Raw genomic sequence first — 57,671 nt, 5'->3', positions numbered from 1 at the left:
CAACTGCGGGTGACTGTGGCGATACGTGTGCGCGTATCTCTGGTTTTGTTCCCGTGCGGCTGGGGCGGGGGAGTGGTGTAGGGGTAACGGCGGGAGTGGCCCGGTGCGGACTAGGGCTGCAGTGGCCGTGTTTGCTGGGCCCCGTGCCAACGCCAGCTCACGATGCCGGCGGCCAAGGCCGCTGATATCGGCAGATCGAGCTGAAGCCGGGTCAGCCATACGATGTCGGGCAGGTTGGTATGGGCCGGCAACCACCGGCAGGCCAGCCATGCGACGAGGCCGGCGACCGTGCCCGCGCCCAGGGCCAGCGCAGCAACCAGGACGGCGCGCGGCAGGGCAATGGTCCATGGGCGCGGGCCATTGAGGGGTTGGAGCAAGGCCCCGATCAGCAGCGCCACCGCGGCCGAAGTGCCGGCGATGGACGTGCAGGCCGCGACGATCAGATCGACCCGCCCCGCGGCGGCACCCATGGCACCGGCCGTCAGTGCCGGGGCCATGTAGGCGATCAGCACTTCACGCCACAGCGTGAAGGCTCGAGGGCTGGCGGTGGTGTCTGTTCCACGGGACACGGGGCCTCTGTTCGATTTCGCAGGCGGCCGGCAAGATATCGCCGGGAGCCCAACCACGGAAGTGATTAGGTGGCTAACTATATGAGTGCAAGTCAGCATTCGGTGGAGGGGTAGGCACATTGGGCCGTAGGTCGGTTCTCGCGTGAGCTGCGGGGCTCGCGTCCCCGGCGGCCTACTCTGCAGTCAGGGCGTCGATGCCGCGAACGACCCGCGAGAGCAGGTCCAGAAACACCGCGCGCTCCTCAACGGTGAGGCTACCCACCATGTTCTGAAGGCGGGTGAAATGCTCGGGCGCCATGTCGCGCAACCGTTGCGCACCGCGAGCGGTAAGAACCACCACGGCTGCTCGACCGTCATCCCTGGACGGACGTCGGGCTACCAGGCCCTCTCGCTCCAGTCCGTCGACCAGGCCGGTCACCGTGGCGCGTGAAACGCCCAGGTCGGCCGCCAGGTGCGAGGGTGACTTCTCTCCGTTGTGATCCTCGAGGTCCGCGAGAAGCCGGTATCGCCCGGTCGACAGCCCGAACCTGGCGAAGTGCTCCTCGGTGGCCCGACCGAGACGTGCGCCCGCCGAGATCAGCCGCACGGCAACGAGCACCGCCTGCGGGTCGACCGCGAGGCTGTAGTTCTTCAGCTGTCGCCGAGCCTGATCCAGCGTAGGCGACTCGTGGTCGGTATCGTCGGTTGCCATGCAAGTAATATGGCACCTAACTAAAGCTTGGTCAATTGACGCCTTCGTCCGCCACACCCGAGCATTGCGAGCGACGACAAAGACGGTCTGTCTGTACGCTGCGGTCACTCGGATTCAGGAGCAGGTCGAGGGGAGTCCTTGTGAAGCGACCTGACGCCCTGGCCGTCACCATCTATCGCTGGGGCCGCGACCACGCACTGCTGCTGGATTCGATCTTCGCCGGTGTACTGCTGGTATTGCTCGGTTCGGCGAGCGCGTTCATCGCCGGTTGGCCTGGTCTGGTTGTCGCTACCCTCACGATCATTCCGCTCGCTGTGCGCCGCCGGTACCCGATCGGGGTCTTGGCGTGGAGCCTGGCGATGTCGGCCGTTCAGCTCATCGTCATCCCGATCCCGCTGCCGGGCAACGTCGCCCAAGCGGTCGTCGTCTACACCGTCGCCGCGAACGTCGGCACGCTCGGCGTGCGATTGTGCACGCTGGTGGCCGCACTCGTGGGCAGCCTGCTCGCTGGGTTCAGATGGAGCACCCCGCCTGCCTATGTGAAGCACTCGCTGTTGGCGGCAGTGGTACTCGCGGTGCTGGCTACGCTGGTGTGGGTCATCGGGAATCTTGTGCGCGGACGGGAGGAGAATCTGCGCCAGCTCGGCTGCGCCGTCAATCAGCTCGAGGAAGGCAGGCGCCGCCTCGAACGATTTGTCGCGCAACGTGAGCGGGTGTCCGCGGCCAGGGAAATCCACGACATCGTCGCGCATTCACTCACTGTTGTCATCGTTCAAGCGGACGGCGCCGCCTACGCCGCCGAGCACGCTGACGCGTGGCATCGCACGGATGCTCGCGAGGTCCTGAGCGTCATCGGCGAGACGGCGAGGTCGGCGCTGGCCGAGGTGCGCGTCGTCGTCGACGTGCTCCGTGATGTGGACACCCGCGATGGCGACGCCGAATTCGGTGCCTCGAACGACGGCCAGGCGACGCACACGGAGCTGCGGCGCCTGGTCGACTCCGTTCGTGCTGCGGGCGTGTCGGTCGAGTTCGACAACCATCCCGCAACCTTCGATGCCCTCCCGTTCCGCCTGAGATTCGTTGTGCTGCGCGCAGTTCAGGAATCGCTGACGAACGTCCTCAAACACGCGGGCTCCCCGGTGGGCGCCCGGGTCGCTGTCGAGTGCACACCGCATGCCGTCTATGTGCGAATCGACGACGACGGCCCGGGTCGGCACGGCGCACCCGCCAGGGGTTCTCGGCCTGGCCGCGGCCATGGACTCGTCGGCATGCGAGAGCGGGTTCACGAGCTCGGCGGTGAGTTTCGTGCCGAACGCCGCCCGATGCGAGGATTCGAGGTCACGGTGGAGATTCCGCTGGACGTTGCGGTCGGCGAACGGAGCACAGCATGAGCGAGGCCGAAGGTATCCGAGTGTTCCTCGTCGATGACCAGGAACTCGTGCGCACCGGGTTCGCGATGATCATCGAGGCGACGACCGGCATGATTGTCATCGGCGGCGCGGGCACCGGCGACTGCGCGCTTGAACAGCTCCGTCGACCCGAGAACCGCTGCGACGTCGTCCTCATGGACATCAACATGCCCGGAATCGACGGCATCGAGGCGACACGCAGGCTAGTCGCCGAGCCCGACCCACCACGCGTGGTGATGCTGACCACCTTCGATTCCGACGACTTGCTGGTCGAGGCCCTTCGAGCGGGAGCATCGGGATTTCTGGTGAAGGACGCCGGCGCGCTGGAGCTTGTTGCCGCCATCCGCGCGGCCGCTGCCGGCGAGGCGCCGATCTCACCGAAACTGATGCGGCGACTGGTCGATTCGTTCGTTCTCACCGCGCATGCACCACACCCCGAATCTGCGGGACCTCCACCCAGCGATACGAGCTTGGATGCCCTGACCGCCCGCGAACGCGAGATCCTCGCCGCGGTCGGTCTCGGCCTGACCAACTCCGAGATCGCCGTGCGACTGCACGTAGCCGAGTCGACGGTGAAGACCCATCTCGGCTCCGTACTGCGCAAGCTCGGCCTGCGCGACCGTGTGCAGGCCGTCATCCTCGCCCGGACGGCTCGAGCGAGCGCTCCGACCGGCGCCGAGTGACCGTCGTCGCACGCAGCGTGATGGCGAATGCGCACACCGCTGTGCCGAGGAGTACGAACAGGCCGGTGTCTCCGGCCAGGTATTCGTTGACCAGGATGGGGCGATCGGTGGTGATCGCGTAGGTCGCGAGGATCGCGAACGTCGCGTTGTGCGCGAAGTGTGCGAGAACGGCGGGCCACACACTGCGCGAGAGCAGCCGGAGGTACCCGAACACGAACGAGAACGCGATCACGCTACCGCTGAAGAGGGCGAGCACGAGGGGGCGTTCGCCCTCGGTGTGATAGTAGGGCGTGAGCAGGATGTAGGGCAGGTGCCAGCCGATCCAGATGACGCCCACGACGAGCATCGCCCACCGTTGGCCGAGAAAGGCCAGGCGCGGCTGCAGATATCCGCGCCAACCGAGCTCTTCGGCGAAAGCGAGGATCGGGCCGGTGATGCACAGCACGAGCGTTGCTTGGAGCCAGTCATCTGACGGCGCAGTGAAGTCCGCGGCACCGACCACGACGGCGCCTGCGAACGCAAGCGCCGACACCCCGGCTGTGGTGATCAGTGCCAGTGGCCAGAATCGGAGTCCGGCTTCGCTCATGCCCAGGCGGCGCCATCCCTCGCGCGTGTAGCCCTCTCGAGTGATGACGAGCAGCATGACCAGCACCGTGAGCAGTGGCGAGATCGCCAGGACGAGCCCCTCGGCGATGTTGGCGGTGCACAGAGAAATCCCGAGGACCAGGACGGTGAAGACGATCGACGAGGTGCGATCGGAGAGATGTTCGAACACGCTGGGAGCCTTCTTTCCAGAGACCGACCGACTAAGCCTCATCGACAAGGCATCGAGAAACATCCACCGCGGATGGGGTCTTCACGTGCCGCCGGCACCCAGCCTCACACCGCGGGTCTAGTACCCCGAGGCGAGGCACAGGACGCATCGTTGCGTCCGAAGCGGCATCCTCGCTGACGAGGCCACGGGGGGCTGAGTGTCCAATCAGCCACGCCGGGTAGGCGTATGGCTGCGCCTGGGTGAGTTCTCGATGCCGCACTCCGGGGGAGATCGGCCAAATCGCCCACGCAGTGAGTACACGACTTCTCCAGCCAGAACGTTGTTCGAAGGGCGTTACCCTTGACTTACAATACGGGTAGACCCGTATTGTAAGTGTATGAGTACGCAACCTCCAGTCGGGCGCCCCCGCGACCACCGCACCCACACCGCAATCCTCGACGCCGCCGAACAGCTTGTGGTCGACACCGGCTACACGGCGACCTCGGTCACCGCGATCGCAGCGCGCGCGGGTGTCGGCAAGGACGCGATCTACCGCCGATGGTCGGGAAAACCCGAACTGATATATGAAGCGCTGTTCACCCGCGTCGACATGGGTCCGGTACCTGATCAGGGGACGGTGGAAGCCGATGTGACCGCGCTGGTCGCGGCATTGATCGCCGAGCTCAGCGCGCCCGCCGCGGCGGCCGCGTTGCCGGGTCTGCTCGCCGACTTCGCCGCTGATCCGAAGCTGCGGGCGGTGCTGCGTGATTCGTTCCTCGCCCCGGCGAAGCTGCGGATGATCGAGATCTTCGAGCGCGCGCGGGCCCGCGGTGAGGTGGGGGAGGATGTCGCGGTCGAGCTCGTCCTCGACACCGTCGCCGGCGCGGTCTTCTTCCATGTGGGGGTGCTCGGAGAGCCGGTGACAGCGGAGCTGGCCGCTCAGCTCGCCAGGATCATCACCGCCGGGATCGGGCCGCGATGAACGGGTATCTGCTGGCCTCGGGCCTGACCGCGACGGTGGTGTCGGCGATCCACATCGTCGCCGGGCACGTCGATCCGGTGCGGCCGCTGCTGGCCAGCTCGATGGCCGATGTTCCGAAGCGGACCCTGCACGCGGTGTGGCATATGGTCAGTGTCGACCTCGTCGCGACCGCGTCGACCCTGCTCGTGGTGGCGTGGTGGCAGCCAGCGGGGTCCGAACTGGTCGCGGTCCTGACCGCCGTTCGGTATGCGGGTTACTCGGTCGTCTTCGTTGTGATCGCGGTGCGTGTGCCTGTCCGCGCGCCTTTGTTGCGCCTGCCTCAGTGGCTCCTACTAGCACCGGTCGCAATTCTGGCCGGACTCGGCGGTTCGTAGGCCTCGGTCGATACATGGGGCGCCTCGGGTACAAGCTCTCGTTTGTTGGATGCAGGCTGCTTATTTGGTAAACGAGTCATCGGGATCTGCCATGCTCAGGGGCTCCGGGTGGAGATATTCGTAGCCGAGAAATCCTGTAGCGAACGCTTCCTGGTAGGCCGTCACGACATGATTTGCCCATTCGTGCGCGGAGTGTGACTGTGCAACACGGGGAATGGCTCGCTGATAGAATTCTGTGCGCGCCGCAAGATCGTTGTCGGACGGTAGCTCGATCTGCTGTTCCGCGTAACGCCCGGTGTCTCGCCACGTGAAACCGATTACTGCCGAATGACCGTCGACTCGCAGAGGCGAGCACGAAGTTCGCGGCGACCGCCCCTTTCGGGCGCAACGCTTCTAACAGCGCTCGCGCTGCGGCCTGTACATGGGAGTCGCCAGTTCCTGTGAGGCCGACCTGCCACTTGAGAGAATCCGGGCGCTCGTTGTCGGCGATGGAATCTGGATGCTGTCCACGATCGTCAGTGGTCGATAGGGGGCGAAACGTGATCTGCTCGGCCTTCTCGATCGTAGTGCCCGCGAAGTAGAAATCAGAGGGGGCAGAGATCGGCCGACCGGACGGGTCAAGCATGACCATTACGCGCGCCGCACGGCCCCCGCTTCCGCTCTGATAGCGCAAGAAATACCCTGGCTCGTACCAGTCGCGCCCGAGGACCGCATAGGCCCAGCCCTGCACCTCGATATCGGAGAGTTCGACCCGCGGTTGCGGAGTTCCCGATTCCGGAACCGCGTGCCCCCGCACCGCTACTTCGACCCCAGTCACCGGATCGTCGGTAGGAAAGGATCCCAAGTCTGCGGCGTCGAACATGCGAACAACAACTTCGATGTCCACACCACTGGTGGTGATCGCCGATCCGCGTGTCCTTGCGTCGAATAGGCCTCGCGGACAATCGCGTTCAGCCTCCCCGACTCCTCGTTCGGTCACCTGATCGAGTCGCCGCCGCTGCGAGGCAAGGATTTCGGGATGGTCGCGCCATATCTCGAGTGCCACCGACTGCGGGGTCGCCGTCTCGATCTACCTCCTCGGTTGACTACTTATCAGATGCTGCCGAGCGCCTGACCAGGATGTCGTCGCGCGCCACTGTAACGAGTCGCGCACACACCACACGGCGTGTCATCGTCGAAGCTCACGCTGATGACCGAGCGACCGATTTCCGGCGTGGGATCGCACGATCTCCACTGACGTGATTGATGCGAGCGGAATCTCCAGCGGGTCATCCGATCCCGCTCGATCAAACCGCAGTCGCGTATCGGTCAGTACGACCGCGCCGTTGCCGCGTAGCTGCTTCCCGCCCTTCGAGGCTCGCCCGAAGCAGTGGCGACCGGGTCGCTGCGCACGGTTTCTCCGGGTGCGAAGTTCTCCGAGATGGCAGTCTCGGCCGTCCGGCGTATTGCCGTCATCCAGCACTCCAGCAAGAACGCCCCCGCCGCCGGTGTGTTCGGGCAGGTCGCGGCGAAAGTACCCTCGCGCGGGATGGTCACTGGGAACTCGTCGCGATGGTTCGTTCCAGTTGTTGGTCGCGTCGGTCGAGTTCCAACGCCGCACCACCCGCTGCTCAGTTCCGCTGCGGGGACGACGGTCACGTGACGGTTTTCGGGCCACATTCGGGGCGATGGGCCACCGTACTGGCCGCGCACGCTCTGTAAAATGCATTCGAAGGCGGCTGCCGGTCACTCGACCAGTTTTGGGATGTCGGTAAAGCAGATGCCGTTAGAGCAACCGAGGTGTCGCAGGCCTACGTGTCGGAAATCGCGAGTAGCTCCTCGCCGATTGCCACCGCAGTCGATTCGATTCCCGGGTGCGGTCGGCATCGTGGGGTCAGCGCGAGCTCATTGGCGATGCTTTGAACGGCCTGGACCCGGATCCGGGCTCTGCTCGGATCCCAAGTCGGGTGCACTTGGCGGGCGAGGTGTACCCATTCCGCGAGGTAGGAGTGCTGGGCGGCCCGTCCTCGTTCCCGGTCCGGGGCCGACAAGTGCACCGATTCGCAGGTGATCAACTGGACCAGGTCGGGATTCTCGAAAACGAACGCGCCGTAGGCTCGTAGCAGTCGGCGCAGGCCGTCGGGCGGATCGATCGCCTGCTCGAACGCACGATTCAAGCCAATCCTCAACCGCTCGTCGCCCCGGAAGATCGCCGCCATCAGGATGTCGGTCTTGGCTGGGAAGTGGTTGTAGATACTCGTACCGGAAATTCCGGCGGCTATCCCGATATCGTCCATCCTTACGCCCGCGAAACCGTTGTGAGCGAACAGCTTTGCTGCCTCGATGAGAATGATCTCGCGTCGGGAACTGCGCCTTCGAATCCCTGCGGATCTGCTTTGGTCCCCAGTCGGAGCGGACGGTGTGATCGGAGCGCCGATGGTGGCCGAGACCAGCTCCCCGAGCTCAGTCCTCAACCCGGCTCCGCGCAGGGAAAGCCCGTGGAACGAGACGCTGATGACGACCGCGAGCGCACTCCGCGCCAGCAGGTCGGACTCCGCAGCTCCGAGCTCGGGCCGACGGGCGCGGATGAGTGCGGCGAGCCGGGTGACAATACTGCCGGTGATGGCCCGTAGCTCGGTGCGATTGTCCGTTGACAGGTGGCGTACTTCCCGGCGCCACAGCACCCCCATACCGCGGTGTTCGATCGCTACTGAAGCCAGTCGTGCGCCGACGTCGATCGCTGATGCGGCTGCCAGTGCGGCGTCGACGGTGTTGAGCGCATCGCCGACGACCGTTGCGAGCAGGTCCTGTTTGCCACCAAAGTGCCGATACAGAGCCGACGGGCCGATGTCGACCGCCTTGGCTACCTCACCCATCCCGGTGGCGGCATATCCCTTGCGGTAGAACAGATCCGCCGCGGCCCGGACGATCAGATCACGTCGATTCGCCGGCCGGGCACCACGTAGGGGACCGGCGGGTGTGCCCGCTTGCCATCCGCCCGTCACGTTCTTCTGTATCTCCTAGTCGAATCCGGCCGCAAGTACACCTAGCGCCCCACCGAGGATCTGTCTCTCGGTGGGGCGGCCGACTTACAACGAACGTGCGATGAGTTCTTTCATCACCTCGTTCGCGCCTGCGTAGATGCGCTGAACTCGCGCATCCGCGTACATGCGGGCGATCGGATACTCGAGCATGTACCCGTAGCCGCCGAACAGCTGCACACAGCGGTCGACGACCTGGCCCTGGATGTCGGTGGAGTACGCCTTGGCCATCGACGCGGTCGCACCGTCAAGGGCTCCGTGAAGGTGCTGTTCGATGCAGTTGTCGACGAATACCCGGCAGACCCGCGCGAGTGTGGCGCACTGGGCGAGTTCGAAGCGGGTGTTCTGCATGTCGAACAAGGGCGCGCCGAAGGCTTTGCGCTCCTTGGTGTACTGCACCGTCCAGGCCACGGCCGCTTCGGTTGCCGCCGCCGCGCAGACGGCGATGACGAGTCGTTCGTGGGCGAGTTGCTTCATCAGGTAGCCGAAGCCCGCGTTCTCCTCGCCCAACCGGTTGCCCACCGGTACCCGGACGTCGGTGAAGGACAGTTCGGCGGTGTCCTGGCCCTTCATCCCGACCTTGTCCAGCAGTCTGCTGACCTGGTAGCCGTTGGCGCCGGCGGTCTCCACCACGATGAGCGAGATGCCCTTGGCCCCGGCCGCAGGGTCGGTTTTGGCCACCACGATCACGAGATCGGCGTGCTTGCCATTGGAGATGAAGGTCTTCGACCCGTTGATGATGTAGCTGTCGCGGTGGCGAATAGCCATGGTGCGCAGAGCCTTCAAATCCGATCCAGCACCCGGCTCGGTCATGGCGATGGCCCCGACGATTGCGCCGCTGGCCATTCCGGGCAGCCAGCGCCGCTTCTGCTCCTCGTTGCCGTAAGCAAGGATGTAGTGCGCGACCAGCCCGCTGTGCACCATGTTGCCGAAGCTGGTGTCACCCAGTCGATATTGCGCATCGAAGACCGCGAAATCGTGGGCCAGTGTGCCGCCTCCGCCACCGTATTCCTCGGGTATGGAGGTACACAGCAGCCCGAGTTCGCCTGCCTTGTTCCAGAATTCGCGATCGACGTGCTTCTGCGCCGCGAAGCGCTCTTCGTGCGGCAGCAATTCGGCTTCGAAGAACTTCGTCGCCATCTCGTGCAGGGCGAGGACGTCGTCGTCGGACCGATCGGATCGGTTCGCAGAAGTGGTCACATCGTTCCTCACATGTTGAAGCCACCGCCGCAGACCAGGGTCTGTGCGCTGACGTAGTCGGATTCGGGGGTGCACAACAGGTAGACCGAACCGGCGGCCTCCCGCGGGGTTCCCGCGCGGCCCAACGGGATCGAGCGCTCGAGCGCGGCGAACAGGTCGGGGTTCACGCCTACCTTGAGCGTTTTGCCCTGCACGTCGATGGTGCTGTTACCGTCGGCCGCCGCCTCGGTGAGGCGGGTCTTGATGAAGCTGAACGCCACAGTATTGACGGTGACGTTGTAGCGACCCCATTCTTTGGCCAGGGTCTTGGTCAGGCCGGTGATGCCGGCCTTGGCCGAGGAGTAATTGGACTGTCCCGCATTGCCTCCGGTGCCCGCGACGGAGGAGATGTTGACGACTTTGCGGCACGGGATCGGTTCGCCTGCCTCTTCGGCCTTCTTCACCTGCGCGGCGATCACCGGCTGGGCGGCGCGCAGAATCCGGAACGGTGCCTTGAGGTGTACGTCGAGGATGGCGTCCCACTGCTCGTCGGTCATCTTCTGGATCACCGAATCCCAGGTGTAGCCGGCGTTGTTGATGATGATGTCGAGCCCGCCGAAGGAATCGACCGCGGTCTGCACGAAGCGCTCGGCGAACCCTTCCTCGGTGACGCTGCCCGCGCATTCGACAGCCTTGCCACCCGCGGCTTCGATCGCGGCGACGGTTTCTTCGGCAGGCCCGGCGTCGAGGTCGTTGACCACGACAGATGCGCCTTCAGCGGCGAGCTTCAGTGCGATCTCACGGCCGATGCCGCGACCCGAGCCGGAGACAATGGCTACCTTGCCATCGAGAGTTCCCATGGTGGGCAATACCTTTCAGAGCGCGACGACAGCGTCGCCGGTGAGTGTGATGGTGCCGTCGGGGAGTGCGACGACGAGTTCGAGTGTTGCGCGACGTTCGCTGTCCACCTCTTCGATGGCGACGACCGTGCCGGTGGCGCTCGGTTGACCGAGCACGGGGGTGATGGCGGCGAATCGCACGCTCAGCTCACCTTCTCGTACAGGGTCACCACGGCCGCGCCGCCGAGCCCGATATTGTGCTGTAGCGCGAGGTTCACGCCCTCTACCTGGCGGGCCTGTGCCTGCCCACGCAGCTGCCACACCAGTTCCGCGCACTGCGCCAGGCCGGTCGCGCCGAGCGGGTGTCCCTTCGACAGCAGGCCGCCGGATGGGTTGGTGACCACCCGGCCGCCGTAGGTGTTGTCGCCATCGTTGATGAACTTCTCCGCGGTCCCCTCCGGGGTCAGGCCGATAGCCTCGTAGGTGAGTAGTTCGTTGGCGGTGAAACAGTCGTGCAGTTCGACGACTCGAATGTCGGTGGGAGAAACGCCCGATGCCTCGTACACCTGCTGTGCGGCAGCCTTGGACATGTCGTAACCGACGATCTTCGCCATGTCCTTCTCGGTAAAAGTGGAGGCGAAATCGCTGGTCATCGCCTGCGCCTTGATGACGACGGACGCGTCGATGCCGTTGGCCTTCGCGAACTTCTCGCTGACGAGCACCGCCGCGGCCGCGCCGCAAGTAGGCGGGCAGCACTGCAATCGCGTCAAGGTGCCGTAGATGTGCGGGGAGGCGAGTACTTCCTCGACGGTTACCGGGTCTGTGAACACCGCGTACGGGTTGTTGGCGGCGTGCTTGCGCGATTTCACCGAGATCTTGGCGAAGGTCTCCGGTGAGGTGCCGTACTTCTCCGCGTACTGTCGCCCGGCTCCGCCGAACATCTGTGCGGCAAACGGAGCGTCGGTGCGTTCCTGGATCTGGTCCATCACGGCGTTGAACCGATCGAACGGAGTAGGCCGGTCGGTGTAGCCCATCGCCAGTGCGCCGCGCTGCATCTGCTCGAAGCCGACCGCGAGCACCACGTCCATGGCGCCGGATTCGATCGCCTGACGGGCCAGGAACAGCGCCGACGATCCGGTCGAGCAGTTGTTGTTGACATTGATGACCGGAATTCCGGTCTGGCCGAGGCCGTAGACCACGGCTTGGCCACAGGTCGAGTCGCCGTAGACATAGCCGGCGTAGGCCTGCTGGATCTTCTCGTACCCGATGCCCGCGTCTGCGAGCGCCGCGAGCGCCGCGGTCGTGCCCATCACGTCATAGGTTTCGGTCCGGCTCGGCGTCGTGAAGGGAATCATCCCGACACCGGCGACCACCACGCGTTGACTCACATCAACTCCTCAGGCTAGATAACTATCGAATATTCACTTAGTGAATACGATCGCTTGCGCCGACGCAAGCGCGCCTCGCTGTTTCAGCTTCATATGTCCATATAGTTTGGGCGAAGCCATCTCCTTCGAGGGTGGTTGTGACTACTGTTACGCTACATGCAATTCACATAGAGCAGCCCCTGGAGGATTCATGGTGACCATCGGTGCCACGTTGCGCTTGACGGCGAGGCGCGTTCCCGACCGGGAGGCGCTGGTGTTCGGCGGCAGCCGCTACACCTACGCAGAACTGGATGCGGAAGTCGACCGCGTAGCCGGTGCTCTTGCTGTGCAGGGGATCGCCAAGGGCGATCGGCTGGCTCTGATGGCGACCAACTCCGACCGATTCGTGATCGTCTTCTACGCCGCGCACCGTTTGGGCGCGATCTTCGTCCCTGTCAATCCGGCGTCCGCCGCCCCTGAGCTCGACTACCTGGTTCGTGACTCCGGCGCGGCCGCCCTGGTCTTCGATGCGGCCGTCGCGCCGGTGGTGCGAACGGCGGTGGGCAACGGCCTGCCCGGGTCGCTGCGTACCTTCGCGATGTCAGCGGTTGAAGGTTTCCCGGACCTGTTCGCGCTCGCGGACACCGTCGAATGTCGTGTGGCCGACATCGCCGTCGACGACTCCGACGACGCGCAGATCCTCTACACCTCCGGCACCACCGGTTCGCCCAAGGGTGCGTTGTTCGACCACTATCGTGCGATGTGGGTCGCCGCGGCGACGACAGGAACTTGCGGCATGCGCGACGGCGACCGCTTCCTGCATGTGGCCCCGCTCTACCATGCCGCCGAACTGTGCATCATGCTGATCCCGGGCACCCTCGTCGGCGCTACCCACATCGTGCAGAGCGGATTCGACCCCGCCGACGTGCTGGAAGCCTTGGAGCGCGAACGCATCACGATGTTCTTCGGGGTGCCGACGATGTATCAGTTCCTGATGCGGGTTCCCGACGCCGCCGAGCGCGACTTGTCGGCCTGGCGTACCGGGATGTTCGGTGCGGCGCCCATGCCCGCAACCGTGGTTCAGCGGTTGGTCGCCATGTGGCCGGGGGTGAACTTCATGCAGCTGTGCGGTCAGACGGAGGGCGGTCCCGGCGGCATCTTTTCCAATCGCGAGCAGGTCCTCGAACGCCCCGACGCCAGTGGCCGCCAGGCGCTCATGCTGTCGGAATGCCGAATCGTCGACGCGAACGGCACCGAAGTGGCACCGGGCGAGGTCGGTGAACTCATCCTGCGCGGCGAGACCGTCATGAAGGGCTACTGGAACAAGCCCGAGGCTACCGCCACCACCATCGTGGACGGCTGGCTGCACACCGGCGACCTGGCCAGGCTCGATCCCGATGGCTACATGACACTGGTCGACCGGCTCAAGGACCTGATCATCACCGGCGGCCGCAATGTGTACTCGATCGAGGTGGAGAACGCGATCACCGCCCACCCCGGCATTCTCGATTCCGCCGTGGTCGCCCGACCACATGCCGAGTACGGCGAGAGTATCGTCGCCGTCGCGGTATTGCGGGAAGGCGCCGAACTGACACTGGACGGGCTGCGCGAGTTCTGCCGCGAACGGATCTCGTCCTTCAAACTTCCCCACGAGCTGATCGTCATCACCGAGATGCCGCGCAACCCCTCCGGGAAGATTCTGAAAAAGGCGCTGCGCGAACGTCTGACGGCCACAACATGAACGCCACGCCGACGATGCTCCGCCGCGAGGCCCGCAGGCGGCATGTCATCCTCGCCGCGAGCGAATTGTTCGGGAATCGCGCTATCACGGCACGAGCATGGACGAGGTCTCGCTGCGGGCCGGATTTACCAAACCCGTTTTGTACGACCAGTTCTCGGGGAAACTCGAGCTGTACTTGGCGGTCTTGCAATCGCATATCGACGCGCTGGTACGCGGCGTGCGCCATGCGCTGGGTGCGGGTGACAATCGCCAACGGGTACACGCCGCGGTGCAGGCCCTCTTCGACTTCGCCGACGAGGACCCGGCCGGCCTTCGGCTGATCTTCGATTCGGGTGTCAGCAACGAACCATCTGTCGAATGGCGGGTCAGAAACGCGATCGACGAGTGCGTGGGATGCATTTCCGATGTCGTCGTCGATGATTCCGGGCTCGAACCGCACCGAGCGCGCCTACTGGCGGTCGGGCTGGTCGGTGCCAGTCAGATGGCCGCGCGCCAATGGCTGGACTCGGGTCGGCCGATCACGAAGCGAGCGGCGGTCGAGATCACGGTCGGGTTGTGCTGGGACGGACTGTCGAGGGTGCCGTTGCAACCGGACGTTTGATGCACCGCGGCGCTCAGTTCGCGTCGCCGATCTCCAGGAGTCGCGCGCCGATGGTGAGCAGTGCGGTGTCGACACCGGGGCGTGCGCGCAACGGTGGCATGAGCGCGATGTCGTTCATCATCGTCTGTGCCGCTTGAACCCGGATGCGAGCGCTGACGGAATCCCAGTCCGGATGCACCGTGTTGACCAGATGTACCCATTCCGCGACATATTCGTGCTGGGCTGCTCGCGCTCGATGTCGGTCCGCATCCGGAAGGTACATGGACTCCGAGACGAGCAATTGGACCAGACCGGCGTTGTCGAAGACGAACTCCTGGTAGCTGCCGAGCAACCTGTGCAGACAATCACGCGGATCGGCGGACCGAGCGAATGCCCGATTCATGTCGATCCGTAGCCATGCGTCGCCACGGAACATCGCAGCCGACAGCACGTCCGACTTCACCGAGAAGTGGTTGTAGACACTCGGGCCCGCGATGCCGACGCCGCTGCCGATCTCCTCCATGCTCACGTTCGCGAACCCGTTCCTGGCGAACAGGCGCGTCGCCTCGGTCAGGATGGCTTCGCGGCGGGAACGAGGGACCATCGAACCGCGGTCCGCGGCCGCTTCCGGGTTTTGTTCGGTCAGCGCGATCGGCGAGTCGACCACCGTCGTGATGAGTTCCGCGAGCAAGGTGGCGAACTCGGGTTCGGGAAGCGACAGGCTGTGGAACGAAACACTGCTTGTCGCCGCGAGCGTGCACCAGGCCAGCAGGTCGGCTTCCGCCGTACCGAGATCGGGCCTGCGCGCGCTGATCAATTCGGCAGTGCGCGAGCCGATACCGCTGATCGATGCGTTGATCAGGCGCCGATGGTCGGCGGACAGGTGCCGGGATTCCCTGCGCACCAGCACGCCGACGTCTCGATCCGCGAGCGCCGCCGCCGCGAGCCGTGTCGCGAGATCATCGGCGGTGGCCTCGGTCAGGGCGTCGTTCAACGTGTTCAGCGCGTCGCTGACGACAGCGGCCAGCAGATCCTGCTTGCCGTGGAAGTGCCGGTACAACGCGGACGGGCCGATCGCTACCGCGTCCGCCACTTCACCGACGCCGACATTGGCGTAGCCATTCCGGCAGAACAGTGTCGCTGCCGCACCCAAGATCAGTTGACGCCGGTTCGCCGGACGCGTACCACGCGGGGGATGGCCGTGTGTGCGCAGGTCGGTCCCGTTGCCCATCCCTTCGCCTCCGATCTTGTTCAGGTGTCCGAGCATCGGTCGCCGACGCGCCGCGGTCTTCATGCCGCACCGAATTCCTACGCTACCGGCCGCATTCGTCATCGTGGCGAAGAGATGCCCTGCTGCGGAGTGTTTGCTTCCAGCAACTACTTCGAACTGACCACACTGCACTATGGAATCTTCACTTAGTTACTCACGATGTCGCTTATGTCTGTCGACACTACCTTAAAAGTGCTGATCAGAGGCGAAGGCAAGTGGGTCGGCTGTCTCTCTTGCCAAACCGTGTGTGATTGCTGTTACACTACGCCGACTTCACGTAGAACCAGGGAGGAACCATGGCGACGATCGTCGCAACGCCGCTGACCGCGCCTGCAGTCCGGATGACAGGCCGGGTGGGCGCCGTGGCCGAATCCGGTCATCGCCCGCCGATCTCGAGGGCGTGACACAGGTGCGATCAACGAAGGATCCGGATGCCCCGACCTCGACAGCGTTGGAGTGGAGCCGGGACTATGTCCGTGACCATCCGGTCAAGTCGATCGAGACCTTCGGCAGGCAGGTCACACTGGGCCGACAGGCGATCTCGCAACTCGTCGTCGACCTGTTCCGGGGCAAGTTTCATTTCGGCGAGTTCGTTCGCCAGTGCGCGTTCATGACCAGTGCCTCGGCCGCCCCGACCCTGCTGATCGCGATACCGATCGGGGTGATCCTTTCCATTCAGGTCGGTTCGCTGGTCGTCCAGGTGGGCGCCACGTCGTTCATGGGCGCGGCGAGCGGCCTCGGGATCATCAAACAAGGCGCGCCACTGGTGACTTCGCTGATGATCGCGGGCGCGGTGGGTTCGGCTATCTGCGCGGATCTGGGGTCGCGGACGGTCCGCGAAGAGATCGACGCCATGCGAGTGATGGGCGTCGACCCGCTGACACGACTGGTCGCCCCGCGCCTGCTCGCGGCAATGCTGGTGAGCGTGCTGCTGTGTGGATTCGTCGTCTTCATCGGCTTCATCACCGGCTACATGTTCAACGTGTACGTCCAGGGCGGCACGGCAGGCTCGTTCGTGAGCACTTTCGCCGCCTTTGCCGCGCCCTCCGATCTTGTCGCGGCGGTGGTGAAGTCGCTCATCTTCGGGCTGCTGACCGCGATCATCGCCTGCGACACGGGCCTGAATACGCGCGGCGGTCCCGGTGGGGTGGCCAATGCGGTGAACTCGGCGGTGGTCAACTCCGCGCTACTGCTGTTCGCCACCAATGTGATTCTCACGCAGGTGTTCAACGCGCTGTTCCCGCACGAGGTGGTGTGAGGTGGCCGCGACCTATGTGCCACCGCTGCTGCGCCCCATCCGCGCCCTGCGCCGCGCCGCTGGGCTGCCGGCGAACGCGGTGCGCAAAGCCGGCCATCAAGCCTTCTTCTTCGTGCGTTGCCTCGCCGATATTCCGCTGGCGTTCAAACACTATCGCAAAGACGTGTGGCGCCTGCTCTCCGACGTGACGTGGGGAAATGGCTCACTCGTTGTCGGCGGTGGAGTGATGGGCGTGATCATCGCGATGAACATCTTCGTCGGCGTCACCATCGGTCTCGAAGCGTTTTCGCAGCTGGATCTGCTGGGCATGGGCCCGGTGACGGGTGCGATCACGGCGTTCGCGGTCACCAGGGAGATCGGCCCGATGATCGCGGTCGTCGCGTTCGTGGTGCAGGGCGGGTGCCGGATCACCGCGCAACTGGGCACCATGCGGATCTCCGAGGAGATCGACGCCTTGGACTCGCTGGCCATCCGGCCGCTGCCCTACCTGGTCAGCACCAGGATTATCGCGGCGTGGATCGCCATCGTCCCGATGTATCTGATCGGCCTGAGTGCGGCGTACCTGTCGGCCCGGTTCACCGTGGTCCTGATGGGCGGCACCTCCAGCGGTACCTACTTCCACTACTTCCACCAGTTCTTCGTCAGTACGGACCTGCTGTTCTCGATCCTCAAGGCGATCGTCTTCGTGACCCTGACGGTGTTCATCCAGTCCTACTACGGGTTCTTCGCGCAGGGCGGTCCGGAGGGTGTCGGTATCGCGGCGGGCGCGGCGATCAAGGTCTGCTTCGTTGTCGTGGTGATCGCTGATCTGCTTCTGACACTGGGCATCTGGGGAATTGATCCGGGAATTCGGTTCTCGGGATAGATGGGGAAAATGATCAACGATCCAAGTGGGCGTGGACCGAGCGGCCGGCAATTGCTGGTCGCCGGAATCGCGCTCGGCATGGTGGTGGCCACTGTCACCACGCTGCTCCTGCTTCGCTACGCGGGCAAATTCACCGATACCGTGTCCATCGTCGCGGAGCTCACCTCCACCGGCGACGGACTGCCCGCCGGTTCGGACGTGAAGTTCCGTGGGCTCACCGTGGGTAGTGTGCGCGGTTCCGAGGTCGCGGCGGCCGGCGATGTCCAGCGGGTGCGGATCGCATTGAAACCGGAGTTGGCCACCGGCGTCGCGTCCACCGTGACCGCCCGCGTGGTGCCCGCCAACATCTTCGCAGTTACCTCCATCGAGCTGCTCGACAACGGCCCGGGCAGATCGCTGACCTCAGGCGCGGTGGTCCTGCAGGACCGGACGGAGGAAACCGTCGCGCTGCAAACGGCTTTGACGACTTTCCGGAACGTCTTGACCAAACTGGAGCCGGACAAGCTCGGGCGAATCTTGGCCACGCTCTCGGAAGCGCTCTACGGCAGCGCCCGCATGCCGGGTTCGACCTTGGAGCGGCTGGATCGCTGGCTCACCGGTGTCAACCAGGTCGGGATCGCCTCGGACCTGGAGAACTTCACCACCGCCGCCGCCGGCCTCAACCAGTCGGCGCCCGCGCTGCTCGACGTGCTGAGTCAGTCGGTGACAACGGCCCAGACGCTCGCCGAACGGCGAGATCGTCTGACGGCGCTGCTCACCGGTGCGGGCGAGACCGTCGATGTCGTGAACGGACTCTTCGCCCGCAATCCCGACACCGGCAAGGAACTCGTGGGTGGGCTCGCTGAAACCTTCGGGGCCTTGGCGGCCGATCCGGAGGCGTTGCCGCAGGCGATGGTCAACTTCACCACTACATTGCGGAACTTCTCCACCACCTACCGCGGCGGGCCGGACGGGAAACTCATGTGGCAGTGGAAGATCGACATTTCCCTGACACCGTTTCGGCCCAACACCCGGTCCGACTGCCCGCGTTACGGTGAGTTGGCCGGACCGAGCTGCGGCACTGCTCCCGAGGTTGCCGACCCGGGGGAGCTCCCGGCGGCACTGCGCCCCGTCGAATCTCCCGCCGCACCAGGTCCCCTGCCTGGTCTGCCAGGCCTGACGGGTCTGCCTACTCTTCCGGGCCTGCCCGTTCTACCCGGCCTACCCGGAGCGAGCAGTCCCGTTCGCCCGGCAGCGTTGCGAGGACCGGCGGCGGTCACCGCTCTGCTCGGCCGGACCCCGAACGCGACACAGCTGATTTTGCTCGGCGCTGCCCTGACCGGCGGATCGCTGACTCAGGACACCTCGGAAGGAGGTCGCCAACAATGAGCTACCGAAAACCACTGATCGGATTCAGCCTGTTCGCCATCGTGTCCGTGCTGGTCACCGGGGTGGTCTGGTCGACGCTGCAACGCGCTGTCCCCGGCGAGACCAACCACTACTCGGCGACATTCTCCGACGCCTACGGGTTGCATCCCGGCGACGATGTGCGGATGGCGGGCGTCCGGGTCGGCCGGGTCCAGTCCGTCGCGCTCGACGAGGAGCACCATGCCCGCGTGACGTTCCAGGTCGAGCGAAATCAGGCGTTGTTCACCAATACCCGGGCGATGATTCGTTACCAGAATCTGATCGGGCAACGCTACGTAGCGCTCGCACCGGGCAAAGGCGAGGGCACCGCGCTGGCAGCCGAGGGAGCCATCCCGCTGCGTGCCGCGGACGGGACGTTCCAGACGGAGCCGTCCTTCGATGTGTCGGCCCTGCTCGGAGGGTTCGAGCCGCTGTTCAGCGCGCTGAAACCGGAACAGATCAACTCGCTGTCGAACACCCTGATCCTCGCGCTGCAGGGTGACAACGTTTCGTTGAGCGCCTTCATCACCCAGGCCGCGGCGGTCGCCGCGGAATTCGAGCAGCGCGACCAGATCCTCGGCGACGTGATCGACAACCTGACCGGCGTGGTCACCGGATTGGCCGCGCGCGGTGGCGAATTGGACACTCTTGTCAACCGGACCGCCGACCTCGTCGCCGGGCTGTACGAGCAAGGCCAGACCCTGCTGCACTCGACCGAGCAGGTCGCCGGCGCCACCGGGTCGGTAGCGAACATGATGGGGCAGGTGCAGTCCCAGCTGCGCCTGGCTCAGAACTCGACGACCGCGGCCTTCGACCTGCTGGTCGGCAATGGCGCGAAACTCGACCAGGCGGCGATCGACCTGCCGAAGATCCTGCTCGGCGTGGCACACCTCACCGAGAACGGGGCCTACGCCAATGCCTATGCCTGCGAACTCGACATCGCGCTCTACGGCGTGCTGCTCCCACCAGGTGTGCTTCCGGAGATCATGAATGCATTGATCGGCAACCATCACTCGGAGGTGTGCCGATGATCGCGGCGACTCGTATTCGGTTCGCGGGAACGATGACGAGACTGCGTTCCCGGCTCGGAGATGACACGCCCCGCCGCCGCGACATCCGCTCCGGCCTCATCGGTGCCGTTGTCATCGCGGCACTGTTGGTCGGGTCGAGTGTCTACAACTCCCTCGGTATCGGAGACAAGACCATGGTCGCCGAGTTCGTCCAAGCGGCCGGTTTGAAGTCCGGCGACAAGGTGCGGGTGGCCGGCATCCAGGTCGGCCGGGTGGTGGCGGCCGAGGTCGAGGCAGGCCACGTCGCGGTGACCTTGCACATCGACGGCGACCTGGCGATCGGGCGCGATGCTCGCGCCGAGATCAAGACTTCGACGATCCTCGGCGGCACCTATGTCGCGTTGGACACCGGACACGGCGATGAGTTGCGTGGCAGCCGAATAGCGCTGTCGCACACCACCGTTCCATTCAACCTCGCCAAGATCGTGCAGGACCCCGACTATGCGTCGCAATTCGAACGAATCGAACGCATCGATACCACCAAAGTCTCTGAGGCGATCGGCGTGCTCGGCGACCAGCTCGGTGATTCACCCCAGCTCGCCGCCACGGCGCTCGACAGCGTCGGCGCACTGGCGAAAACGATCGACGCCCGGCGCGGACAGGTCGATGCCCTGTTGAAGAGCTTGGACCAGGTCGCCGGAATCCTCGATGGCAACCGCAACAACATCCTGCTGATCATGGTGCAGGCCGGTGCCATCGGCGACCGTGTCAACGAGCGAAAGCAGATGGTGCAGAGCCTGCTCGACAATATGGCGGCACTCTCGCGCCAGTTCCAGCAGATCGGTGCGGACAACGACGAACAGCTGGGCCCGATGATCGAGCAGCTGGCGGTCATGAGCGCGGGGCTGGAGAAGAATCGTCTCCAGCTCGACCAGCTGCTCGAGGTTATGCCGATCGCCGTGCGACAGATGAACAACGCCTTCGGAAACGGCAACTACGGCGATGTTTGGGCACCGTGGGGACCCATTACCGACCAGATGCTCTGCGGCGTTCCCGGAGTACCGATCATCGAGGGGTGCCGGTGATGACAGTGCGCCGAATTATGACATCCGCGGCAGCCCTGTGCATCGCGGCGTTGGCGATCAGCGGTTGCGATCTGCGCGGTCCGTTCGTCGACAAGATCCAGGTGACGGCCGATTTCGCGAACATCGCCGGTGTATACGAGGGCAATGACGTCTCGCTGCTCGGAGTGAAGATCGGCCAGATCGACAAGATCGCTCCACACGGTGCGTACGTCACCGTGTGGATGACGATCAGTGCCGACACTCCCGTGCCGGCCGATGCCATCGCCGCGACGCTGTCGCCCTCACTGGTGACCAACCGACACATCGAGCTGGCGCCCGCCTACTCGGGCTCCGGGCCGAAACTGGCTGACGGCGACCACATCCCGTGCGGCAGCTCGTGCGGGATGGACGGTCCGGCACGCACCAGGACTCCCGTCGATCTGGACCGGGTACTCGCTACCGTCGACAGCATCGCCACGTCGCTGAAGGGCACCGAGGGCGGCGAAGGCCCGCTCTCGGGCGAGGACCTCGCGCAGGTGTTGCGCGGTAACGGCGACCGGATCCGGGAGACCATCACGGCGCTGTCCAACTCTGTGCAGCTCGGACTGGACAATGGTGATGCCATCTCCCGAATCATCGTGCGGCTCAACGACATCACCCAGATGATCGCGGGCAATGACCAGGCGGTGCGTGAGTTCAGCGGTCAGACGACCCAGCTGAGCGAGCTGCTCGCCGATCAGTCACCCGGCCTGCAAGCCGTCCTCGCCCAGCTCAACGATTTCCTCGCCAACACCAGCGCGGTGCTGGACCAACGTGGCACCCAGCTGGGCGATGCCTTGACCGGGCTGACCGGCACCACCGGTCAGCTACAGCGCAACGCGCGCAATCTGACCGAGATCGTCGACGTCACGCCGCTGCTGTTCCGCAACGTCGACAACGCCGTGATGCGTGATCAGGGACAGATCCGCCTGCATTTCCTGGTGGACAAGTCGCTGCTCGACGGTGAGGCACTGAGCCTGTTCTGTTCCCGTATCCAGATGCGCTCTGACGGCTGCCGTACCGGCAAAGCCGAGGATTTCGGTCCCGACTTCGGCCTCACCGCCGCCCTGCTCGGATTGAGTGGTACCCGATGACATCCACCGCTACCCGCCTGGCCTCGACACTGATGCTGGCCACAGTCCTGGGGACCGCGACAGGCTGCGGCGTCACCGTTCAGGATCTGCCACTGCCCCGCCCGAGCATCGGTACAGACAGCTACCGTGTCCACGCGATCTTCACCAATGCCCTGAATCTGCCCGCGTCCGCGCATGTGAAGATCGGTGGATCCGATGTCGGCGAGGTGACCGAGATCTCGACCCGGAACTACCTCGCCGATGTCGAGTTGAGCATTCGCGGTGATGTGCGCCTGCCGGCGAACGCGACGGCCGAACTGCGCCAGGCCACCCCACTCGGCGATGTGTACGTAGCGATCTCGCTGCCCCCGCGCACCTCCGATCAGCAACTACTGCGCCCCGGCGACACCATCACCCAGCAGAACACCTCCGCGGGTGCGTCGGTGGAGGATCTGCTGTTGTCGGTCGCCACCCTGGTCAATGGCGGCGCGCTGAACCGGGTCGCGACCATCGCCACCGAGCTGGACTCCATGGTCGCTGGTCGCGGGCCGATGCTGGCCCACCTGATCACCGAAATGACCGCGGCGACAACGGCATTGAATGAACGATCCGACCAATTCGACGGCATGCTCGGCCAGGTGGACGGCCTGCTCACGCAATTCGACCAGCGCCGGGCCGAACTGAGCGCCGTCGCCGACACTGTCCCGGGCATGATCGGCGCGATCGCTGACGACAACCGCAAGATCGGCGACCTGCTCGGCAAGATCGCGGTCACCAGTGCGGCGCTGCAGGATTTCGCCGATACCTCGACCACCGATCTGGCCGCGTTGCTCGACAGCACCGAGAAGCTGACCTCCAGCCTGGCCCGGATGGGCGGCAACTTCGCCGGAACCCTGGATGCGCTCCATGAGGTCACGCCGAAACTGCTGAGTACTCTGCGCGGCAATGCGATGGCCTTCTACGGGACGGCGAACTATCTCGGGCTCGGCGCGCTCTACGACCCGGGCAGCAAGGTACCCGACGTCACCGACGTCGACGCCTTCGGGGGCAGCCTGCTCGATGTGTTGCAGCGTGTCTACGCCAGAGTGCACGGAGGACAGCGATGACGTTCGTTTCGCGACTACTGCATCGCAAGGTGCTGCTCACCAACCTCGGGCTGGTGTTCGCGCTGATCCTCGGCGGCACCTACCTTTTCGTGGGTCTGGCCGATATCAATCCGCTGCGCGCCGCCTACACGGTGAGGGTCGAGCTGGTTCGTTCCGGTGGTCTGATGAACAACAGCGATGTCACCTTCCGTGGCTATCGGGTCGGCCGGATCACCTCGATTCGGTTGACCGGCACGGGGATCGAGGCGTTCGCGCGGATCGATTCCTCGGCTCGGATCCCATCGGGTGGAATCGTGGCTGTGCAGTCTCTTTCGGCAGTGGGGGAGCAGTACCTCGACTTCCGGCCGACTTCCGGCGACGGCCCCTACTTGGCGGACGGGTCGGTGATCAGGTCGAAAGATGTCACGACCCCGGTGCCGCTGGCCGACGTGCTGGAAAACGCGAACGCGTTGATCGCTCAACTCGATCCGGTCGGTGATCCCGCGCGGTTCCAGACGATCATCGCCGAACTGGACAAGGCACTCGGCGGCGGCCCGGACCAATTGCGCAACCTGGTTTCTGGAATCAGCGCGATTACCGTGGGGATGGACAGCGTCCTGCCGCAGACGGTCGCGCTGCTGACGAATCTGCGGACAATCGCGGCCACCACTGCGCTCGTTCAACCGGATCTGGCCACCCTCACTCGCAATTCGAGCACGCTGTTCGGGCAACTCAACGCCGCCGACGTCGAATTGCGCCAGATGCTCGACCTCGCGCCGGGTCAGCTCGCGACCGTTGGTGGCGTACTGGCAGAAACCTCGGACCCTGTCACGAACCTCGCGACGAACTTCCTGGCCATCGCCCGCTCGGCACGCTTGCGCACGCCGGCCATGCGCGAACTCTTCCCGGCATTGCGCGATGGCGCGGGTGCGCTCGGTGTCCCCATCCACGATGGTGCCTTCAACACACTCGTCGACATCTGGCCGCGCCCGACCTGTGAATACGAGACCCTGCCGGTGTCGCCGACCCAACTCAACGGATCCACTGTGCGGCGCTGGAACTTCTGTGTCACCAACAATCCCGCACTCCAGATCCGGGGGTCGGCCAACGCACCCCGACCCGATCAGCCGGACAACGGCGCCGCCCGGCCGCCGGGTGTGAACCCCGACGAACAGTCGATCCCGATCGACACCGAGATCCCGCGGCGCTGACCCTAGCGCCCTGACAGTGAGAAGCATCCAGATGACACCCACCGAACGCGAAAAGCCCTCAGCCTCCGACGACGTCGAAGCATCGGAAACCCTGGCGCCGAAAGTTGATGCCGCCGCCGATCCTCAGGAAGAGTCGACGGCACCAACCAGCCCGGCCGGAGAAAATCGATGGTCGCGCCCGGTTCGCGCGGCCACCATGGCAGCGGCCGTCCTGATCCCCCTCTCCGCCGCCGCGTTCTTCTACACCCGATACACCGCCGATCACTCGACTCTCGAGGTGCAGAACTCGGCACGGACGACAGCGTGCGAATACGCGAAGACGATGACGAATTACAACGCCCAGAACATCGACCAGTACATCGGGAATGTACTGGACGGTGCCACCGGCGAATTCAAGACCGAGTTCTCCAAGACCAGCAGTGAACTCAAAGACGTGATCACGAGCGCCCAGATCAAGTCCGAAGCCCGTGACACCAGCTGCGGTGTGGCCAATGCCGACGACGAGCACGCCGAGGTGGTCGTCGCTATGAGCGTGTCCATCAGCAGTCTCGGCACCCAGGGCAGGCAGGTGCCCAGCCAGATCTCTCTGGTGGCCACGATGGACCGAATCGACGGTCACTGGCTGGTCAGCAAGCTCGATGCACCGGCACTGGAACCCGCGTCGCCCGCCCCGGCCCCGGTCGCTGAACAACCCGTGCCACGATAGTCGGCCGGTCGCACTGGTGGAGCGAACGGCGAAACGCACTGGGACCCGGAATCGACTCCGGGTCCCAGTGCGTTTCGAGTCTGCTCTCAGTTGTGGCGGGCCCGCTGTTCGTATGCCGCACGCTTGTCGGCGTCGACGTCGTCGAGGAAGACGGACTCCCCGCCGAATGCCCTCGTCATCGCTTCCGCGAGCCCGCGTGGGATGAACTTCTGCGTCGCCGCCAGTGCCCCGGCCAGTCTGGTTACCCGGACGCGTGCGGTGGGCTTGCCGATCAGCCGGATGATGCCCGCGGCGATATCTTCGGGCTGGGCGCTCTTGATGCCACGGATACCGTGGGTGCCCGCAGTCAATTCGGTGTTCACGAACGACGGCATCATCAGCGAGAAATCGACTCCCGTGCCACGGTGTTCGACCCGAGCCGCGTCGGTGAAACCGACAACGGCGTATTTGCTGGCGCAATAACTGGCCAGTCCGGGTGTATAGATCTCGCCGGCCAACGAGGCGACATTGATGACGTGGCCGCTGCCCCGGGGCACCATGCGCTGGGCCGCCAACTTTGATCCGATGATCACACCGAACGCATTGATATCGATAATGCGCCGGGTGACGTGCTCGGGCTCGTCGATGAGCCGCCCGACCGGCATGATTCCCGCGTTGTTGACCAGAACGTCGATCGGTCCCAGCGCCTGTTCCACAGTGTTCAGGAAAGCCTCGAACGACGCCGTGTCGGTGACATCGAGTTTGCTGTAGGCAGTCAGCCCCAGGACAGCAGCCGATTCTTTGAGCGCTGTCTCGTCTATGTCGCCGATGGCGACCTTCGCGCCGAGCTCGGTGAGCGCTTTCGCCGTCGCGAATCCGATGCCACGGGCACCACCGGTAATTGCAACAACCTTATCCCGCACAGACTTCGGTGTCATTGTGGGTTCTCCGCCCTTTCGGCTGGCCATAATCGCCTTGACGCTACGGGCCTGCCCGGACCGATGACAGGGCCGGAGCGCGCACAATGTGTGACCGAACCGCGCACTACGCGGTCAGGGGATTCTCGGTCTGATATGAGCCCGGCGCGATACCGGTCCACCGCCGGAAGGCGCGGCGAAACGCACTCGGCTCGGAGTAGCCGAGCCGCTCGGAGAGTTCCTCGATGGTCTCCTCGCCGCGGACGAGGCTGTCGATGGCGCGGTCACGCAGGATGTCCTCCTGGATCACGCGGAACGAGGTGCCCTCTTCCCGGAGTAGCCGCCGGACATGCTGAGCACTCACCGACAATCGTTTGGCGACATCCTCGGTGTCGGGCCAGTCGGGAGAATTCGTGCGTTCGAGGATGTTGCGTACCCGGTCTGCGGTGGTCACGTCATAACGAGTGCGGAAGAGCAGGTCAGCAGGTGCCGTCCGCAGGAACGCGGTGAGCTCCGGTTCGGTGCGCACGACCGGAACCGCCAGGAACATCGAATCGAAGCTGAAGGCGGCGCACGCGGCATCGAAGCTCGGCATCGCCCCGTAGATCAGTCGATACTCGGCCGCATACGGCGGTGCGGGAAACGGCAGGTCCACCGAAGTCAGCCGGATTTGTTTGCGGATCAGCCACGATGCGAGGCGATGGATGACCGCCACGCCGATGTCGACGACCAGCGGGTCGAGCGCGACGTCGGAACCGCTGTCGATCACCACCTGGGCACGGCGGCCCGACACGATCAACTCCGACCGCATCCCTGTGGTGAGTGTCGTGAATTCGGTGAACCGTGTCAGCGCGGTATGTAGATCGGGCGCATGGATGAGGCCGAGGGTGATCATCTGGAAAACGCCGCGGGGAACAGGGCGTGGTCCGAGTCCGGCGAGTTCGTCGTCGGTCTGCTTCCACAATGCCGTCACGACCTGAATCGCCTGCGCACGGGTTACCCGGACCCGATCGTGTCCGAGCATTTCGGGAGTGATGCGTGCGCTGCTCAAGGCGCCGCGGATATCGATGCCGCGGGCCGCCGCGGTGGACATCGCGGCTCGGACGAACTGAATCGCCACCGTGCGCCCTGCCGTCACCGATTCTTTTCCGCCCTGTGCTGCCACACAGGAAATCTAGCAGCGCGAGCGGAATGCGCGTTTCGGTCACGAACTACGCGAGGTCGAGTCATTTCGAACGGTCCGTGCCGTCCGTAGCGTCGAGTTACGAGCGATGCGGCCGTGTTCGCGGCCACGCTGAGTCGAGGAGGATGGTGAATGTCCGAGCACGTGTTCAACGTCGACGGCATCGGTACGTGGAGTTCGGAAATCGAATTCCCGGTCGAGAAGCAACGCGCTATCGCGTATGCCGAGGCGACCAATGACCCGATCGCGCAGCACCTCGACGGTACCTACGCGCCCCCGGTGTTCGCCGTCGTGCCCGCATTGTCGGACCTGGCCGACACCACGATGGGAGTCGTTCCCGACGAACTGATGATGCGAATTCTGCACGGCGAGCAGGATTTCCGATTCCATCGCCCGATCGTGCCCGGTGAGACGCTGACGGTGCGGTCGAAGGTTGTCGGCATCCACGGCAAGTCGACCGGCGTGGTGGTGACGACCATCGGTGAGACCAGGGACGCCGCGGGCGCGCTGGTCAACGAGCAGTACTTCTCCGGCTTCTTCAAAGGTGGTGTCTGGCCCCATGAGGCCGGAACACCCGCGCCGGCACACTCTTTCGACGAGTCGCTGCGTGAGCGTGCAGCCGACTTCGTTGTCGAGCAGCAGTTCGACAAGGACCAGACCTTCCGCTACGCCGAACCTGCCGGCGACCCGATGCCGATCCACCTGGACGACGACTTCGCCAAGCAGATGGGACTGCCGGGAATCATCATCCACGGGCTGTGCACGATGGCGTTCACTTCGCACGCGGTGCTGTCCCAGGTCGCCATCGACGATCCGGCGCGCCTGCAGCGCCTGGCGGTCCGTTTCAGCAAGCCCGCGCGGCCCGAGCAGCTGATGACCACATCGATCTGGCATACCGGCGAGACCGAGGGACGCCAGGTCTACACGTTCGAGAGCGCCAGCGGCGACGGCGACGCTCTCATCAAGGACGGCATCGCGGAGATCGCGTAGCCCGTCCCAGCACACTCACGTCAAGGAGTCAGATCAATGAGCAATCGCGTATTCGTCGTCGGTGTCGGCATGACGAAGTTCGAAAAGCCCGGCCGTCGTGAAGGCTGGGACTACCCGGCCATGGCGAAAGAGTCCGGCACCAAAGCCCTGCAGGACGCCGGTATCGCCTACGACAAAGTGCAGCAGGCCTACGCCGGTTACTGTTACGGCGAATCCACCTCGGGTCACCGCGCCGTCTACGAGCTCGGCCTGACGGGCATCCCCGTCTTCAACGTGAACAGCAACTGCTCGACCGGTTCGAGCGCGCTGTTCCTCGCTGCCCAGGCGATTCGCGGCGGCCTGGCCGACTGCACCCTGGCCATCGGTTTCGAGAAGATGCAGCCCGGCTCGCTCGGTTCCACCTACGAGGACCGCGAACAGCCGATGCAGCGGCATCTGCTGGCCATGGCGGAGCTGCGTGAGATCTCGTTCCCGCCCGCGCCCTGGATGTTCGGCGCGGCCGGTCTCGAGCACAACGAGAAGTACGGCTCCACCCCGGATCACATGGTGCAGATCGCGGTCAAGAATCACCTGCACTCGGTGAACAACCCGTATGCGCAGTTCCAGGACAGCTACACCGCTGACGAGATCAAGTCCGCCAAGATGATCTACGCCGCGGGCCAGGTGACGCGCCCGATGTGCTCGCCGACCTCGGACGGTTCCGCCGCCGCGATCGTGGTCAGCGAACGCTTCGTCGAGGAGAACGACCTCGCGGGCCAGGCCATCGAGATCGTCGGCCAGTCGTTGGTGACCGATGTTCCGGGCACCTTCGAGAGCGGCAGCCTGATCACTCTGGTCGGTGGCGATATGAGCCGCCGCGCCGCTCTCGAGGTGTACGAGCAGGCCCAGATCGGTCCCGACGATATCGACGTGATCGAGCTACACGACTGCTTCGCCGCCAACGAGCTGCTCACCTACGAAGCACTCGGACTCGCCGCCGAAGGCGAAGCGCACAAACTTGTGGACGCCGGCGACACCACCTACGGCGGTCGCTGGGTCGTCAACCCGACCGGCGGTTTGATCTCCAAGGGTCATCCGCTCGGCGCGACCGGCCTGGCCCAGTGCGCCGAATTGAACTGGCAGCTGCGCGGCATGGCGGACAAGCGCCAGGTCTCCGGCGCGAAGATCGCGCTCGCACACAATATCGGGCTCGGCGGATCGGCTGTGGTGACCGCCTACCGCCCGGCCGCGCGCTGACCCACCACGACACACACCGGCAAGACCACTCTCCAGCAACGCTATTCGAGTAAAGGAAAAGACACATGGCACAGGCATCGGCGTCGAAGGAAATCGCGGTTTCGCAGGACAAGGTGTGGGCGATCATCGCCGACCCCAGCCGCAACGCGGAATGGAACACCATGCACGACAAGTGGAAGTCCCAGCCGCCGACCTCGGTCGCGCAGGGCGACAAGATGAGTGAAGTCCTCTCGATCATGGGAATGCCGAACACCATCGAGTGGGACGTCACCAACTACGACGCGCCCAACACCTTCACGATCTCCGGCGTCGGTATGGCCAACGCCAAGGTCAGTTTCACGATGTCCGTCGAGGCCTCGGGGGCCGGGTCGGTCGCGAAGATCGAGGCCGAGTTCATCAGCCAGATGATGGTCGGCGCGATCGGCAAGGCCATCGAGCGGACCGCGTTCAAGGAGCTGGAAGCCTCGCTGCTCCGGCTCGCCGACCTCGTCGCCTGACAGATCTCGATACCGGAACGTAGACAAGGAATTCACATGGGTTCAACGGAGAATCGCGTCGCCATCGTCACCGGTGCGGGCCGTGGCATCGGGCGTGAGCACGCACTGCTGCTGGCCACGCAGGGCGTGAGCGTCGTCGTCAACGACCTCGGCGGCAGCAACGACGGCAGCGGGACCGACGCCGGTCCGGCGCAGCAGGTGGTCGAGGAGATCATCGCCGCCGGCGGCAAGGCCGTGGCCAACACCGACAGTGTCGCTGACTGGGATGGCGCGCAGAGTCTCGTCGACCAGGCCATCTCAGAGTTCGGCGGCCTCGACATCGTCGTGAACAACGCGGGCATCCTGCGCGACGCGTTCATCGCCGGCATCGAGAAATCGCAGTGGGACTCTGTGCTCGGAGTGCATCTCCACGGCCACTTCAACCTGATGCGTCATGCCGCGGTGTACTGGAAAGCGCAGTCCAAGGCGGGAACCCCGCGCAATGCCTCGGTGATCAACACCGCCTCCGCGTCGGGCACCTTCTCGGTACTTCCCGGCCAGGTCAACTACGCCGCCGCCAAGGCCGCCATCGCGGCGATGACGCTCGTTGCCGCCGAGGAACTGTCCCGATATGGGGTGCGCGTCAACGCTATCGCCCCCGTGGCCCGCACTCGGCTCACCCTCGCCACCCCGGGGATGAGCGCGATCTTCGCGGCCGAGGTACCCGAAGGCGAGTTCGATGCCTTCAGCCCGGCGAACATCGCCCCCATCGTCGCCTACTTGGCCAGTGAGAAGTGCCCGCTGAACGGCAAAGTGCTCGCCGTGCAGGGTGGCGCGGTCTCGCTGCTGGAAGGCTGGACCTTCCAGGAGACAGTCGAGATCGACGGACCGTGGGTGCTCGACGAACTTCCCGCGCAGTTCGATCGCTGGTCGTAATGAGCACGTCGTTCAGTGTGGAGCGACGCGCCAGCTACGCCGGGTACGAGACGCGTGAACTGGTAGTGGCCGGCATGGGCCCCACCATCCTGCTGGTGCACGGTTTCGCGCACGCCTCGGAAGCCTGGCGTCAGACCCTAGATCACCTGCACGCGGCCGGGCAGGCGGCGGTAGCCGTCGACCTGCCCGGCTTCGGTCGCGCCGATCGTTTGCAGCCGGGAGCGTTAGTGCCGCAGCTGGATATGTTCCTCACCGAGGCAATTCGGCAGAATGCCGGGCCCGAAGGCGTGGTGCTGATGGGCAACTCGCTCGGCGCTGCCCTGGCCTTGCGGGCGAGCCGAAACAGCGACCTTCCGGTCGCGGGGGTCGTTGCCCTCGATACGGCGGGGATCACCTGGAAGCGGCTCGTCTCGATCGGGCTCGGCCCGATCATCGCAGCCAATCATCTGTCTGCTGCCCTCGGCTTTTCGGCCAGACTTCATCGGGCCGTCGTCGCCAAGGTCGGCCCACGCTTGCTGTACGGGCGCAGGTCCGCGGTCGACCCCGACACGGTGGCAGAACTCGTCGCGGTCGCCGCCGACCCCGCCGAAACCCATCGGCTGATGAGCTTGGGTGCCCGACTCAAAGACGAGCTCGACGAAAACAATGATCATGGCGGCGTACGGGTGCCGATGGTCGTCGTGCAGGGGGCTCGCGACCGTCTGGTTCCGGTCTCCGCCGGTCGCATATTGCACGCGGCCAATCCCGGTAGCCGCCTGGTCGTGTTGCCACACGCGGGACATTGCCCCCAGCTCGATGCCACCGCCGTAATCGCCCAGCTCGCACGCGAATTGGCGGGCATCTCTACCGAAACAAGGGATATCTCGTGACCACGCACCGATCCAGTTGGATGAACAAAGACCTCGATCAGGTCGCCGAACTGGCCCGCAACTTCTTCATCAAATACTGTGCCCCGCACGAAGAACGGTGGGGCAAGCAGCAACACGTCGACCGCGAGGTCTGGCACCGAGCCGGTGAACTCGGTCTGTTGTGTGCCAGCATCCCCGAGGAATACGGCGGTGGTGGTGGCGATTTCGCCCATGAGGCGATCATCGCGATCGAACAGGTTCGGGCGCTCGCGCCGAGTTTCGGCGGGGTGCTGCACAGCGGCATCATCGCGCACTACATCAATGCCTACGGCACCGAGGAACAGAAGCTCGCGTGGTTGCCGAAGATGGCCAGCGGTGAGCTGGTGGCGGCTATCGCCATGACCGAGCCGGGTACCGGTTCGGACCTGCAGAACATCAAGACCCGTGCGGTCAAAGACGGCGACGACTACGTCATCAACGGCGCCAAGACCTTCATCTCGAACGGATTCTTGTGCGACCTCGTCATCGTGGTTGCCAAAACCTCCGATGACGGTGGAATCGGTGATGTCTCGCTGATCGGCGTGGAAACCGCGGACCTGCCGGGATTCTCGCGCGGCCGGAACCTGGAGAAGGTCGGCCAGCACGGCCAGGACACCTGCGAGCTGAACTTCGTGGACGTCCGGGTGCCGCACCGCAATGTCGTCGGCGGTGTCGAGGGGCAAGGCTTCATCCAGCTCATGCAGCAACTGCCTCAGGAGCGACTCATCCTGGCCGTCTCGGCAGCGGCGACCGTCGAGAAGGCGGTACAGGTCACCGTCGAGTACGCCAAGGAGCGCACGGCATTCAACAAGCCGATTTTCGGCTTCCAGAACACCAAATTCGTACTCGCCGAATGCGACACGCTCGCTTCGGTGTGCTGGACGTATCTGGACAGCTGTATCGAGAAGCATCTGCGCAGTGAGCTCGACATCACCACCGCGGCCAAGGCGAAGTGGTGGCTCACCGAGCAGCAGTGCATTGTCGTGGACCGCTGCGTTCAGGTCTTCGGCGGTTACGGCTACATGGTCGAGTATCCGATCGCCCGCATGTACGCCGACTCGCGTATCCAGAAGATCTACGGCGGCACCAGCGAGATCATGAAGGAACTCATCGCGCGAAGCCTGTAGTCCCACAACCCGTTTCGATAGAGAGTGAACAGACGATGGGTCCATTGACCGGAGTCAAGGTAGTCGAAATAGCAAGTCTCGCACCGGCACCGTTCGGCTGCATGATTCTGGCCGATATGGGCGCGGAGGTGCTGCGGGTGGACCGGGCGAGCGGTCAGGCCGGCGTCGTCGCGCCTGCCGGTCCGCTCGATCGTGGTCGCCGCAGTATCGCGGTGAACCTCAAGGATCCCGCCGGCGTCGCGGTCGTCCATGAACTCATCGCCAACGCGGATGTGTTCGTCGAAGGCTTCCGTCCCGGCGTCGCCGAGCGACTCGGGATCGGGCCGGACACGCTGCTCGAACTCAACCCGAAACTGGTGTACGGCCGGATGACGGGGTGGGGTCAGGACGGGCCGCTCGCGCCCCGCGCCGGCCACGACATCAACTACATCGCCGTTGCCGGTGCGCTCGAGCCGATCGGGCGCGCCGGAGAACGTCCGCACGCACCGCTGAACCTGCTCGGCGACTTCGCCGGCGGCGGCCTGTTCCTCGCACTGGGTGTGCTCGCGGCCCTCTACGAACGAGAGCGGTCGGGCAAGGGACAGGTCATCGACGCGGCGATGGTCGATGGTGCGAACACCCTGATGTCGTTCCTGCACGGCATGCACGCGGGCGGCATGTGGCCCAACCCGCGCGGGGAGAACATGCTCGACGGCGCGGCCCCCTTCTACGACACCTACGAAACCGCCGACGGCAAGTTCATGGCTGTCGGCTGTGTCGAGCCGCAGTTCTACGCCGAACTCCTGGACAAGCTCGAGATCGACGCCTCGGGTCTGCCGTTCCAGATCGACCCGGCCGGGTTCGATCAGCTGAAAAAGCTCATCGGCGATGCCTTCCGGACCAAGACCCGCGCGCAATGGGCGGATCTGTTCGCCGACTCCGATGCCTGTGTGTCCCCGGTTCTTTCACCGTGGGAAGCCCACGAGCACCCACACAACCAGGCACGCGACGCCTTCGTCGAGGTCGGCGGCATCGTCCAGCCGGCACCCGCCCCGCGATTCAGCCGTACAGCGAGCGCGCACCCGGTGCCGATGGATGCCGACGGGCGCGACCTGCTCGAGACCCTCGCGGCCTGGGGGATCACCGCAACCGACGCTGCCGGACTGGTCCAGTCCGGGACCGTCGTCTGAGCTGGTCGAGGGAAACGCCATGCCGCAGTACGAGTTCGAGGGCAAGCGCTGCCTCCCGTGGGACGGCAGCGCCGCGGTGAAAGGACCAATGAAATGCTCGACGTAATTCCTGAGTCTCTGGATCGGCTGCGCGCTGTCGCCGATCTCGCGCGGGGTGTCAATGTCTTGCGCAAGCGCGGGTTGATGAACCCCTTGCGTCCCGACCAGCTGGTCCGGTTGTCGCGGCGTGCGGACCGGTTCGGGCCGTTCGCCGCCACCGTCATGCACGGCGCGGATCTGCATCCTGGAGCGCCTGCGATCGTCGACGAGCGCGGCACTCTCAGCTTCGGCGACATCGACCGGCAATCGAATGCACTGGCCCGTGGACTGGCGACCACCGGAATCGCACCCGGTGACGTCGTCGCGGTGCTGAGCCGTGACCACCGGGGAATGGTGCTCGCCATGCTGGCCCTCGGCAAGCTCGGCGTGCGGATGGTGCTGATGAACACCGGATTCGCGAAACCACAGTTCGCCGATGTCGCGGCCCGCGAACGCGTCAGCGCCGTGTTGCACGACAGTGAATTCACCGGCGTGCTCGACGCTGTTCCCAGTGGCATCCCCCGCGTGCTCACCTGGGTCGATGACGCCGACGACGTCGCGCCGAATGCAGTGACGATCGACGACCTGCTGGCCGGGCGGGGGACCGATCCCATGCCGACCCCGGCCAAGCCTGGCGGAATGGTGATTCTGACCAGTGGAACCACCGGGACACCGAAGGGCGCACCCCGAGATACCGCCTCCCCTTTGATATCCGCGCAATTCCTGGACCGGGTGCCGCTACCACGCGACAACGCCATCGTGATGGCCGCTCCGATTTTCCATGGCACCGGCTTGTCGCAGTTCCTGTTGGGTCTGGGGCTCGGCAACAAGATCGTCTTCCAGCAGCGAAAGTTCAACGCGGAGCAGACGTTGCGCAATGTCGCCGAACATCGGGCGGCGGCGCTGGTCGTCGTTCCGACGATGCTGCAGCGGATCCTCGACGTCGGCCCGGAGATTCTCGCCGCGTACGACACTTCGAGTCTGCGAGTGATCTTCTGTGCGGGCTCATCGGTGTCGCCCGACCTCAGCAGACGCGCGGCGGAAATCTTCGGCGAGGTCCTGTACAACCTGTACGGATCCACCGAAGTCGCGGTTGCGGCCGTCGCGACACCGGCCGACATGCGCACGGCGCCGGGCACTGTAGGCAAGCCCCCCGTCGGCTGCCGGGTTGCCGTCTACGACGCCGACCGCAACCTGATCACAGAACCGGGAATGGTCGGCACGATCTTCGTCTCCAGCGGCCTGAGCTTCGCCGGGTACACCGACGGCGCCAACAAGGAGATCGTCGACGGCAAACTCTCCAGTGGCGACGTCGGCCACTTCGACAGCAACGGACTGCTTTTCGTCGACGGCCGCGACGACGACATGATCGTCTCCGGCGGCGAGAACGTCTTCCCGCTCGAAGTGGAAAACCTGCTCGTCCAGCGCCCGGACGTGCACGACGCGGCGGTGGTCGGCGTCGAGGACCAAGATTTCGGAAAACGCTTGCGCGCCTTCATTGTTCCCGGACCGGATTCGCGCCGTGATCCCCAAGAGATCAGAGACTTCGTCAAGGCGAACCTCGCTCGGCACAAAGTGCCCCGCGATGTCGTCTTCATGAATGAGCTCCCCCGTAACGCCACCGGCAAGTTGCTGCGCAACAAACTCACCGCGATCCAACTCTGAGGAGTCACAGATGACATCCGTGGACCCCACGGCGAATCGCGCCGACATCGAGGTGCGCAATCCTGCCGACGGGCGCGTCGTCGGTACGGTGCCCAACGACTCACCCGACATCGTCGCCGCCAAGGGTCGCGCGCTGCGGGCAGCCCAGCCCGAATGGGAAGCTCTCGGCCCGAAAGGCCGAAAAGTCTGGATGTTGCGGTATCAGGATTGGCTGATCGACAACGCCGGCCGGATCGCCGATGTCGTCCAGTCGGAGACCTCGAAGCCGCGACTGGATGCGTCGATCGAGGGCCCCGCCGCCGCTGACATCTTCGGCTTCTATGCCCGCCGGGCCGAGCGGTTCATGGCCGATCGGCACCCGACCCCGCACAGCCCCGCGGTCTTCCCGAAGCGGCTGGCCGTGGTGTATCGGCCGTATCCGGTAGTCGGGGTCATCACTCCGTGGAACTTCCCTTTCGGCATGCCTGCTCTCGATATTCCGCCCGCCCTCGCGGCGGGTGCCGCGGTACTGCTCAAACCGTCGGAAGTGACGCCGCTGTCCGGGGTACTTCTGGTGCAGGGCTGGAAAGAGATCGGCGCGCCACCGGTCCTGGAGGTGACGACCGGTGCCGGGGACACGGGGGCGGCTGTAGTCGACAGCGTCGACTACGTCCAGTTCACCGGCTCCACGCACACGGGCCGGATCATCGCCCAGCGGGCGGGTGAGCTGCTGAAACCGTGCAGTCTGGAGCTCGGGGGCAAGGACGCCGCGCTTGTGCTGGCCGATGCCGACCTCGACCGGGCGGCAAACGGCATCGCCTGGGGCGGCATGTTCAATGCTGGCCAGGTGTGCATTTCGGTGGAGCGCGTCTACGTCGAGGCACCGGTGTACGACGATTTCCTCGCCAAGCTGACCAAGAATGTCGAGGAACTCCGTCAGGGCCAGGACGGCGACAGCTACCGGTTCGACGTCGGTGCGCTGGCGACTCCCGCCCAGCTCGCTGTCGTGAAGCGCCACGTCGACGAGGCTGTCGCCGCAGGCGCCACCGTAGTCACCGGAGGCCGCCCGACCGGGGTCGGGAACTTCTTCGCGCCTACCGTTCTCGTCGATGTCGACCATTCGATGTCGTGTATCCGCGAAGAGACCTTCGGACCTACCCTTCCGGTCATCAAGGTCGCTGACGAGGCAGAGGCGATCCGTTTGGCCAACGATTCCGAGTTCGGACTCTCAGCCACCGTGTGGTCGAACAACAAAACTCGCGCCGCCCGTGTCGCCCGCCAGCTCGAGGTGGGCGCGGTCAACATCAACGACGCATTCTCCAATTTGTTCAACTTCACGCTGCCCATGGGCGGCTGGAAAACATCAGGAATCGGCACACGATTCGGCGGTGCAGCCGCCGTGCACAAGTACTGCAGATCGCAAGCGATCACGACACCTCGGATACCCACGACACAGAAGGAACTGCTGTGGTACCCGTACTCGCGGCGAAAGGCACTGTTCACGCTCGGAATCCTGCGCTCGGTCACCAGCCGAGGTCTCCGAAAGTTCGGCGTCAGCCCACGGGGACGGCAATGACAGGCGCTGGTGCGGGTTGCCCTGCGTTTCTCCGACGTCGCCGCTGTGGGGCAGCTTTGCCATGACCACTCTCGCCGCAGGCGGGCTCATCGACTGGCAGATGAGCGCGCATTCGAGGCTTCTCTTCGATCTCGTGAGCTTTTCGATTTTCAGTGCCATCGCCGGCTGGCTCACCAACTGGACCGGTGTACTGATGTTGTTCTGGCCGGTCCACTTCCGCGGAATCCGGATCCCGGGCCTCGGTGTCCTGTATCCGTACTTCCCGCGCCGGGTGCAGGTGCTGCCGGTCTTTTCCGGCGACGGAAAGCGATTCGGATTTCAGGGCTTCACCCCGGCGCGAGCGGAGAAGATGGCCAGTATCTGTGTCGACAAGGCGCTCATGCGGATCGGCAGCCCGCGTGACTTCATCGACGAACTCGACCTGGACGGCATCGCCGACTACATCGCCGAACTCGTACGCGCACAGGTTCGCCCACTTGTCGACGAGGTGATGTCGCGGGAGAACCAGGCATTGTGGCGCACAGTGCCGAGACCGGTGAAGCAGGTCGTCTACCAGCAGGTGGACCGAGAGCTCCCGGCCTTGTGTCGCCGAGCCTTCGACACCTTGGGCGACAGCGTCGACCAACTGATCGACGTCAAGAGCTTCGTGATCCGCTACCTGCAGGAAAATCCGTACATACTCAAGGATCTCACCACGACTGTCGCGGCCCCGGAGTTACGGTTCATGGTCCGGATCGGTTTGCTCGGTGGGCCCTTCGGCCTGGTTCTAGCTCTCTACCTGCAAATGCACCACAGCATTCCGGTGCTCGGAGGGATTCCCGGCTGGCTGATCATCGTGGTCGCCGCGGCGATGATCGGCGTCGCTGTCAATGTCATCGCGGTCAAGATGGTGTTCGAACCCGGTGATCCACAGCCGCGGTACAAGTACCTGTGGCGGCAGGCGCTGCTGGCCAAACGGCAGCCGCAGGCGGCAAAGGATCTCGCCCAGGTCTTGGCCTGCCAGGTACTGACGCTGCCGAACCTGTCGAAGGAGCTGCTCGACGGTCCCAACGGGGACAAGACCCGCCGACTCATCGAGCACGTCATCTCCGCCGAGATCCACCACCAGCTCGGCCCCACCCGATCGATGGTGCGAATGGCGTTCGGCGAAAGCCGATTCGACAGTCTCGAGATCGGCGCGGTCGACGCCGCGGTGGGCTTGGCCCCGAGCCTGGTCGAGGACCGGGAGTTCGCGCATGAACAAGCGGCGAAGATCAACGAATTCGCCGCTCGCAAATTCCAGTTGCTGACCCCGGGCGAATTCATGGAAATGTTCTACGCCTCGGTCGAGCAGGACGCCTGGCTGTTATACCTGCACGGCGCGCTGCTCGGCTTGATGGTTGGCGCGACCCATGTGGCGTTGTTCGGCGGGTGAGCCCGCTCCTGACCATCGAAACGCTTGAAGCTCAACACAATCAGCGATGTCACAACGTATGGCCGCTGAGCATACCGCCGATCGGCGCTTTTGCCGTCGCTTTCCCGTTGGAGGACCAGAATTGAAGACCTATCCAGTACGCACTCATCGTTCCGCCGATCACTTTCCCAAGGGGGAGCACCTCGCCTGGCGGATAGCAGAGGTCGCCACCGATTCGGTCGGCGTGCCCGCGGAAACAGCCGAGATGATCATCAATCGGATCATCGACAATGCCGCCGTCGCGGCCGCCTCGCTGACCCGACGCCCGGTCGCCAATGCCCGAGCTCAAGCCCAGGCGCACCCGTTCGGTCCCGGATCGACGGTATTCGGAATCGATAGGACGTTTTCGCCGGAGTGGGCGGCGTGGGCAAACGGTGTCGCTGTGCGGGAACTCGACTTCCACGACACGTTCCTCGCGGCGGAGTACTCCCATCCCGGCGACAATATTCCGCCGATCCTGGCCGTCGCGCAGCATGCGGGCCGCAGCGGCGCGGACCTGATCCGGGGCCTGGCCACCGGATACGAGATCCAGATCGACCTGGTGCGTTCGATCTGCCTGCACGAGCACAAGATCGACCACGTCGCCCACCTCGGGCCCTCGGCCGCGGCCGGCATCGGCACCCTGCTGGGACTGGACACCGACACCGTCTACCAGGCCATCGGGCAGGCGTTGCACACCACCACCGCGACCCGCCAGTCACGCAAGGGCGAGATCTCCAGCTGGAAGGCCTACGCTCCCGCGTTCGCCGGGAAGATGGCCGTCGAAGCCGTCGATCGCGCGATGCGCGGTGAGGGCGCGCCGTCGCCGATCTGGGAGGGCGAGGACGGAGTCATAGCGTGGATGCTCGGCGGGCCGGATGCCGAGTACAACGTTGCGTTGCCCGGACCCGGCGAAGCCAAGCGCGCGATCCTCGACTCGTATACCAAGGAACACTCGGCCGAGTATCAGAGCCAGGCACCGATCGATCTGGCGCGCCGGATGCGTGAGCGGGTCGGCGACCTCGAGCAGATCGAATCCATTGTGCTGCATACCAGCCACCACACTCACGTCGTCATCGGCACCGGCTCGGGCGACCCGCAGAAATTCGACCCCACCGCCTCCCGTGAGACGCTCGACCATTCGGTGATGTACATATTCGCCGTCGCCCTGCAGGACGGAACCTGGCATCACGAGCAGTCCTACGCACCCGAGCGGGCGCAGCGCCCGGACACCGTCGCGCTGTGGCGCAAGATCTCCACCGCCGAAGATCCGGAGTGGACACGCCGCTACCACTCACCCGACCCCACCGAGAAGGCGTTCGGCGCCCGCGCCGAGATCAGGTTGCGCAACGGCGACGTGATCGTCGACGAGTTGGCCGTGGCCGACGCGCACCCGCTCGGCGCCCGGCCCTTCGCCCGCGATCAGTACATCGAGAAGTTCTGCGCCCTCGCCGAGGGTGTCATCGACCCGGTCGAACAGGACCGGTTCCTCGACGCCGTCCAGCGCACCCCCGACCTGAAGCCCGGTGAACTCAGCCAGCTCACGTTCACCGTTCCCGAGGCCGTGCTGGCCCGCGCGCCCAAACTCGCGAAGGGACTGTTCTGATGACCGGACTCATCGCCGCCGCCACCTCCGCCACCGACAAACGCATCGTGTTCCGCTCGGGCCTAGCCTCCGGAAACATCCAACGGCTGCCCGGCGCTTTCAATCCCCTGGTGGCCAAGCTGATCCAGGAGATCGGCTTCGAAGGCGTCTACGTCTCCGGCGCCGTCGTCTCCGCAGACCTCGCACTACCCGATATCGGTCTGACCACCCTGACCGAAGTCGCCGGTCGCGGGCAGCAGATCGCCCGGGTCACCGACCTGCCGACCCTGATCGATGCCGACACCGGGTTCGGTGAGCCGATGAGCGCCGCCCGCACGATCACCGTTCTCGAGGACGCCGGCATCGCGGGCTGTCACCTCGAAGACCAGGTCAACCCGAAGCGATGCGGGCACCTCGACGGCAAGGCTGTCGTGCCGACCGACGAGATGGTCCGGCGGCTGCGGGCAGCGGTGTCGGCGCGCCGGGACCCGAACTTCGTCATCTGTGCCCGCACCGATGCCGCGGGCATCGACGGCATCGATGCCGCGATCGACCGGGCCAAGGCCTACGCCGACGCGGGGGCCGACCTGATCTTCACCGAGGCACTCGCGGACGAGTCCGAATTCGAGAAGTTCCGCGCTGCCGTGGATATCCCGCTGCTGGCGAACATGACCGAGTTCGGCAAGTCCGAGCTGCTCTCCGCGGCGCAGCTGCAAGATCTCGGTTACAACGCGGTCATCTACCCGGTCACCACGCTGCGACTGGCCATGTTCGCCGCCGAACAAGGACTTCGCGAAATAGCCGCAACAGGAACGCAATCCGGACTGCTCGACCAGATGCAACACCGCAGCCGCCTGTACGAACTGCTCGGGTACCAGCGCTACAACGAATTCGATTCCGGCATCTTCAATTTCACCGTCGAGGGAGGTCGGCGATGACCGGCACCATATCGCCCACAATCTGCAAAGGCCTGGCCGGTGTCGTCGTCGACACGACGGCGATCTCCAAGGTGGTGCCCGAGACCAACTCGCTGACCTACCGCGGCTATCCGGTGCAGGACTTGGCCGCGCACTGCAGCTTCGAGCAGGTCGCCTACCTGCTGTGGCACGGCGAGCTGCCGACGGATTCTCAGCTCGCGCTGTTCCTCGCGCGTGAGCGCGCGTTCCGGCGGGCTGATCGGTCAATGCTCTCGCTGCTGGCGAAGATGCCCGAGAACTGCCATCCGATGGATGTCGTGCGCACCGCGATCAGCTATCTGGGAGCTGACGATCCCACCGAGGATGACAACTCGGCCCAGGAGAACCTGGAGAAGGCGCTGCGGATGACGGCAGTGCTTCCCACGATCGTCGCGGCCGACTTCCGGCGTCGCCATGCGCTCGACCCGATTGCGCCACGTACCGATGTGGGGTTCGCGGAGAACTTCCTGAACATGTGTTTCGGTACGGTGCCCGATCCAGCGATCGTCAAGGCATTCGAGGTTTCGCTGATCCTGTACGCCGAGCACAGCTTCAACGCCTCCACGTTCGCCGCGCGCGTGGTGACCTCCACACAGTCGGACATCTACAGTGCGGTCACCGCCGCGATCGGCGCGCTCAAGGGGTCACTGCACGGTGGTGCCAACGAGGCCGTCATGCACGACATGCTCGCGATCGACGATCCCGCCCGTGCCGAGGACTGGCTTGTGGCAAAGCTCGCCGCCAAGGACAAGGTGATGGGGTTCGGCCACCGTGTCTACAAGAACGGTGATTCGCGTGTGCCGACCATGAAGTCCGCGTTCCACGACGTCGCCGAACAGACGGGTGGAGAAAAGTGGGTGCGCATGTATGACGCACTCGAAAAGACGATGGTGAACGCGACCGGCATCAAACCGAACCTCGACTTCCCGACCGGCCCCGCCTACTACCTGATGGGTTTCGACGTCGAGATGTTCACCCCGATCTTCGTGATGAGCCGCATTACCGGCTGGTCCGCCCACATCATCGAACAGGGCGCGTCCAACGCGCTCATCCGCCCGCTGAGCGAATACTCCGGGGTACCGCAACGCGCGGTACTACCAAAACCAACGTAGGGACGTCAGCGGACCGAATGGCAGTGCGCGCCAAAGCGTGAACGGCGATGTCGAGTCCGCGCGGGCGGATCGATTCTGATCACCGGACTCGTCGTTACTCGTCCGAACCTGGCAGACGTTCTAGTTGCACGTCGCGGACGGCGCCAGGATTCGGCATGAGGTTTCACCTGTGTCCCTGTTCGTGGGGCTTGGTGAAAAATGGGGCGTTGACGACTTCCGGTGTTCCTACTGCAAGGCTGCAGTGAACAGGCCTGTTAAACCACTTCCACTCGTTGGGCACACCATGTTCGAGCGCTTCAAACCAACATCCGCAGAGCCGGATGTCATTGTCCAGATCCACTGGTCCGACATCGGGGGCGACTGCTTGGATCTGTTCTACGAGGCCTGCGTGAGCGCCGCATGCCGGTTTGTGGCCGCTTTCAACGCCTCTCATACCGACGCCATCGCGACGATGTTCGCCGACACCGCTGCGCTGTTGCTGCCGCGCCTACCATGCGAACGAAACTGGGTGATTTCATGACATCCATACCCGGCCCTCGACCCTGACGGCATGGTCACAACTGTCGGCTCTCGCATCGAAATGCCCTCGGGACCCGTTTCTGTGAGCGGAGACTGTTCGCGTCTGCCTGATCAATCCCAGCCATAACCGCAGCGGTGGCAGTGGCGCTCGCTGGTTCTACCACTGGAATAGGGTGATCCTGGACGACCCGTTCTACGTTCAGGCGCTGAACGGGTATCTCCCGACACCGTGACGGTGCGAGGGCATGGGAAAGGAGGCTCGAGGTGAGATGGACTGTTGCGATCCCGAAACCCGGGTCGGTCCCGCCTGCTGCGGCAGGCTTGGACGGCAACGCCGACACCCTCGCGCAGGCAGCCCATGCCCTCGTCGACACCGCTCGCGCGTATCTCACGCGCCAGCAACGCGAACCCAGCCCGGAGTCGGTCGAGGGACACCTAGACGGAGTTCGGGTCACTATCGACCGACTGCTCGACCCTGCCGTCCCGGCGAGTGAAGTCGCCGACGCAATAGTCGTGGCCGCGACGGCGAGATCAGCGACGCCGCCTGCCTCTGTGACCAAGGAGACAGGCAGCACGCGACCACGGCAATCCATCCATCCGGGTGACCTCGGTGCCCAACTGAGCCGGATCCAGCAGTGGATGAGAAGCCGGCTCGGCACGGATGCATTCGCCGCCGCGTCCGAAATCGATGTCGATGCGGTCCAACACCGTTGGTCGCTGCAGTTCCCCGCGGAACTCACCGTGTTGTTCAGTCGCGTCGACAGATATCTGCCCACGCTCATGCCCGGCTACGACCTGCTGGCAATCGAGCGCAGCGAGCAAGTCCGAACCCTGTGGCTGGACCTCGGCGCTGACCAACGTCAACGTTATCCGGATTTCGCAGCCGAGTTCGATCCGGTCACACTCAGCGCCGAGCCTGCCGGCAAAGCCAGCGAGCTGTTCTTACCTGAGTTCGTCCCGGTCGCCGATCGCGACGGCACCACCCTGTTCGTCGACACCCGCAGCGGGCACCTGTCGGGCTGTGTCAGCGCCTACAGCGCCCAGGGCGCCGGCGAGGGAGCACTGTGGACATCGGTCACTGCGATGTTCGCGGCACTGGCCGACAGCCTGGAAGAGGGCACTATCCTGCTGGATGCACGCCCCGTCGTCCGCGACAATAGTTTGGTGTGGGAGCGGTAGTTCTTGAGCCACCCGCAGTTGGGTAGGTCGCCGGGGGACTCGACACGCTTCGGTCAGTCGGCTGGCACGCATTGCCACTGCGGCACAGCGATCGGATGCGGGCGCCATGCGGAATACCTGGGGGTTTGAGGAGCATCCGGGAGGAAGGTCAGGCTGAGTGAACAGGTTGAATCTGTCTGTCGTGCTGGTGCTTTCATGTCGGCGTGATTGATGAGGGCATGTCCGGTTGCGGGCGTTTCCACCTGCACGCTCTCGGGGGAATACACCGACCGCTACGCGATCGGGTCGTCGAGGCGCTGTGTTCCTCATTCATTCTGTGGCCGCTGCCAGTAAGGCCCGTATGCCGCAGTGTTCCGGCGGAGACTGTAGGGATGATGCGAGCGATGTACTCGTCGAATGTGGGCGCAGGTGCAGGGCCTGACTTCGGCAAAAGATCCCGCGCTTGAATTCCTAGCTGTTCCAGTAGTTTTCGTGCGACCTACCTGCCTGCCAGGTCTTGATCGCCGCGACGTTCGCCAGTCGGGCGCTCGTAGACCACGTCGTCGCTACACGCGGTTCCGCGTGCATCGGTTGAGACACGATCAAACTGAACCCTCCGTGACCAATGAAAAGCTATAATAGCCATTTGATATGACAATGTGAGCATCGCGGACGTGACCACCATATTCACCAGCCCGAACCAAAAGCTTCCACACCAGACGCGAGCGAACCGCTGGAGAACACCAAACGGCCAGGGGCGCAGCGGCATCACCGGCGATCGCTCAGTCGCGTGACGACGTGGTCAATGCCTACCGCTTGGAGCAACCGAGAGGAGACCAGAGATTAACACCTCCAACCTCCCGGGAGGCTTTTGGCGCCTCCGCCGAAGGATGCCGAGCGGAGACTGGCGCCTCCATCGAAGAAAGCTGAGCGGTGACTTTCAACTGACGAACGTCGGCATCGACGAAGCAAACAACGTCCGGGTCGATCCATCAAAGATCGCGTGCAGCCACGAGCACCTACCCAATGGCCAGACCGTTCTGCGAGATGACTATGTCGTGTTCCGCCTCGCCAGAGCGAATGGCAATTCGGTGCCGTCAAAGCTGTATCTCACCTGGAATGGCCGCAACGAGCCATACGAGATAGAAGTGCCGTCACGAAAGCGCCCGGCCGTACTGGTGAAGTGGAGCGAAGAGGCGATCGTCCGAATCGCGGCAAGTGTTGCTACTTTAGGAGCTGCCGGAATTGCCGTTCTTGTCGCGACGGGAAGTATTACCTCCGCCACGGCGGGTTTCGTAGCGATGGCAGGGTTGGCGGCAATCGTATTCGGAATTACAGCCCTTTCTCCGAGAATCATCAAATGGGATCTATTTCGTCACGTGAAATCGGTATCGGTGGGTCCTGCCGCATTGGAGATGTTCGAGCGAGCCAGCCTTTCGGCGTCTCTGACAAGCGAGGATACTACGGAGCAATCTCAAACCCTCTACGATCTCAAGCTTCGACTGGAAGCCAAGTTGACATACGTTGCCAAACATGTTCTCGCACCCAATCCCTACGAACCCGGCAATGTGCCGACATTTCTGACCATTGGCAGCCTGAAGGCTGACGAATACTTGACGGACGAACAAGCAAGGTTGGCATACGAAATCCTTGAGCTACGTGAAAGCGAGTTCCGCAATCTGACGGCTGACAGGCGGGAAATCATTCTCGCAGGCGCCAACAAATTTGTAGGTAATGTCCGTGCCGAAATATTCACCAGCCAGGTTCTAAAAGGCTTTGTTGCACAGGGGTGGAACACGACGCGCCGCGCCTACCCCGATATATCGGGCAACCGGGATCTGCGAGTCGGAGCGACAGACACCGAGGTCGTGCACCAGGTCATTCCAATATTCACGGCGAGCATGAAATCGGGCCTGGCTCGCAGGGCTGCGGCGGGGGTGGATAAGCGGTCCAAAGCCCGGGGTAAAGGCAAGGTGCTGATCGTTGTGCCGCCGCTGTCGAAAGCCAAGGGCACTGTGATCGAGAGTGGGCAATTGGAGATTCAGGTCGTCACACTCGAGGTGGCGTTAAGTCAGCTGGGAAAGCCGTAGCGGTATCCCTTATCGCAACCGCCACGATGTTCTGACATCGGCAACGGCGAACACGTGTCGCTTGGCTTGCCGGCCGCGTCCGTGATTGGGCCGATCGGTGCAGCACGGCGGCTCGATCTGCTCGCAGCCTAGGGCGGCCAATGGGACCGGAGCTACATGGCGGCGGGAGGGCGGTCTGGTTCTTCGTCGAGTCGGCGCAGCATGCTTGCCAATCACCGACACGGTTGACGGCGGGGACTGGGCGATTTTCGGTGACACCGAAGGCGTCCTTTTGCATGTGATCGACTTCGAGCGGTGGGCAGCATTTGCTCACCGACGAGCTTCGAAACGCGGTGGCCCCGCTCGCGCCACGAGCGGAGATTTCCATCGACTGGAATCAAGGCGGAAGCCGCTGATCGCCGTTACATACAACAACTGCCGAACGCAAGCTCATCGGCAGTTGAGTGCGTTCGCCGGCTGGTGCCGCGGACCTTCGCGACCGCGCGCCCAGCGGCATTACAGGGTGTTCGTCGGTCGCGCCCGAGTCTGCGGTTCGCTCGCCAAGAGCAGGGAAGGCACCGTGTACGCGGAGCCCTTCGGACGGAACGCGGCATCGTTGGCAACGTTGTGCTCCCCGCGCGAGCGGGGATGAGCCCGAAGTGCTGCGGTCCCGCATCGACTTCCGCACGTGCTCCCCGCGCGAGCGGGAATGAGTCTGCGGGCGCGACCATGATGAGCACAGCGACGACGTGCCCCGCGCGCGAGCAGCGGGTGTGCCGTCCTCGGCCCACTGAGACGGCCGAGGTGCCAACATCGAATTCCCGAAGATGCGAGCGAGTCGTCTGGTGGACAGCCGTGGCCTCATAGATGCCGCTTGTGTCTGTCGAGTCTGCCGAGGAGTAGGAAGGACCGACATCCGCCGCGGCTCTGTTGCCCTCATTGGCGGCTCGTATCCGCCTAGGTCAGTCGCTGGCCAACGTGGCGCGCCTGAGCTGAAACGCGGTCATTCGCATACTTATTCACTTCTGCTACGCGGGCCGACTTGTTAGCGAATCTGGGCATGGAGCCGACTGGGCCCGTCGGGCGTGCAATATACGTGCAATAGTGCAGCCCAATGTTGCCTATCCGTGCGTACGGCTGCGTGATCGCGATGGAGGGCAAAGTTCCTGGTAGATGCCGATATTTCGAGGCGGGAGCAGGTTTCGGCCGCCTGGTGTCTGCCGGTTCGAAACCAGCTTGGGCACCGGTTTCGGTGGCATCTGATCGCATGGGCACGCCGACCACGGGCGCGTAGGGATCTCGTCGACGTTGAACGACTCCGGTCACGATCGCTACCCGGCCGATTTGTCGATTCTGGAGTCTGTGCTTGCCTATGAGTGAACATCAGAGATGCACCACCTCGTGATCGGCAAGGTGCTGACAGGCGAGGCAGCGTTCCGGTCAGCGCGTCGGCGGGAAGTATGTCCTTGGACGGGCTGCTGATCGCGGACTTCGGCCGGGTGCTCGCCGGGCCGAACGCCGCAATGCTGCTTGCCGATCTCGGTGCCGACGTCATCAAGATCGAGCGCGCCGGAGTCGGGGACGATACCCGACAGTGGTGGCCACCTCGGGTGGGCTCGCGAACTCGATGGCCTGGCCCGGCTCCCGCCGTCGGATCGCGTGCTCGGTGCCGGGCAGACCGCGCAAGCCATGCTTGGCCCAAGCCCAGAGGGAGGTCCGAAGCCCAGAGGAAGGTCCGATCCTCGGCGAAGGGCCCAATCGGAAGGGTTCGATGCCGATCCCTCTGAATCCGGAATGTGCGGCAGAAGACCACACAGGCGATCGCCGTGCCGCGGCTGTCTCCCCGCAGGGCCCGGCTGCTTGCCGTGGCCCCGTCCGACCGCGACGGTGTCGATATCGGCGCAATTTTGGAGTACTCCACCACTCGGGTCAGTTCTGCGTGGTAATGGAATCGTCGATGCTGATCCCGAGGACGAGAGGTCGATCATGGCTATCCGCTACACGGTTGCTGCACGTGACACCATGTCGGCACTGGCCAGCCGCTTCTACGGCGACTCGTCGCTGTATCCGGTGATCGCGATCGCAAACCGGATCGCCGACCCGAACGTGATCAGGGTCGGTCAGGTGCTCATCGTTCCCGGGCTCACCGCCACCCACACAGTGGTCGTAGGCGACACACTGTCCGGTCTGGCCGAGCGGTTCTACGGCGACCGCGCGCGGTTTCCGCTGATCGCGGCCGCCAACAAGCTCGCCGACCCGAACATGATCACCGTCGGGCAGACCCTGATCATCCCCGACCTGACCCTCGCCAAGCACACGCTGTTCTGTGTGCCCGGCACGTGGGAAGCCGTCGCCGCCGCCAACGCCAATCCGGGCGGAATCAGCCCGTCGGACCCCATCGGTATGCTGACCGGCATCACCAACGCCCTCGACCCGCAATGGTTCGACATCGAATACGTGAACTATCCCGCCAGTTTCGGACCCGTCCCCGGCGGCGGCGACGCCCTGCTCGACGCTCTGGGCCGACCGTCCTACAGTGCCTCCCGCGACATGGGCATCGCCGAACTGACCAGACTGATCAACGCGCACGCCGGGTCGTTCGGCCTGCTCGGCTACAGCCAGGGCGGGGCAGTGGTCTCGCTGGTCGGTCGCGACATCGTGTCCGGTTCACTGCAGGGCCGACGCGGCGACTGTCACTGGGTACACGCCCTCGCCTCACCGCATCGCGGGTTGGGCCGTACCTTCCATCTCGGCAATTCCCTTGCCTACCAAGGCATCTCGGGCGACAACATCACCGAAACCCACCCCATCGACTGGTTCGACTACTGCCTGCCCGGAGACATCTACGGCAATGCCAACATCGCGGGCACCTACTTGAAACAGGCCTACGACATCGCCACCGAATTCACCCTCACCGACCCGGTCGCCATGATCACCGGGATCGCCGAACACATTGTCGACTGGGTGAACTCAGGAATTCTGGGACCGATCGATCCCGCCCGCCTGTTCGCCACCGCAGTGGACCTCAACAACTTCCTGCGCGACTTCCCCCACGACAAATACGGAATCTGGGACATCATTCCCGAACGCACCGTACTCGCCCACTCGGCCGCTCACCTCAACTACTGGGGACCACACATCGCACCGGCCTGACAGCGCACGGCTGTCGGCCGCCAGCCTCTAGGTCATGTCTCCCAATAGCTTCAGCCATTCGACCGTGAGAGCCATGACGATCCCGGCCCGGTAAGTGCAGGCCAGTTTGTCGTAACGAGTCGCGACCCCACGCCAGTGTTTGGCCTTGTTGAACGCCCGCTCGACCACATTGCGCCCCTTGTAAGCATCCGAGTCGAACCCGGGCGGGCGCCCACCGGCACGACCTCGACGTTTCCGGTTGGCGACCTGATCAGACCGCTGCGGGATCACCGCCACGATCCGCTTGCTCCGCAACAGATTTCGATTCGCCGTCGAGGAATACGCCTTATCGGCCAGGACCCGATCAGGATTCCGGCGCGGCGGACCACCAACCAATCGCGGGACCGCGATCGCGTCGAGCGCCGCGGGCATCACAGGACAATCTGCGGCCTGGCCCCCGGTGATCAACACCGCCAAACCGCGACCGTTGCCATCGGTAACCAGGTGGGCTTTGGTAGTCAGCCCGCCCCGAGACCGGCCGATCCCGTGATCAGCCGGCTCCTAACTCACCATCCGGGCCGGCCACCGCGCCGCCACTGCGACGGGTGTTGGCGCCGTGTTGATGAACCCGCACGATCGTCGAATCGACCGAAACTACCCAATCGAGGTTGCCGGTCGCATCCGCCAACGCGGTCAACGCGACCAGCACCCGATCCCAGGTGCCGTCGGCGGCATACCGGCGGTGCCGTTTCCGCACTGTCTGCCACGGACCGAATACCTCGGGCAGTCCCGCCAGGGCATCCCGGTCCGCAACCGTAACAACATTCCCTCCACGACAGGCGGTTGATGGCGAAGTTACGGCCCACGCGGCCATCGGATTTCGGTAACAGCAGCTCGAGCAGTTCCCACTGGTTGTCCGTCAGAACCTGATGCCGATCACCGATAGTCTCCGCCACGGCGAAGATGATGCACGACCTGACGGACTACCGGTCGTGAACCGAAAATCCCATTGGGAGACATGGCCTAGGCGCGGCAACGCGCACTCAGTGTCGTGGGGACTGTGCAAACAGCGGTGTAACTCCGAATCAAGGTGACTGCACCCGAGCAGGGCGGCTAAGCCCGCCGAGGTTGTGACAGCGTTGATGTGGCCGTTGGTGGCGGCATTACGCAACCAGGTTTCGGCTTCGTCGAGGTCACCCATTCGATAGAGCAGCACGCCGAGGTTGGATATCGCTCTGGTTTCGTCGGTCGCGGTGAACTCCCAGATGACCTGTCGCCGTGGGGCGCGGTGATCGACTCCGCGCGGCAATTCAGTTGTGGTAGGCAGGATTTTGGTATTCATCCTTGTGGGATCTGACTTCGGGTCAGTTCGGGGTTGTTCCTCGGATATCTCGGGATGCTTATGTCCGCCTGTGCGATCGCCGCGGTTGGCCTACGTCGCCGGCGCTGTCGCCGGTCACATCCTGTTGCGACGCGGACACGGGTTGTTCGGGTTCTCCACTGTCGCCCGGACCTGACTTCGCGAACGTCGAGGTCGGCGGCTACCCGGCTGTATGAGCGGCTCGGATTTCAGCCGCGTCAATCACGTGTTTGCCGCTTCGCGCCAACTGTCTGACAGTCAGCAGCGACGCACACTCATCCCGCTGATCGTGCGGTCCCGAACGGCCGACGTGGCGCGCCTTGGTTGATCTACCGATTGGCGTGTCCTGAGTCCGAATGGCAATCGACTACCACGGCGTCATCAGTACCGATGCGGGCGAGCGGGCGCTGGAATTTCGAGTTGTCGTCAACCGGTCCCGGTGGGATCGCTGACGTGGCGGAGTTCTGCAGGCTTGCCGTCGGCGCCGAGCACCACGACCTCGTAGACAACACCGCGTTGGGGCAGCGGTCCGGGGATTTCGCCAGCGGGTGGACGAGGCAGGTAGTAGGTGGCGCGGCTTCCGAGCTCGTTGACCGCGTAGTTGCGCGTCCCTGCGAGTGGACCGTCCAACAGGAGACCTTCACAGAAGGGGATCTTGGGCGAGCGGGCGACGCGGTCCAGGTCGAAGCGGGCTTTGATCTCATCATCGGTCAGGTCCGGCTCGATGCGTTCGGTTCGGCCGTCATCGAGGAGGAGTAGGCGGCGACCCTCGTTATCTGGGGGAAGAGTACTCACTACCCCGATGCGATCAGCCACGCCGCATTCTCCCATGAGGCTTTGCTCTGAGGACGTCCCGTTACTCTCCTGCTGTGTGGCGCCGCGGTTCGACCGGCTTCGCGGCGTGCCCCAAAGGTCAACCGGCGCGATGATCTCGGCATCAGCGGCGTACTGAAATGCCGAGTTGCGTATGTTCGATCCTCGAGCAGACTGAGCATGTGTATAGCGACCGCCCATCCATAGCCGTAACGCGGGCGGTCGCGTACGTCGCCGCACAGTCTCAGGGGCGAGCGCTGGACTCCTCAATGCCGGTGACGGTGAACTTTCATCCCGATGGGCTGGTCGGGGACCAGCCCATCATCGAAGCGCTGGTCGATGATGGGTTCTACCGCTCGCAATTCGTTACAGGGACTAGCAACGGTGGCCTGACCGCGTATCCGGGTGGCGACCGCTGGCAGTGGGAGAGCCGGATGTTCGGCGGTGCATATGACCAAGCGCCGGTCGAACATCGCCCGGTCTACGTGCGCTGAACTTCCGGCACTTGCCGTTCGGTGCCGCGCCACGGTTCGGATCAGCACATTTACGATTGACCGCTACGGTGTTGGACCGCACGACATTCTGCTACCCCGACAGTCATCTGAACCCCTCGAATTTCGGCGTGGCATCAAGCATGAGTCTCATCGCACTGGCCGAGATGGACGATACCGACATGCTCGATACCTACATCGAGGCGCACATCCACGGTTCCGTCCGACTCGATCGGGATGTCGAGGCGATCGTGCTCGATCCCAGCCACCGTGGCCCCGGTATCGAGACCACCGCACGGCGGCTTCCGTGTGCTGTGGAGTGGCACAACGGATTTCACCTCAGCGTCGAGTCTCTGCTCCAGCATCCTGAGTATCGGGAGGTGCAATATGTGGACCTTGGCACTTCGATCGCGGTGAACGGCGTACTGGACGCCTCCGTGCTCGGTAAGGCGGCGCAGTCACGCGAATACGATGCTCAGTCACTGAAGAAGATTTGGCACTGTCTCGCCCGCTTCGGAGTGAACGGATCAGGAAGACGCAACGCACTGTAATGGCACCCCTTTAGGTCAAGACCCCGGGTTGTGGCTTGTCCGAAGGGTCGGTGTGCAGGTTGGAAACGGTCGCGCTGGAGTCAGTAGTCGTTCCCGATTGCCCTCCCGAGCCCGCCAATTCGCCACGTCGTTGATCTGCGAGCATTCGCGCGTAGACGATGTTGGAGAGTCTGCACTTGAGCGCGCGTAACGCCTCCATGGATGTCTTTCCGCCGGTCCTGCGGGTGTCGTAGTAGACCCGACCAGTGGTGTGATGGCGTAGTTGAACGACGGCCATGATGTGGAGAACCCGGTTGATTTTGCGGTTGCCGGCGCGGGAGAGTCGATGGCGTTGCTGTTCTCCCGAGGAGGCGTCCAAGGGCGCGGTGCCGTTCCAGGAGGCGAACCGGTCGCCGCGCTCGGCCCGACCACTGTCGCCTTCTCCGCGCGGCGTGAGCGGACGTTTCCCTCCGATGGCGTCCCGACACCAGATCAGTTGCACGCCACGTCTAATCGCCCCATGATTCCCCCGCCGAGTCGCCGTCACCGACCACATGCGCGACGAACCCGAACCGCATTACTCACCCATTCCGTCGCCGCCGCGTCTCACCGTAGTAGCCGGGTCCTATCCGGCCAGACCCCGGAGCAGACCCTCCAGATCGCGCTCGCCCGCGCGGGTCTGGGCACCGTTCGCCATTCCGCCGCGGATCAAACGCTCGGCCGCGGGACGAGCGAACGTACCCGCCCAGGCGAGGTGCTCACGCAGCAGACCCTCGCCGAGGTCCTCGGGAGCGACGGCACACTTGGCCGCCGCGATCACCCCCTCGGGCAGGGCCGCGATGTTGCGGGCGAGGCGGTCGACCAGGTCGTCGAGCTCGTCGGCGGGAACGGCTCGGTTGACCCAGCCGTAGCGCTGCGCGGTCTCGGCGTCGAACAGCTCGGCACCCAGCACCGCCTCCAGCGCGCGGTGCCGCCCGACTCGGGCGGCCAGGTACTGGGTGCCACCACCCCCAGGAACGATGCCCATGAGCGCTTCGATCTGACCGATCCCTGCGCGACCGATCGCCGCGAACGACATGTCCGCGGCCGCAACAAATTCCGCTCCGCCGCCACGCGCCATCCCGGCGAGTTTGACGATGGTCACCTGGGGTTGGTGCCGGAGCAATTCACCGAGGGCTTGGAAGATGTTGACGCCGTCCGGCAGGTCGGCCGCGAGTTCCGCGAAAGCGTCGGGTGTGTCGATCAGCGACATGTCGACGTGCGCGATGAAGAACTCCGGGTCGGCGCTGTCGAACACGATCACCCGAATCGAATCGTCGTCCCGGACTGCGGCCAGCAGGTTCCGCAGGTCGCTCATCAGGGCGACATTCAGCACGTTGACCGGCGGGTTGTCGAGCGTGACATACGCGATGCCTGCTGCACGGCGCACTCGCAGGGTCGTGTAGGTGTCATGGTTCATGGAGATCTCCGATTCGTACCCGATAGGCATCTAGGTTCCTGATGCATACTTACCCTGCGGCGACGGGAGACCGGCGTCAATAACGCACTTTCAGCATCGTAAGGATTGCGGAGGATACCGATATGACCAGCTCCGACCCCGGCATCGTCTTCCGATCCGACTGCCCGAGCCGCCCGATCCTCGATCAGATCGCCGACAAGTGGTCGATGATGGTGATGACAATTCTCGACGAGCCTCGCCGGTTCAACGAGATCAAGCGCCGCCTCGACGGTGTGACCCAGCGGGTCCTGACCCAGACCCTGCGGCGGCTGGAACGCAACGAGATGATCGTTCGCCGCGTGCTGGCGACGTCCCCGGTCGGGGTCGAGTACTCGCGCACTCCGCTCGGCGAATCCCTGCGGGAGCCCTTCGACCGGCTATATGCCTGGACGGTCGCCAATGCCGACGAAATCCAAGCGCGCCAAATGGATTACGACCGAAGGGAACCCGCGCCGAACCGGTGACAGGAAGTCATCCGAACCCCGAAAGAACTCGTGCGCGTTACGTTTTGGTCACGGTGGGTAGCGTCGATGTGGTCGAGCATCACCGGACGGCGAAGCCGCGGCTGACCGGCTCAGCCGAAGGGTTCCTCGCGGACGAACCGGGTCAGTGCCGCGGCGAACGTCTGTGCTTCGGACTTGTTCCGGGCAGCGAAAAGCTTCCGCAAACACTGGGCGGGCTTGACCGTCGCCACACAAGACTGCGCGGATGTGTGCTCGACCGAGCTGGGGCGCGCGATCGTGTCCAACGCAGCGACGCAGATCCTGTTACGCCAGGCGCCGCAGGCCATCGATGAGGTCGCTACGGCGTTCCACCTCTCCGACGGCGAGCAGCAGTTCCTGCTCTCGGCCGCACGCGGTTCGGGGCTGTTGGCGGTCGGTGGCACCGACCGCGCGGTGTTCGGGTCTCTGGCCTCGCATACCGAGAATGTGCTCATCACAACAGATCCCGGCGAACTGGCCGCCATCACCGGCGACAGCGACGCCGACATCGCTCTCGACGTCCCAGCGCCGCAGACCGCGCTGACCGAACCTGCCAGGGCCACAAGGAACTTCGGTGGTCTTGGTGACACTGACGTCGAGGAGAAGGAGGTGCTCGGCGAGGACACAGCCTGAGGCTGGATGCGGCAGTCGCCACGCCCACCTGGACCATCCCGGCATCAGAGTTTCAGCAGGCGAACGTCATCGACCTTGTTCACCCCTCCCAGATAGGAGCTACCTCGCATGAAGACCCCGAACGCACTAGATACTCACCCCAGCGGCAGGAGTGGGAACCGATTATCGCCAGTCGTTCGGTGGCGGATCGAGAACTGCTTGAGCGACAAGTTCCGCCAGTGCGACCTCCACCGGAACCAATCGGAGCTCTTCACCTGCCGATCTCGACACCACACGCGACACCACATTCGCCCTGCTCGCGTGAATCAGTTGATCGGTGCTCTCGTCAAATGCCAGTTCGATTTCGGACGGGAGGTGTGTAGACGTGGAGTACTTGGTACCGAAATGAATCAAGCCCCCGAATCTATAGCCCTGGGAAGTCTTCTCACAGATGTCAACCTCGTCGATAAGCCATCGGTATGCGTCCTCGAACGTGTGACGCTGGTCGATCTGCCCTGTCGGTCCGGACAAGCGCTTGCTGATCACGAAGCGCCCGTTCGGAGCCCAGCGCCCGTCGTCGAGCAAGAACCTACCCTGCCCCCACGCTATCGGTGGCGTACCAACCGATGGCCGAGATCGGTGCACCCGCATGGATCCGGTGAACTGTTGGGGGCTTGCGAAACCGAGTCGCATGTCTCCTTGGTTGGTCTGGCTGTGTGCAGTCCAGTAGTCGATCCGGTCGGTTGCCGAAACAAGGGAGGTGTCCACGTCGACTGTCTCGTAGCTGGTGTCCACACCAACCCTCCCGCAGGCAGATAGGGCAAAGGTTCTGTCTTGCAGGCGAAGTCGGCCCGACAAACTCATCATGTCCTGACCGAGGTCGTCGAATGGGGTAGTCGGAAGTGGACCGCGATCCTGGTATTGGTGTCCGCGTCGACGATGAACGTCGCTGACCCGACCGTCGCGCCGCGTACCAGCTCGGTGCTCATCACCGCGCTGGCGGTGAACCGTGTGGTGAAGCCTGCGCCTCGAAGAAGCGGCGCCGCGCCGCATCGGCTTCCGCCGCACCGCGGCGGCGTTGCCTACTCTGATCGGTTCATCCACTGCTGTGGGGGAGAACGCTTTGGACGACAGGCACTTCGTCGTTCCGGCAAAGGTGGTCAGCTTGCTCACCGCTGGGCAGCTTGCGTCGTGACCACAACCGTCGTCAACTGCGGACAACTCCGTTGACACGGTATAAGTCCGGTCACCGGACTCTGGTCAGCGATGCGCAGGGAGATCTTGGCGGCTGCGGTCAGCCGAGATGACGGGCAGACCTATCGGCATTCCTATCCTTGATCCGACCGGATTGCTTCCGGTTCTGTTGAAGGACAGATAAATTCAACACTTGGCGTCCCTCGGCCGGGTTGGATCTGCTGGTGTGGCAGGCATGGTCGGCTCGGTGCTGAGATGATGTGGCGATGACCGGTCTTGGGGAATCGCGGGGTGTTCGAATCGGGGTTGTCGAGGACCATGAGCTACTGATCGAGGGTCTACGTCAGGCCTTAGTCGCGGCGCCGGATCTGGATGTTGCCGCGGCGGGAGGGTCCGTGGATGCCCTACTGGCACTGAATGTGCCGGTCGACATGGCCATCCTGGACCTGTCGTTGGACGATGATTCGACACCGCGCGGCAACGTCGAACAACTTCACCGGGCAGGGATCGAGAAGGTCTTGGTTCTCACAACAGGCGACCGGCCGGACTTGGTGCGCGAAGCGGCACGCGCCGGGGTGCTGGGTGTGATCCGCAAGTCCGAGTCCGCGGAGGCAATTTGTGTGGCAGTGAGGTCTGCGGCCGCCGGCGAGCCGATCGGGACCATCGACTGGGCCACGGCCATCGACGCCGATCCGTCACGACCGCGACTGGCGCCGAGGGAAGAGGAGGCGCTGGCGCTGTATGCCGCCGGTGAGTCCGCCGCCGACGTCGCGGAGCTGATGGGCGTCAGCAAGAACACTGTCAACCTGTACTTGACGAGGATTCGGGCCAAGTACGCGGCGGCCGGGTCACCGGTGGTGTCTCGTTCGCAATTGCGTCGGACCGCGCAGCGCGATGGAATCGTTCCGCGACCATGGTGGCGCGCGAGGAAATGAACCGTGCCGCAGGGGGATCGGCCCACACGAGCTATGAGCAGGTACTGCGGTCGCTCGCCCGTCTGATCGCGGTTGCCTTCGGCGCCTACGCACTTTTGCTGGCATCACGCATCATCGTTGACTCGGCGTTCGTGGCCTGGTGGTGGACGATTGTGTCGGTCTTGGCCGTGCTGGTGGCGCCGGCGGTGTTGTTGTTCCAGTCGGCGCAGACCCGCTCGGTGGCGGCTTTGCGCAGGATCGCGATGGCGGTCCCTGCGATGTTTCTCGGTGTGGCGTTGTTGTGGCCGGTGGCCTGGAACGGAACGCCTTTGCCCGGATCGCTGTGGCTGTCATTTGTGCCCGGACTGGCCGCGATGTCGGCAGCCTTGGCATGGCAGTCGTGGTTTGTGGTCCTGTACCTACTTGTCGCTACCGGCGCGGTACAGCTTCTCAATCAAAAC

General features: G+C 64.3%; 51 protein-coding genes and 3 pseudogenes (1 of these 54 running past the window's edge). 38 read left to right on the top strand and 16 right to left on the bottom strand.

Annotated elements, in window-relative coordinates:
- Positions 1-110: 110 nt before the first annotated feature.
- The gene (locus tag ACFVJ5_RS30960; protein WP_379225588.1) at positions 111-512 is read right to left on the bottom strand and encodes a hypothetical protein; all 402 of its coding nucleotides are present in this window, start codon (positions 510-512) and stop codon (positions 111-113) included.
- A 229-nt stretch (positions 513-741) separates the two neighbouring features.
- On the bottom strand, positions 742-1,260 hold the full coding sequence (locus ACFVJ5_RS30955; RefSeq protein WP_379225586.1) for a MarR family winged helix-turn-helix transcriptional regulator: 519 nt from the start codon (positions 1,258-1,260) through the stop codon (positions 742-744).
- A 140-nt stretch (positions 1,261-1,400) separates the two neighbouring features.
- Between ACFVJ5_RS30955 and ACFVJ5_RS30950 the strand changes: the two genes are divergently transcribed.
- On the top strand, positions 1,401-2,651 hold the full coding sequence (locus ACFVJ5_RS30950) for a sensor histidine kinase (protein ID WP_379225584.1): 1,251 nt from the start codon (positions 1,401-1,403) through the stop codon (positions 2,649-2,651).
- Complete coding sequence (locus ACFVJ5_RS30945) at positions 2,648-3,352, top strand: response regulator (RefSeq protein ID WP_379225582.1); 705 nt, start codon at positions 2,648-2,650, stop codon at positions 3,350-3,352. Before ACFVJ5_RS30950 ends, ACFVJ5_RS30945 begins: the two co-directional genes overlap by 4 nt.
- On the opposite strand, the gene ACFVJ5_RS30940 is transcribed toward ACFVJ5_RS30945, so the two are convergent.
- Positions 3,303-4,127 carry a type II CAAX prenyl endopeptidase Rce1 family protein gene (locus ACFVJ5_RS30940; protein WP_379225580.1) on the bottom strand — a complete coding sequence of 275 codons (825 nt, stop codon included), beginning with the start codon at positions 4,125-4,127 and terminating at the stop codon, positions 3,303-3,305. The two genes, ACFVJ5_RS30945 and ACFVJ5_RS30940, sit on opposite strands and share 50 nt — an antisense overlap.
- Positions 4,128-4,503: 376 nt before the next feature.
- On the opposite strand from ACFVJ5_RS30940, the gene ACFVJ5_RS30935 reads away from it, so the two are divergent.
- On the top strand, positions 4,504-5,088 hold the full coding sequence (locus tag ACFVJ5_RS30935) for a TetR/AcrR family transcriptional regulator (RefSeq protein WP_379225578.1): 585 nt from the start codon (positions 4,504-4,506) through the stop codon (positions 5,086-5,088).
- Positions 5,085-5,462: a hypothetical protein gene (locus tag ACFVJ5_RS30930; RefSeq protein WP_379225576.1), complete on the top strand. Its 378-nt coding sequence runs from the start codon at positions 5,085-5,087 to the stop codon at positions 5,460-5,462. Before ACFVJ5_RS30935 ends, ACFVJ5_RS30930 begins: the two co-directional genes overlap by 4 nt.
- Positions 5,463-7,252: 1,790 nt before the next feature.
- On the opposite strand, the gene ACFVJ5_RS30925 is transcribed toward ACFVJ5_RS30930, so the two are convergent.
- The 5 genes from ACFVJ5_RS30925 to ACFVJ5_RS30905 all read right to left on the bottom strand — a co-directional run bounded on the left by ACFVJ5_RS30925 (position 7,253) and on the right by ACFVJ5_RS30905 (position 11,888).
- Entirely contained in the window at positions 7,253-8,446 is a 1,194-nt protein-coding gene (locus ACFVJ5_RS30925; RefSeq protein ID WP_379225574.1) for a TetR/AcrR family transcriptional regulator, read from the bottom strand.
- Positions 8,447-8,530: 84 nt separating this feature from the next.
- On the bottom strand, positions 8,531-9,682 hold the full coding sequence (locus ACFVJ5_RS30920) for an acyl-CoA dehydrogenase family protein (RefSeq protein ID WP_379225572.1): 1,152 nt from the start codon (positions 9,680-9,682) through the stop codon (positions 8,531-8,533).
- An 8-nt stretch (positions 9,683-9,690) separates the two neighbouring features.
- A complete protein-coding gene (locus tag ACFVJ5_RS30915; RefSeq protein ID WP_379225570.1) occupies positions 9,691-10,521 on the bottom strand; it encodes an SDR family NAD(P)-dependent oxidoreductase in 831 nt (276 codons plus the stop codon).
- 15 nt (positions 10,522-10,536) lie between these two features.
- Positions 10,537-10,701: a hypothetical protein gene (locus tag ACFVJ5_RS30910; protein WP_379225568.1), complete on the bottom strand. Its 165-nt coding sequence runs from the start codon at positions 10,699-10,701 to the stop codon at positions 10,537-10,539.
- Between the two features lie 2 nt (positions 10,702-10,703).
- Positions 10,704-11,888: a lipid-transfer protein gene (locus ACFVJ5_RS30905; protein ID WP_379225566.1), complete on the bottom strand. Its 1,185-nt coding sequence runs from the start codon at positions 11,886-11,888 to the stop codon at positions 10,704-10,706.
- 190 nt (positions 11,889-12,078) lie between these two features.
- Here ACFVJ5_RS30905 and ACFVJ5_RS30900 point away from each other — a divergent pair, with 190 nt between their 5' ends.
- On the top strand, positions 12,079-13,608 hold the full coding sequence (locus ACFVJ5_RS30900) for a class I adenylate-forming enzyme family protein (RefSeq protein WP_379225564.1): 1,530 nt from the start codon (positions 12,079-12,081) through the stop codon (positions 13,606-13,608).
- 97 nt (positions 13,609-13,705) lie between these two features.
- A complete protein-coding gene (locus ACFVJ5_RS30895; RefSeq protein WP_379225562.1) occupies positions 13,706-14,209 on the top strand; it encodes a TetR/AcrR family transcriptional regulator in 504 nt (167 codons plus the stop codon).
- A gap of 13 nt (positions 14,210-14,222) precedes the next feature.
- Here ACFVJ5_RS30895 and ACFVJ5_RS30890 read toward each other — a convergent pair whose 3' ends face one another.
- Positions 14,223-15,482, bottom strand: coding sequence for a TetR/AcrR family transcriptional regulator (locus tag ACFVJ5_RS30890; protein ID WP_379225560.1), 1,260 nt, complete (start codon positions 15,480-15,482; stop codon positions 14,223-14,225).
- A gap of 385 nt (positions 15,483-15,867) precedes the next feature.
- Here ACFVJ5_RS30890 and ACFVJ5_RS30885 point away from each other — a divergent pair, with 385 nt between their 5' ends.
- Genes ACFVJ5_RS30885 through ACFVJ5_RS30845 form a run of 9 tightly spaced genes read left to right on the top strand, consistent with a single transcriptional unit; the run spans position 15,868 to position 25,155 of the window.
- A complete protein-coding gene (locus tag ACFVJ5_RS30885) occupies positions 15,868-16,716 on the top strand; it encodes an MlaE family ABC transporter permease (RefSeq protein WP_379225558.1) in 849 nt (282 codons plus the stop codon).
- A gap of 1 nt (position 16,717) precedes the next feature.
- Positions 16,718-17,581: an ABC transporter permease gene (locus ACFVJ5_RS30880; RefSeq protein ID WP_379225556.1), complete on the top strand. Its 864-nt coding sequence runs from the start codon at positions 16,718-16,720 to the stop codon at positions 17,579-17,581.
- Positions 17,582-17,590: 9 nt separating this feature from the next.
- A complete protein-coding gene (locus ACFVJ5_RS30875) occupies positions 17,591-18,949 on the top strand; it encodes an MlaD family protein (protein ID WP_379225554.1) in 1,359 nt (452 codons plus the stop codon).
- Positions 18,946-19,998 (top strand): MCE family protein, encoded by a 1,053-nt coding sequence (locus tag ACFVJ5_RS30870; RefSeq protein ID WP_379225552.1) that lies wholly within the window; start codon positions 18,946-18,948, stop codon positions 19,996-19,998. Before ACFVJ5_RS30875 ends, ACFVJ5_RS30870 begins: the two co-directional genes overlap by 4 nt.
- Before the next feature lie 32 nt (positions 19,999-20,030).
- On the top strand, positions 20,031-21,062 hold the full coding sequence (locus ACFVJ5_RS30865) for an MCE family protein (protein WP_379225550.1): 1,032 nt from the start codon (positions 20,031-20,033) through the stop codon (positions 21,060-21,062).
- Between the two features lie 17 nt (positions 21,063-21,079).
- Positions 21,080-22,174 (top strand): MCE family protein, encoded by a 1,095-nt coding sequence (locus ACFVJ5_RS30860; protein WP_379225548.1) that lies wholly within the window; start codon positions 21,080-21,082, stop codon positions 22,172-22,174.
- Complete coding sequence (locus ACFVJ5_RS30855) at positions 22,171-23,259, top strand: MCE family protein (RefSeq protein WP_379225546.1); 1,089 nt, start codon at positions 22,171-22,173, stop codon at positions 23,257-23,259. The genes ACFVJ5_RS30860 and ACFVJ5_RS30855 overlap by 4 nt, the downstream gene beginning before the upstream one ends.
- Entirely contained in the window at positions 23,256-24,449 is a 1,194-nt protein-coding gene (locus ACFVJ5_RS30850; RefSeq protein ID WP_379225544.1) for an MlaD family protein, read from the top strand. The genes ACFVJ5_RS30855 and ACFVJ5_RS30850 overlap by 4 nt, the downstream gene beginning before the upstream one ends.
- Positions 24,450-24,480: 31 nt before the next feature.
- Positions 24,481-25,155 carry a hypothetical protein gene (locus tag ACFVJ5_RS30845; protein WP_379225542.1) on the top strand — a complete coding sequence of 225 codons (675 nt, stop codon included), beginning with the start codon at positions 24,481-24,483 and terminating at the stop codon, positions 25,153-25,155.
- A gap of 86 nt (positions 25,156-25,241) precedes the next feature.
- Here ACFVJ5_RS30845 and ACFVJ5_RS30840 read toward each other — a convergent pair whose 3' ends face one another.
- Together ACFVJ5_RS30840 and ACFVJ5_RS30835 are read right to left on the bottom strand one after the other, a co-directional pair.
- Entirely contained in the window at positions 25,242-26,072 is an 831-nt protein-coding gene (locus ACFVJ5_RS30840) for an SDR family oxidoreductase (protein WP_379225540.1), read from the bottom strand.
- A gap of 106 nt (positions 26,073-26,178) precedes the next feature.
- Positions 26,179-27,216 (bottom strand): AraC family transcriptional regulator, encoded by a 1,038-nt coding sequence (locus ACFVJ5_RS30835; RefSeq protein WP_379225538.1) that lies wholly within the window; start codon positions 27,214-27,216, stop codon positions 26,179-26,181.
- 150 nt (positions 27,217-27,366) lie between these two features.
- Between ACFVJ5_RS30835 and ACFVJ5_RS30830 the strand changes: the two genes are divergently transcribed.
- From ACFVJ5_RS30830 to ACFVJ5_RS30745, 18 genes and pseudogenes are all read left to right on the top strand, one after another.
- Positions 27,367-28,224: a MaoC/PaaZ C-terminal domain-containing protein gene (locus tag ACFVJ5_RS30830; RefSeq protein ID WP_379225536.1), complete on the top strand. Its 858-nt coding sequence runs from the start codon at positions 27,367-27,369 to the stop codon at positions 28,222-28,224.
- Positions 28,225-28,260: 36 nt separating this feature from the next.
- Positions 28,261-29,460, top strand: a complete 1,200-nt coding sequence (locus ACFVJ5_RS30825) for a lipid-transfer protein (protein WP_379225534.1) — start codon at positions 28,261-28,263, stop codon at positions 29,458-29,460.
- A 65-nt stretch (positions 29,461-29,525) separates the two neighbouring features.
- The gene (locus tag ACFVJ5_RS30820; protein WP_379225532.1) at positions 29,526-29,957 is read left to right on the top strand and encodes an SRPBCC family protein; all 432 of its coding nucleotides are present in this window, start codon (positions 29,526-29,528) and stop codon (positions 29,955-29,957) included.
- Between the two features lie 36 nt (positions 29,958-29,993).
- Entirely contained in the window at positions 29,994-30,872 is an 879-nt protein-coding gene (locus ACFVJ5_RS30815) for an SDR family oxidoreductase (RefSeq protein ID WP_379225530.1), read from the top strand.
- Entirely contained in the window at positions 30,872-31,741 is an 870-nt protein-coding gene (locus tag ACFVJ5_RS30810; RefSeq protein WP_379225528.1) for an alpha/beta fold hydrolase, read from the top strand. The genes ACFVJ5_RS30815 and ACFVJ5_RS30810 overlap by 1 nt, the downstream gene beginning before the upstream one ends.
- A complete protein-coding gene (locus tag ACFVJ5_RS30805; protein ID WP_379225526.1) occupies positions 31,738-32,886 on the top strand; it encodes an acyl-CoA dehydrogenase family protein in 1,149 nt (382 codons plus the stop codon). Before ACFVJ5_RS30810 ends, ACFVJ5_RS30805 begins: the two co-directional genes overlap by 4 nt.
- A 35-nt stretch (positions 32,887-32,921) precedes the next feature.
- A complete protein-coding gene (locus ACFVJ5_RS30800) occupies positions 32,922-34,055 on the top strand; it encodes a CaiB/BaiF CoA transferase family protein (protein ID WP_379225524.1) in 1,134 nt (377 codons plus the stop codon).
- Between the two features lie 93 nt (positions 34,056-34,148).
- Entirely contained in the window at positions 34,149-35,798 is a 1,650-nt protein-coding gene (locus ACFVJ5_RS30795; protein WP_379225522.1) for an acyl-CoA synthetase, read from the top strand.
- 10 nt (positions 35,799-35,808) lie between these two features.
- Complete coding sequence (locus ACFVJ5_RS30790; RefSeq protein WP_379225520.1) at positions 35,809-37,353, top strand: aldehyde dehydrogenase family protein; 1,545 nt, start codon at positions 35,809-35,811, stop codon at positions 37,351-37,353.
- Positions 37,354-37,414: 61 nt separating this feature from the next.
- Entirely contained in the window at positions 37,415-38,767 is a 1,353-nt protein-coding gene (locus tag ACFVJ5_RS30785; protein ID WP_379225519.1) for a hypothetical protein, read from the top strand.
- Between the two features lie 121 nt (positions 38,768-38,888).
- Positions 38,889-40,391, top strand: coding sequence for a 2-methylcitrate dehydratase PrpD (prpD, locus tag ACFVJ5_RS30780; RefSeq protein ID WP_379225517.1), 1,503 nt, complete (start codon positions 38,889-38,891; stop codon positions 40,389-40,391).
- The gene (gene prpB / locus ACFVJ5_RS30775; protein ID WP_379225515.1) at positions 40,391-41,308 is read left to right on the top strand and encodes a methylisocitrate lyase; all 918 of its coding nucleotides are present in this window, start codon (positions 40,391-40,393) and stop codon (positions 41,306-41,308) included. Before prpD ends, prpB begins: the two co-directional genes overlap by 1 nt.
- Positions 41,305-42,438: a bifunctional 2-methylcitrate synthase/citrate synthase gene (locus tag ACFVJ5_RS30770; protein ID WP_379225513.1), complete on the top strand. Its 1,134-nt coding sequence runs from the start codon at positions 41,305-41,307 to the stop codon at positions 42,436-42,438. Before prpB ends, ACFVJ5_RS30770 begins: the two co-directional genes overlap by 4 nt.
- A 169-nt stretch (positions 42,439-42,607) precedes the next feature.
- A complete protein-coding gene (locus tag ACFVJ5_RS30765) occupies positions 42,608-42,958 on the top strand; it encodes a hypothetical protein (RefSeq protein WP_379225511.1) in 351 nt (116 codons plus the stop codon).
- A gap of 512 nt (positions 42,959-43,470) precedes the next feature.
- Positions 43,471-44,136, top strand: a complete 666-nt coding sequence (locus ACFVJ5_RS30760) for a hypothetical protein (protein ID WP_379225509.1) — start codon at positions 43,471-43,473, stop codon at positions 44,134-44,136.
- A gap of 869 nt (positions 44,137-45,005) precedes the next feature.
- On the top strand, positions 45,006-46,205 hold the full coding sequence (locus tag ACFVJ5_RS30755; RefSeq protein ID WP_379225507.1) for a hypothetical protein: 1,200 nt from the start codon (positions 45,006-45,008) through the stop codon (positions 46,203-46,205).
- 1,439 nt (positions 46,206-47,644) lie between these two features.
- A pseudogene (locus tag ACFVJ5_RS30750) lies at positions 47,645-47,815 on the top strand (CoA transferase); the annotation flags it as partial.
- Positions 47,816-48,170: 355 nt separating this feature from the next.
- Positions 48,171-49,337 (top strand): LysM peptidoglycan-binding domain-containing protein, encoded by a 1,167-nt coding sequence (locus ACFVJ5_RS30745; protein WP_379225505.1) that lies wholly within the window; start codon positions 48,171-48,173, stop codon positions 49,335-49,337.
- A 27-nt stretch (positions 49,338-49,364) separates the two neighbouring features.
- Here the strand turns inward: ACFVJ5_RS30745 and ACFVJ5_RS30740 are convergent.
- Both ACFVJ5_RS30740 and ACFVJ5_RS30735 read right to left on the bottom strand, forming a co-directional pair.
- Positions 49,365-50,239 (bottom strand): annotated as a pseudogene (locus ACFVJ5_RS30740) (IS5 family transposase).
- Between the two features lie 863 nt (positions 50,240-51,102).
- The gene (locus tag ACFVJ5_RS30735; RefSeq protein ID WP_379225503.1) at positions 51,103-51,471 is read right to left on the bottom strand and encodes a hypothetical protein; all 369 of its coding nucleotides are present in this window, start codon (positions 51,469-51,471) and stop codon (positions 51,103-51,105) included.
- Positions 51,472-51,629: 158 nt separating this feature from the next.
- Between ACFVJ5_RS30735 and ACFVJ5_RS30730 the strand changes: the two are divergent.
- Positions 51,630-52,531 (top strand): annotated as a pseudogene (locus tag ACFVJ5_RS30730) (DUF3626 domain-containing protein).
- Positions 52,532-52,541: 10 nt separating this feature from the next.
- Here ACFVJ5_RS30730 and ACFVJ5_RS30725 read toward each other — a convergent pair.
- Both ACFVJ5_RS30725 and ACFVJ5_RS30720 read right to left on the bottom strand, forming a co-directional pair.
- Positions 52,542-53,012: a transposase gene (locus ACFVJ5_RS30725; RefSeq protein ID WP_379225501.1), complete on the bottom strand. Its 471-nt coding sequence runs from the start codon at positions 53,010-53,012 to the stop codon at positions 52,542-52,544.
- 123 nt (positions 53,013-53,135) lie between these two features.
- The gene (locus ACFVJ5_RS30720) at positions 53,136-53,999 is read right to left on the bottom strand and encodes an enoyl-CoA hydratase/isomerase family protein (protein WP_379225499.1); all 864 of its coding nucleotides are present in this window, start codon (positions 53,997-53,999) and stop codon (positions 53,136-53,138) included.
- Between the two features lie 92 nt (positions 54,000-54,091).
- Here ACFVJ5_RS30720 and ACFVJ5_RS30715 point away from each other — a divergent pair, with 92 nt between their 5' ends.
- Complete coding sequence (locus ACFVJ5_RS30715; RefSeq protein WP_379225497.1) at positions 54,092-54,472, top strand: winged helix-turn-helix transcriptional regulator; 381 nt, start codon at positions 54,092-54,094, stop codon at positions 54,470-54,472.
- A gap of 216 nt (positions 54,473-54,688) precedes the next feature.
- Positions 54,689-55,123: a hypothetical protein gene (locus ACFVJ5_RS30710; RefSeq protein WP_379225495.1), complete on the top strand. Its 435-nt coding sequence runs from the start codon at positions 54,689-54,691 to the stop codon at positions 55,121-55,123.
- Between the two features lie 162 nt (positions 55,124-55,285).
- On the opposite strand, the gene ACFVJ5_RS30705 is transcribed toward ACFVJ5_RS30710, so the two are convergent.
- A complete protein-coding gene (locus ACFVJ5_RS30705; RefSeq protein ID WP_379225493.1) occupies positions 55,286-56,275 on the bottom strand; it encodes a hypothetical protein in 990 nt (329 codons plus the stop codon).
- 287 nt (positions 56,276-56,562) lie between these two features.
- On the opposite strand from ACFVJ5_RS30705, the gene ACFVJ5_RS30700 reads away from it, so the two are divergent.
- Together ACFVJ5_RS30700 and ACFVJ5_RS30695 are read left to right on the top strand one after the other, a co-directional pair.
- Positions 56,563-57,231 carry a LuxR C-terminal-related transcriptional regulator gene (locus ACFVJ5_RS30700; protein WP_379225491.1) on the top strand — a complete coding sequence of 223 codons (669 nt, stop codon included), beginning with the start codon at positions 56,563-56,565 and terminating at the stop codon, positions 57,229-57,231.
- A protein-coding gene (locus ACFVJ5_RS30695) for a sensor histidine kinase (protein WP_379225489.1) crosses the window boundary here: on the top strand, positions 57,228-57,671 show its 5' portion. 1,752 nt of this gene lie beyond the right edge of the window; only the first 444 of its 2,196 coding nucleotides appear in the window; its start codon is at positions 57,228-57,230; its stop codon lies off the right edge, out of view. Before ACFVJ5_RS30700 ends, ACFVJ5_RS30695 begins: the two co-directional genes overlap by 4 nt.

The organism is Nocardia sp. NPDC127606 (genome assembly GCF_042671725.1).
Lineage (GTDB): Bacteria > Actinomycetota > Actinomycetes > Mycobacteriales > Mycobacteriaceae > Nocardia.
The sequence above is the reverse complement of the archived record's forward strand: the minus strand, read 5'-3'. Positions and strand labels throughout refer to the sequence as shown.

What these genes read in the sequence shown, in the direction of transcription:
- ACFVJ5_RS30955 (WP_379225586.1), bottom strand. Translation starts at nt 1,260, where the DNA reads ATGGCAACCGACGATACCGACCACGAGTCGCCTACGCTGGATCAGGCT.
- ACFVJ5_RS30945 (WP_379225582.1), top strand. Translation starts at nt 2,648, where the DNA reads ATGAGCGAGGCCGAAGGTATCCGAGTGTTCCTCGTCGATGACCAGGAA.
- ACFVJ5_RS30935 (WP_379225578.1), top strand. Translation starts at nt 4,504, where the DNA reads ATGAGTACGCAACCTCCAGTCGGGCGCCCCCGCGACCACCGCACCCAC.
- ACFVJ5_RS30930 (WP_379225576.1), top strand. Translation starts at nt 5,085, where the DNA reads ATGAACGGGTATCTGCTGGCCTCGGGCCTGACCGCGACGGTGGTGTCG.
- ACFVJ5_RS30915 (WP_379225570.1), bottom strand. Translation starts at nt 10,521, where the DNA reads ATGGGAACTCTCGATGGCAAGGTAGCCATTGTCTCCGGCTCGGGTCGC.
- ACFVJ5_RS30900 (WP_379225564.1), top strand. Translation starts at nt 12,079, where the DNA reads ATGGTGACCATCGGTGCCACGTTGCGCTTGACGGCGAGGCGCGTTCCC.
- ACFVJ5_RS30895 (WP_379225562.1), top strand. Translation starts at nt 13,706, where the DNA reads ATGGACGAGGTCTCGCTGCGGGCCGGATTTACCAAACCCGTTTTGTAC.
- ACFVJ5_RS30890 (WP_379225560.1), bottom strand. Translation starts at nt 15,482, where the DNA reads ATGAAGACCGCGGCGCGTCGGCGACCGATGCTCGGACACCTGAACAAG.
- ACFVJ5_RS30875 (WP_379225554.1), top strand. Translation starts at nt 17,591, where the DNA reads ATGATCAACGATCCAAGTGGGCGTGGACCGAGCGGCCGGCAATTGCTG.
- ACFVJ5_RS30870 (WP_379225552.1), top strand. Translation starts at nt 18,946, where the DNA reads ATGAGCTACCGAAAACCACTGATCGGATTCAGCCTGTTCGCCATCGTG.
- ACFVJ5_RS30865 (WP_379225550.1), top strand. Translation starts at nt 20,031, where the DNA reads ATGACGAGACTGCGTTCCCGGCTCGGAGATGACACGCCCCGCCGCCGC.
- ACFVJ5_RS30860 (WP_379225548.1), top strand. Translation starts at nt 21,080, where the DNA reads ATGACATCCGCGGCAGCCCTGTGCATCGCGGCGTTGGCGATCAGCGGT.
- ACFVJ5_RS30855 (WP_379225546.1), top strand. Translation starts at nt 22,171, where the DNA reads ATGACATCCACCGCTACCCGCCTGGCCTCGACACTGATGCTGGCCACA.
- ACFVJ5_RS30850 (WP_379225544.1), top strand. Translation starts at nt 23,256, where the DNA reads ATGACGTTCGTTTCGCGACTACTGCATCGCAAGGTGCTGCTCACCAAC.
- ACFVJ5_RS30845 (WP_379225542.1), top strand. Translation starts at nt 24,481, where the DNA reads ATGACACCCACCGAACGCGAAAAGCCCTCAGCCTCCGACGACGTCGAA.
- ACFVJ5_RS30840 (WP_379225540.1), bottom strand. Translation starts at nt 26,072, where the DNA reads ATGACACCGAAGTCTGTGCGGGATAAGGTTGTTGCAATTACCGGTGGT.
- ACFVJ5_RS30830 (WP_379225536.1), top strand. Translation starts at nt 27,367, where the DNA reads ATGTCCGAGCACGTGTTCAACGTCGACGGCATCGGTACGTGGAGTTCG.
- ACFVJ5_RS30825 (WP_379225534.1), top strand. Translation starts at nt 28,261, where the DNA reads ATGAGCAATCGCGTATTCGTCGTCGGTGTCGGCATGACGAAGTTCGAA.
- ACFVJ5_RS30820 (WP_379225532.1), top strand. Translation starts at nt 29,526, where the DNA reads ATGGCACAGGCATCGGCGTCGAAGGAAATCGCGGTTTCGCAGGACAAG.
- ACFVJ5_RS30815 (WP_379225530.1), top strand. Translation starts at nt 29,994, where the DNA reads ATGGGTTCAACGGAGAATCGCGTCGCCATCGTCACCGGTGCGGGCCGT.
- ACFVJ5_RS30810 (WP_379225528.1), top strand. Translation starts at nt 30,872, where the DNA reads ATGAGCACGTCGTTCAGTGTGGAGCGACGCGCCAGCTACGCCGGGTAC.
- ACFVJ5_RS30800 (WP_379225524.1), top strand. Translation starts at nt 32,922, where the DNA reads ATGGGTCCATTGACCGGAGTCAAGGTAGTCGAAATAGCAAGTCTCGCA.
- ACFVJ5_RS30795 (WP_379225522.1), top strand. Translation starts at nt 34,149, where the DNA reads ATGCTCGACGTAATTCCTGAGTCTCTGGATCGGCTGCGCGCTGTCGCC.
- ACFVJ5_RS30790 (WP_379225520.1), top strand. Translation starts at nt 35,809, where the DNA reads ATGACATCCGTGGACCCCACGGCGAATCGCGCCGACATCGAGGTGCGC.
- ACFVJ5_RS30785 (WP_379225519.1), top strand. Translation starts at nt 37,415, where the DNA reads ATGACCACTCTCGCCGCAGGCGGGCTCATCGACTGGCAGATGAGCGCG.
- prpB (WP_379225515.1), top strand. Translation starts at nt 40,391, where the DNA reads ATGACCGGACTCATCGCCGCCGCCACCTCCGCCACCGACAAACGCATC.
- ACFVJ5_RS30770 (WP_379225513.1), top strand. Translation starts at nt 41,305, where the DNA reads ATGACCGGCACCATATCGCCCACAATCTGCAAAGGCCTGGCCGGTGTC.
- ACFVJ5_RS30755 (WP_379225507.1), top strand. Translation starts at nt 45,006, where the DNA reads ATGCCGAGCGGAGACTGGCGCCTCCATCGAAGAAAGCTGAGCGGTGAC.
- ACFVJ5_RS30745 (WP_379225505.1), top strand. Translation starts at nt 48,171, where the DNA reads ATGGCTATCCGCTACACGGTTGCTGCACGTGACACCATGTCGGCACTG.
- ACFVJ5_RS30720 (WP_379225499.1), bottom strand. Translation starts at nt 53,999, where the DNA reads ATGCCTATCGGGTACGAATCGGAGATCTCCATGAACCATGACACCTAC.
- ACFVJ5_RS30715 (WP_379225497.1), top strand. Translation starts at nt 54,092, where the DNA reads ATGACCAGCTCCGACCCCGGCATCGTCTTCCGATCCGACTGCCCGAGC.
- ACFVJ5_RS30700 (WP_379225491.1), top strand. Translation starts at nt 56,563, where the DNA reads ATGACCGGTCTTGGGGAATCGCGGGGTGTTCGAATCGGGGTTGTCGAG.